We start from the raw sequence: 57,445 nt of genomic DNA, 5'->3' as shown, positions 1-57,445 counted from the left end.
CACCGCTGACATTCCTGAAGCGCACAATCTGTTTACAGTTTCGCCTCCGATTTTGTAAGGAAGTCCAGCCAATAAAAGTCCCATTCTTGCTACGTTTCTGTTATCTTCACCTGCTTGGTTTGCGCATCCGAAAATAACGTCCTCAATTTCCTCAACAGGAACTTGAGGGTTTCTGGCAACAATTTCTTTTAAAACGATTGCCGCCAAATCATCGGCACGAACTTCTGATAAACCTCCACTCAATTTTGAAATGGGAGTTCTGATGTAATCTATGATATATACGTTGTTCATAATTTTAATTTAAAAATGTGTTAATTTGAGAATGAAATAAAGCTTTAAAAATAATTTTCAAATTGCCTCATTTCCAAATTTTCAAATCTATAATTCTGTTACTTTTTTTCCGATTTTATAAACTGTTCCCACAAATTTCGCTACCAACTCATCATTCTGATTGGTAATTCTAATGTCGTAAACAGCGGTTTTTCTGGTATCAGTTACCAAAGTGCTTTCAGCTCTAAAGACATCTCCTTCTCTTCCCGCTTTGGTAAAATTGATGATACAGTTCAGCGCAACAGCTGCATCTCCAGAATTATTGGACGAAAATGCCAATGCGGAGTCTGCAAAAGCAAACGTAACGCCTCCGTGAACTGTTTTAAGCCCATTGATCATATCTTTTTTGATGGGCATTTCCAGTAAACAATAATTTTCTTTGACTTCGATCATTTTGATATTCATCCATTGGGAAAAATAATCCTGATCAAACATATATTCTGCAACTTGTCTTGGATTCATAATTTTTAATTTGAGAATTAAATCAATTTGAGAATTTGAAAATTGAATAATGCGGAATCAATTTCAAATTTGCACATTTTCAAATTATCTAATTCAATTTACGCAACAAAGGGCTTTGCCTATACCTTTCTTCCTGATATTCATCGTGAAGATTTTGCAGCGTTTCAGAGATTTTGGCGTAACCAATTTCTTTTCCCCAGGCCAATAACCCTTTCGGATAATTTACTCCCTTTTGCATTGCCAATTCTAAATCTTCGTCATTTGCAACACCCAATCTTTTTGCTTCGACCGCTTCGTTAATCAGCATTGAAATAATTCTTAAAAATATTTGTTGATAAAGAGCTTCAGCTTTATGAGGTTCAGGTTTTGAACTTCCTTCAGCATAATCGTAGAAACCTTTTCCTGTTTTTCTGCCGTGAAGTTTGGCTTCAGACATTCTTTGTTGTAGAAGGGATGGTTTGTATTTTGGGTCGTAGAAATAATCTTTGTAAACCGTTGTGGTTACAGAGAAATTCACGTCAACACCGATGAGATCCATTAATTCAAAAGGTCCCATTTTAAAATTACCCAATCTTTTCATGGCATCATCCACCTGCTCTACCGTTGCGATGTTTTCTTCAACAATTCTCAATCCTTCTCCATAGTAAGGACGGGCAATTCTGTTGACAATAAATCCAGGAATATCTTTAGCCATCACAGGAACTTTACCCCAATCTTTCACGAGGTTGTACATTTTATCGGCTAAAGACTTCTCAGTAAGTAAAGACGGAATAATTTCAACCAAAGGCATTAAAGGAGCCGGATTGAAAAAGTGAATTCCGATGAAACGCTTCGGTATTTGCAGTTCTGCACCGAGAGATGTAATGGAAATGGATGATGTATTGGATGCGATCACACAGCTTTCAGAAACATGTTTCTCTAATTCTGTGAAGATCTTGGTTTTGATTTCTTTATTTTCGATGATGGCTTCGATGACGAGTTCGCAATCTTTGAAGTCCTTCAATTCTGTAGCGATGGAAATGTTAGCTAGAATTTCGACCATTTTTTCCGACGAAATCTTCTGTTTGTCAACCAATCTGGTCAATGTTTTTTCCAAACCTATGGTTGCCGTTTCTACTTGTTTTGCGTTGGCGTCATAGACCCAAACTTTGCATCCGTTCGTTGCAGCTACTTGTGCGATGCCAATTCCCATAGTTCCGGCACCGATAATTCCTACGTTCATATTTTAAATTTGAAAATTTGAAAATGAGCTAATTTGAAAATGATTTAAGTTTCGAACTCGAAATGATTTTTGAGAGAACTAACAGAATTTCTTTTAAATCAGAAATTAATTTTTCGCTGGGCGATTTTAGAAATTTAGATTTTAAACATAATAAAAGCCAATATTGTGTTTCATCAGCTTCTTTCGCAGCGATTTTTAATTTATGAATAAAATCTGCCTTACTTTCTGCATTTTGAGCTTCTCTCACATTTGCTCCAATCGAAGTTCCTGATTTAAAAATCTGATTTGCTAAAGGAAATCTTTTAGCCTCATATAAATCTTCCGAAAATTCAATGATGTTCAATGCAAAGTCGAAAGTCTTATTTACAATAATATTTTCTTTGTCATTTCTCATTCTCAAATTCTCAAATTAATTCATTTTCAAATTGATTACTTTCCTTTATATTCAGGTTTTCTTTTTTGTAAAAAGGCTTGTACTCCTTCTTTGAAATCTTCTGTTTCCGCAGCTTCCTGCTGTAGGTCTCCTTCTAATTCCAATTGCTCTTTCAACGTATTATTGTAAGAATTGGCGAAGGCTTTTTTTGTTAATTTTAAACCAACCGTCGGCATATTCGAAACTTTTTCTAAAATTTCCATTGATTTTGAATTAAATTCTTCTTCCGTGAAAACCTCAGCCACCAAACCATAAGATTTTGATTCTTCTGCTGACAATTTTTTTCCTGTAAATGCTAAATAATTCGCCAATTGTCTTCCTAATAATTTAGGTAAGAAATACGTTCCGCCTGTATCAGGAATTAATCCGATATTGGAGAATGCCTGCGCAAAATAAGCTTTATCAGTCGCTAAAACGAAGTCACAAATTAATGCCAACATGGCACCCGCTCCTACTGCAGGACCGTTGACCAAAGCAACGACAGGTTTTTTGCAACGGGTAATTTCCATAACCAGAGGATTGTAATAATCGGTTACAATTCTTCTGATAATATCGTTATCATGATGATCATTTCCTTGTACGAAAGCATCGTCCAGATTCTGACCAGAACAGAAAGCTCTTCCTCTACCAGAAATTGCCACACATCTTACTGTGGGATCATCGCTGCATTCTTTCACAAAATCTCTCAAATCTGCCAACGAAGGCTTGGTTAAAGCATTCATCGTGTCAGGCTGATTGAGGTAAGCGATTTTTAATTTTCCGCCAAAATGCGATTCAATATCAAGTTGTGTGTACATAGTATTAATTTTTTAATTTGAACATTAGTCAATTTGAAAATTCTGATTTCACTACTAATTTACTCATTTTCAAATTAGCAAATTTTCAAATTATTTAGTGGCATTTAAAATAATCAAATGGTTCTAAACAGTCCAGACATTGATACGAAGCCTTACACAAAGTAGACCCGAATCTGCTGATCTGTTTTGAATTCATCGAGCCGCAACGTGGACATTTTTTAGGTTTCCCGATGTGGTTTTCGTCGGCTCCTTTTTCGGGAGGTGTAATTCCGTAAACACGGAGTTTTTCTCTCGCTTCGTCTGTCAACCAGTCTGTCGTCCAGATCGGAAACATTTTGGTAACGACTGTAGCATCCCAACCGTTTTCCTTCATGATTTTGATAATATCTTCCTCAATGGTAAACATAGCGGGACAGGCAGAATAAGTGGGCGTAATCGTTACTTCACAAGAATTTTCGCTGGTAACCTTCGCCTCTCTTACAATGCCCAATTCCACGATATTGATCACCGGAATTTCCGGATCGGGGACTAATTCTAATATTTCTAAAGGATTTTTCATAATTAATTTGAAAATTTGAAAATTTGGGTAATTTGAAATTTAAAGCAGTCCGCCATTTTTCAAATTAGCACATTTTCAAATTAACTCATTGACATTTTTACCAAGTACAACCCGGATACGCTCTCTGCATATACTGCAATTCGCAAAGCATAAATCCGAAATATTCTGTGTGATATCCTGTTCTTGATTTTGGCTGCATAAAAGGATTTGCAGGATATTCTAAACCGAAATTTGCAAAATCTCTTTTTGTAATTGTAAGAAAATCTTCATACAAAGCATCAACATTCGGAGCGATGTTTAAAGCAATTAAATCATCTTCGCCTTCTGTTTTTGCAAATAAACCCTTGGTGTATTCCCAGATATTTTCGATGGATCTTTCAAGACGCATTTTGCTTTCTTCAGTTCCCTGTCCGAAAATTTTCATCCATGACGCAGCGTGCGTGTAGTGGTATCTTACTTCTTTCAGAGATTTCTGAGCGATAGCCGAAAGTTCCTCGTTCGTTGAATTCGACAAAGCTTCATACATCAACTTTTGATACACAGAGAAAACATACACTTTCAAAATGGTCTGAGCATAATCTTCGTTGGGAAGTTCTGTCCAGTGTGCATTTAAATATTCATGCTCATATCTCAGGAAAGCCAAATCATCTTCACTTTTTCCGTTGTCAATGACTCTCGAAGCATACACGTAAAAGTTGTTAGCTTGTCCAAGCTCATCCAAAGCAATGTTCGTCAAAGCAATATCTTCCTCCAGATAAGGACCTTCACCGCACCACGCAGACAAACGCTGTCCCATAATGAAACTGTCGTCTGCTAGTTTTAATAAATAATTATATAATGGATTCATTATTTTTTAATTTGAGAATTTGAAAATTAGTTAATTTGAAAATTGAGTAAGTGTCGTAAAATGAGAAGTAGAGAATAATTAACAGCGTTAAATTAATTTTCAAATTTTCAAATTACCACATTTTCAAATTATTAATCTACATATTTTTTACATCGTTTGGAATGTCGTAGAACGTCGGGTGACGGTACAATTTGTCATCAGCCGGATCAAAGAAAGCTTCTTTATCAATTCCTTCTGAAGTCACAATATATTTACTTGGAACTACCCAAACAGAAGTTCCTTCTTTTCTTCTTGTATAAACGTCTCTTGCATTCTGCAAAGCCATTTCTGCTGTTGGTGCCTGTACAATTCCAACGTGTTTGTGAGATAATCCCGGTTTAGTCTGAATAAACACTTCCCACATATCTAAATTTACCATAATTAATTTGAAAATTAGGTAATTTGAGAATTAGTCAATTTGAAAATTTATACACATGATGGCATTTTCAAATTAGCACATTTTCAAATTAGCACATTATTATTTTACTTCTTTTTGTTGTTTCTCCGCAAAAGCCTTCGCTGCTTCTTTTACCCAAAGATTTTCCTGCTGTGCTTTTACTTTGGTCTGCAGTCTTTTTTTGTTTGCAGGGCCGTTTCCTTTTAAGATTTCCATAAATTCCCCCCAAGGAAGTTCTCCAAAATCATAATGTTGTCTCTCCTCGTTCCATTTTAAATCCTTATCCGGAACCGTTAAGCCTAAAAACTCAGCCTGAGAAACGGTAACGTCGATAAATCTCTGACGAAGACTGTCATTACTTTCTCTTTTTACTCTGTAATTCATTGAGATTTTAGAGTTTGGCGAACTATCGTCATTCGGGCCAAACATCATTAGAGCCGGCCACCAGAAACGGTTTAACGAAGCCTGAGCCATTTCTTTCTGCTGTTTTGTACCACGGCAAAGCGCCATTAAAATCTCGTAACCCTGTCTTTGGTGGAAAGATTCTTCTTTACAGATTTTCACCATTGCTCGTGAGTAAGGACCATAAGAATTCCCCATCAACATCACCTGATTCATAATCGCTGCACCATCAACCAACCAACCGATGGCACCGATATCTGCCCAGCTTAACGTCGGATAATTAAAAATACTTGAGTATTTCGCTTTTCCTTCCAGCATATCTTCGTAGGTAGCATCTCTGTCGGCTCTGATGGTTCCGTTTCCTAAAGTTTCAGTGGCAGAATAGAGGTATAAACCGTGACCTGCTTCATCCTGAACTTTAGCCAAAAGCGCCATTTTTCTTCTCAGTGAAGGTGCTCTGGAAACCCAATTGGCTTCCGGCAACATCCCAACAATCTCAGAATGCGCGTGCTGTGAAATCTGACGAACCAATAATTTTCTGTAATCATCGGGCATTACATCTTTTGGTTCTACTTTATTTTCGTCGTGTACGTATTGTACGAATTTTTCTAAGTCCATAATTTTTTAATTTGAAAATTAATTAATTTGAAAATTTGAGAATTAGGCAATTTGAAAATTAAAACACGATAATGGCATTTTCAAATTATTAAACATCATAATTTAGCATCACCACATTCGTTGTAGGGTGACACTGGCAAGTCAGAACAAAACCTCTGGCTACTTCGTCTTCGGTAAGCGCGAAATTTTTCTCCATGAAAACTTCTCCTTCGAGAACTTCCGCCTTACACGTACAGCAAACTCCTCCTTTACAAGCAAAAGGTACAGGAAGATTGTCTTTCAATGCTTTATCTAAGATACTCTCTTTTTTTGAATTCAAATGGAACGAATATTCATCATCATCGATAATCACCGTCACCATACTTTCAATATTAGCGATTGCCTTGAATTCATCACTCATTTCCGCAGAATCTTCTTCGTCCGGAGCTGAGAAATATTCAAAAAGAACCTGAATCGCCGGAACTTTTTTGTCTTTCTTTAAATAATCAGAAATCCCTTTAATCATATCCGAAGGCCCACAAATAAAATAAGTAGCTTCCTTCACATCGATATCGGTATATCTTTCAAATAAATGATCCAGTTTTTCAGGAGAGATTCTTCCCTCAAAAATCGGGTCAGCGTGTTTTTCACGGCTTACCAGATAAACCACTTTCAACCTTCCGTTAAACTGCTCTACCAACTTATCGATCTCAGCTTTTTTCATCACATGATTCATGCTTCTGTTGCTGTAGAAAAGATAAGCGTTTGAATTAGGTTCCTGGTAAAGACTTTCCTTCAAATTAGAAAGAATCGGGCTGATTCCGCTTCCTGCAGCCAATCCAACGTAGGTTTTAGTGTTGGTCGGATGATATGAAGTATTGAAACCACCCATCGGAGGCATCACTTCAAGAACCTCATCCATGTGAAGATGCTCATTGAAATATCCCGAAACTTTTCCGCCTTCCAAAAGCTTAACCAAAACTTCAAGCGTGTTGCTTTTTTCGCTCGGCGCATTGCAGATAGAATAAGAACGGCGCTCTTCATTGCCGTTAACCATCAGTTTAAAATTCAGATACTGCCCCTGTTTGAATCTGAATTTATCTTTCAGTTCCTCAGGAATTTCCAACGCTACATTCACCGCATCGTTGGTATCTTTCTGAACCTTTACAGTTTTTAATTTATAAAATGAATTCATTTTGTCTTTAGTATTCTATTAATTTTTCCTCCTTCGCATTTTGGCAAGCTATCCTGAGCGTGAATTTTCACTTTCGTGGTAATGCCTACTCGTTTTTTTATTTCGTTTTCGATGCTTTTCCCAAAATTTCCTGCGAAAATAAGATATTCACCTGAATTTATATTTAAATTTTCCGCAGCCACCAATTCATCATCAATTTCCACATCAATATCGAGTGCCACACACATTTGTTCTTTCTCAATTGGAGTCAGGTAATAATTCGGAACCACGCCTTTCACATGAGAAAAAGCTTCCTCTATCTGACTTGGATACACATTTACACCTCTTACAATGAGCATATCATCGGCTCTGCCTAGGATTGGTTTCATTTTAACCATGGTTCTTTTGGCATTTTCGTCGTAGTACAAACTTGTAATATCGTTCGTCCAATAACGTAAAAGTGGCATCGCCTTTTTAGTTAATGTCGTAATCACCAAAACTCCTTCTTCACCATAAGGAAGCGGTTCTTTAGTAATCGGATCTAAAATTTCAGGGTAAAAATGATCTTCCCAAATGTAAGCGCCACCTTTTTCCTCAAAATCTTCCATTGAAACTCCTGGACCAATAATTTCACTCAGTCCATAAATATTGGTTGCATGCAAACCCAATCTCTCTTCGATATGATGCCTGATCAATTCCGTCCAAGGTTCCGAGCCCAGAACGGCATATTTTAAACTGATTTCATCAGCCGAGATTCCTCTTTTCGCAAATTCATCAGCGATAGTTAAAGCATAAGAAGGTGAACAACAGATAACTTCGGGCTTAAAATCAATGATTAAATCGACCTGTCTCGTGGTCATACCTCCCGAAATCGGAAGAACGCTCATTCCTAATTTTTCTGCTCCGTAATGAAGCCCAAGCCCGCCAGTGAAAATTCCGTAGCCATAAGCGTTATGCAATTGCATTCCCGGTTTTGCTCCTGCTGCATTCAATGATCTTGCTACCACTTCACTGAATAAATCAACATCTTCTTTTGTGTAGCCTACCACCGTTGGTTTTCCCGTTGTTCCGCTAGAGCAGTGGATTCTCTGCAATTCATTTTTCGGAACGGTAAATAATCCAAACGGATAATTGTCTCTTAAATCCTGTTTGTAAGTAATAGGAAGTTTAGAAATATCTTCAATTGTCCTTATTTCTTGTGGTGATATTCCTAATTCATCAAATTTTCTTTTATAAAAATCTGATTTCTCTCCAAGATATACAACCAAATTCTTCAATCTCTCGGACTGAAGAGTTCTTAACTGGCCAAGTTCTAAATATTCAACATCAAACTTCATTACTAACTAACATTTGTTAGGTGTAAATTTAAAAAAGATTTTCTACCTGACCAAATTTTAATGACTTTTGTCATATTTTGAATGATTCTAAATTGCTTTGAGTGAGATTAAGGTTTTAACCGAAGCAAACTTTAATGTTTCGTTGTCATTCTGAATTGAACGCAGTGAGCTTAAGAAGCTCGACTATATAGATTCTTTTAGTTTTCAATCAGTGTTGAGATTTCTACAGAAATGAATAATCTTATTATTTGTGATTCCCGAGAAGACCGAAAAGAATTTTATCTCTGATTTCCTCTTTGATATCTACAGAAGATTCTATATTTCTTTTGAACCAAAAATAAGAGTTGTTTAAAGTATGAAGAATAAATCTTGTTGTAAAGGTTGGCGACTTTAGCTCCCAATTTTCGGCCTGATAGATTTCAAGTAATAATTGCTCGACTTCCAATTGGTAGTTTTTTCTCATTTCAATAAACTCCGGAAGTCTTCCGTCTAAATGTTTCCATTCGTTTGAATAAATATGAGTCACATCACGGTTTTCAAGCACCACAGATAGATGCTTGTCGATAAAGAGGTTTAATTTTTCTTTTGGAGGAAGAGTTGTATTTTTAATTTCCTGAAGCTGCGCAAAGAATTCGTGAGCAATTCCAAAGCATATCCATTCTAAAATTTCTTCTTTTGAACGGATGTGCGCATATAAAGAAGCGGCTTTTATGTTGAGTTTCGTCGCCAAATCCCTTACCGAGCTGCCCATGTACCCCTTCTCTTTGAAAAGCTCTACCGCAACGTCTAATATTTTCTTTTGTTTTTCTTTAAGTTCCATGATGTGAGTGCAAAAGTAATTATTCTGTTTGGAATCTCAGTTCAACAGATTCAAAATAGTTTAAAGGTCAAAATGTACATCTCCCATTCAAAATAAAAACCATTTTTCGGAAAATTTGGCAACAAATCAAAATTCAACAATATACTATTCGGAAAATTTGTCTTGATAATTTATAAATTCAACAATAGAATAATTTTTGTGATAAGCTAACCGAATTAAATGATTAGATAAGATTGAGAACATCAGAAATTAGAACAATCAGCTTTGAAAATTAGCACTTATCAGACTCTTCTGGTCTGAAATCTGATGTTTAAAATCTTAAATTGACAACTTAAAATAAAGAATCAAAAATATACACAATATGAACTTAAATCAATACACCGTAAAATCTCAGGAAGCCATCCAGGCCGCTCAACAAGTGGCTATGGAATTTGGCAATCAGCAAATAGAACCTCAACATTTACTTGAAGGAATTTTTCAGGTGGATGAAAATATATCTCCTTTCTTACTAAAAAAATCTGAAGCAGACGCAAGTTTGGTAAGAGAGCGAAACCGCGAAAACCTTGCAAGACTTCCAAAAGTACAAGGCGGAAATATTTATCTTTCACAATCTGCCAACAAAGTTTTATTAGATGCGCCGAACATCGCAAAAAAAATGGGAGATGAATTTGTGACCATTGAACATCTTTGGCTTTCTCTGTTAGAAACCAAATCAGAAGTTTCGAAAACTTTGAAAGATATGGGTGTGACCAAAAGTCTTTTGGAAGGAGGAATTAAAGAATTAAGAAAAGGTAGTACTGCGTCATCTGCAAGCTCAGAAGAAACCTATCAATCCTTAAAAAAATATGCTAAAAACTTCAATGAATTAGCTGCAGAAGGAAAACTTGACCCAGTTATCGGGCGTGATGAAGAAATTAGAAGAGTTTTACAGATTCTTTCGAGAAGAACTAAAAACAATCCGATCTTAATTGGTGAACCGGGAGTTGGTAAAACCGCCATCGCAGAAGGAATTGCGCACAGAATTATCAGCGGGGATATTCCTGAAAACTTGCAGGATAAAACTCTGTACTCTTTGGATATGGGTGCTTTGATTGCTGGTGCTAAATACAAAGGTGAATTTGAAGAGCGTCTGAAATCTGTTGTGAATGAAGTGATCAAATCAGAGGGACAAATTATTCTTTTCATAGACGAGATCCACACTTTGGTAGGAGCTGGAGGCGGTGAAGGCGCCATGGATGCGGCAAATATTCTGAAACCGGCTTTGGCAAGAGGGGAATTGAGAGCTATTGGAGCAACCACTTTAAATGAATATCAAAAATATTTTGAAAAAGATAAAGCGTTAGAAAGACGTTTCCAGAAGGTAATGGTGGAAGAACCTGATACTGAATCTGCCATCTCTATCCTTCGTGGAATTAAAGATAAATACGAAGCGCACCATAAAGTAAGAATCAAAGATGAAGCGATTATTGCGGCGGTGGAAATGTCTCAACGATATATTTCAGACCGATTTTTACCGGATAAAGCGATTGATTTGATTGATGAGGCTTCGGCAAAACTGAGAATGGAAATCAATTCAAAACCTGAAGAATTGGATGTTCTCGACAGAAAACTGATGCAGATGGAAATTGAACTGGCAGCCATTTCAAGAGAAGGAAGCCAGACGAAAATCGACCATTTAAAAGAAGATATTTCGAAAATTTCAGAAGAAAGAAACGAAATCAATGCAAAATGGCTGAAAGAAAAACAGAAGTCGGAGGATTTAACTTCAATTAAAAAAGATATTGAATCTCTGAAACTTGAGGCGGAAAGAGCTTCCAGAGCAGGAGACTATGCTAAAGTTGCTGAAATTCAGTATGGAAAAATCAAGGAAAAAGAAGATGCTTTGCAGAAACTTGAACTGGAAATGCAAAACCATCAGAATGAATTGATTAAAGAAGAAGTTACGGCAGACAATATTTCAGAGGTGATTGGAAAATGGACGGGAATTCCTGTGACCAAGCTTCTTCAATCTGAAAGAGAAAAATTACTGCATCTTGAAACTGAACTGCATCACAGAGTTGTTGGTCAGGAAGAAGCGATTGAAGCAGTTGCAGATGCCATCAGAAGAAACAGAGCGGGGTTGAGCGACGAGAAAAAACCAATCGGAAGTTTCTTATTTTTAGGAACTACAGGAGTTGGTAAAACCGAGTTGGCAAAAGCTTTAGCTGAATTTCTCTTCGATGATGAAAACAATATGACGAGAATCGATATGAGTGAATATCAGGAGCGTCATTCGGTGTCGAGATTGGTTGGTGCGCCTCCTGGATATGTTGGGTATGATGAAGGTGGCCAATTAACAGAAGCTGTTAGAAGAAGACCTTATTCAGTCGTGCTTTTAGATGAGATAGAAAAAGCGCATCCGGATGTTTTCAACACCTTGTTGCAGGTTTTAGATGACGGTCGTTTGACGGATAATAAAGGTCGAGTTGTGAATTTCAAAAACTCGATTATCATTATGACTTCAAATCTCGGTTCACATCTCATTCAGGAGAATTTTGAAAATATTACAGAGGAAAATCAGGATGAAATTGTGGCTAAAACAAAAATCGAAGTTTTTGATTTATTAAAACAAACACTTCGTCCGGAATTCCTGAACAGAATTGATGAAACCGTGTTGTTTCAGCCTTTAAGAAAAAAAGAAATTGGAAAAATCGTTCAGTATCAGCTGAGAGGTTTCAACGATTTATTGCTGAAAAGAAACATTTTGATGACCGCAACACAGGATGCTTTAGATTATCTGACCAACAAAGGGTACGACCCGGTTTTCGGAGCACGACCTTTAAAAAGAGTCATTCAGCAGGAAGTTTTGAATAAATTATCCAAAGAAATCCTTGCAGGAACCGTAAACGATGGAGACAGAATCACCTTAGATTATTTTGAGGAAACAGGTTTGGTGTTCAGACCTACAGAAAAATAAGTAGTTTTTTTTCATATATAATTTTTTTTAATAACTGCAAACTAAAGTTTGCGGTTATTTTTTTTAAAAAACCCGGGAAAACACAGTACCTTTCATCGGGAAAAACACTAATTATATTACATTTTTTTCGGTAATTTGTGAAACTAATTTTAACAAACAATCATGGGAACAGAGCAAAATGACGATAACGGTAGACAAAACCAGTCTATTTCTCCAAGCACAATGCCTGCTGATTTTATTCAGGAATTGATTCATAATTACCGCAACAATCAATTAAGATTTATCAATGATAATTTAGGAATTGGTGATGCTCATTCGATTTGGTTTGATCTTGAAACCGTTAAAAATTTTGTTGCAGAAATCGAGAAACAAGCACGTTTGATTAGCCCTACATGTCCTGATAAAGATTTGGGAATTCGTTTCTATTACGCAGCTTATTCGGAAAACCCTACCGACCCTATTCCCGAAGATTATGCCAAAAAACATACATTGGTGATGATTCCAACGAAAAAAGAAGACGATGGTACCGGAACAATGCTAAATTTTGATTTTAACCCTTTTGAATCCGATTCAGAAAGAGATACAGAGACTGCGTTAGCAATAACAGCCAGACTGGGAAGAAATGCTATGGCACAAAACCACGGAGACTTAATTCCACCAGGATCTTCTACTGTAGAGTTTTACTAATACATATTGAATGACCGAGTTTCAAATTTTACTGCAAAACTGCATGAGAATTAGCGAAGGTATTGCCGCTTTGGCATCGATACTTTTATATAAAAAAATTAGACAAACGCATTACCGCTACTTTTCATTATTCCTGACTATTATTTTCTCCTGCGAACTGCTTGCAAAATATGGAATAGAATATATTTCATTTTCTAAAAATATAATGTACAATTACTTTGTCATTCCATTGGAATTCATTTTTTTCTTTTGGTTGTACGCTTATAAATCGCTTAATCAGAAAATAACATTCTGGATTTTCATCGCATTGTTTACATTGTCATATATCGTGACCCAGGTATATTTCGTCACAAACAAACAAATTTTCCCTTTCAATTATACCTTTGGTAGCTTACTTTTGATGATTTTGGTGATAATGGAATATTACAAACAGATTAACTCAGATAACATTCTTAATTTTGCTAAAAACAGGATGTTTTATATTAATCTCGGCGTAACTTTATTTTACATAGGCACACTCCCGTTTTGGGCGTTCTACTTCCAGTTATTCGAACATCCGGAAATATGGAATCTCTATTTTAATTATTTTTTGATTTCGGGGATTGCCATGTACCTTCTATTTGCAAGTTCATTTATATGGGGAAAACAGAGCTACTCTTAACGATTATACTATTCAATACTTTTTTTGCAATGTTTATTGTTGCAGTGATGATCTATATACGAAAATACAAGCAGAGAAAAGTAGAATATCTAAGTGAAATTAAGCTTAAAAATGAGGTTCACCAAAGAGAACTTTTAGCCACTCAGCTAGAGATTCAGCAGTCTACAATGCAGCAGATCGGGCGTGAACTTCATGATAATATCGGTCAAAAGCTCACTTTAGTCAGCCTTTATACTCAACAGATGCTCTACGAAAATAAAGTTACGGAAGTAAGTGAGAGAATTGATCAGGTTTCACAAATCATTAATCAGTCTTTGCAGGATTTGAGAGCGCTTTCGAAAACTCTTACAGATGACAACATTAATCAGAAAGAAATTATAACATTAATTGAGGAAGAGGTTGATCACATCAATGCCTTAAAGAAATGTGAAATTCATTTTGAACATCAAATGGATCATCTTGAGCTAGATTTTGTTCATAAAAATGTACTTCTCAGAATCACTCAGGAATTTATTCAAAACAGCATCAAACATTCTCAATGCAAAAACATTTTCATTAAATTAAAAACTACTGAAGAAAATCTATGGGAACTGAATGTCAAAGATGACGGAATCGGTTTCGATACGTCAAAAACGCTTTTTAACGGAATAGGGCTCACCAACATGAAAAACCGTGCAAAAATCATCGGGGCAGATTTCAATTTAGTAAGTGATATAAATTCCGGAACTCAACTTAATATCTCTTTTAAAAATCAGGCATGAAAAAAACAATAGTAATCGTTGATGATCATCTGCTTATCGCAAAAGCTTTGGAAGGAATTATTGATAATTTTGAAGATTTTCAGGTAATCTATGTTGCAGAAAACGGACAAGATCTGATTGAGAAATTCCAAAGCAATCATGAAATTCCTGATATCATTTTAATGGATATCAGTATGCCGATTATGGATGGATTTGAATGTGTACTCTGGCTCAAAAAAAACCATCCCGATATCAAGGTAATGGCCTTAAGTATGCAGGGCGATGACAAAAGTGTCATTAAAATGATAAAAAACGGTGCAAAAGGATACCTTCTGAAAAACACCCATCCGAGAGATCTCGAAGAAGCTCTTATCAGATTAAAAGATGATGGATTTTTCTATCCGGAATGGGCTTCAAAAATCATTTTTTCAAACATCAACAATGAAAATACCAGCGAAAAGTCTGTAAAGATTTCCGACAGAGAAAAAGAATTCCTTACCTATACAGTTACAGAATTAAGTTATAAAGAAATTGCCGAAAAAATGTGCTGCAGCCCTCGAACTGTAGAAAGTTACAGAGATCAGCTCTGTGAAAAATTAGAGTTGAAAACAAGAGTCGGATTGGCTGTTTTCGCTTTAAAAAATGGATTTGCAGAATCTTAGAACGATCTCTTTCCTCTGTATTTGAAAACACTCTCTATCTATTTATCCGTGAGGATTATTCAAAAAAAAAGAAGCTTAAAAGCTTCTTTTTTTGATTTTGATAAAAAAACATCAAGTTATTTTATATTCACTAGCTCTACATCGAAAATGATTGTAGAACCTGCAGGAATTGCAGCTCCCGCTCCTTGATCTCCATAGGCCAGATCTGAAGGGATGTAAAATCTGTACTTAGATCCTTTGCTCATGAGCTGGATTCCTTCCGTCCATCCTTTGATCACGCCTCCCAAATTAATATCCATTGGTGCGCCTCCATTTTTTTCGGTAGAATCGAACACAGTTCCATCCATCAATTTCCCGGTATATTTTACCTGTACAACATCCGATGCTTTTGGTTTTGTATTACCATCACCTTCCTGTAATACCTCGTACTGTAAACCTGAAGCTGTAGTTTTCACTTTAGGGTTGCTTTTGTTTTTCGCAAGAAAATCTAGACCTTTTTTCTTATTTACATCTGCCTGTGCCATTGCTGCAGATTGTTTTTTGTCATTCTGCTTCTGCATAAATTCTTGCATGAAAGTATTCATTTCTTCAGCGGGCATCAGCTTAGTTTTCCCTTCCATTTCTTCTTTGATAGCCTGAGCCAAAAGATCTGCATCTACCTTGAAGCCTTCTTGCTTCATATTTTGAGCAATGCTTAAACCTATATAATAAGATGCTTTTTGGTCATCTGTATATTTGCTATCTTCTTTTGCTTCACTTTTCTGAGTACATGAAATGCTAAATATTGCTATGCAAAATAATGCGATAGTCTGTCTTTTCATTTGATAATTTTATTATTGATTATTAACCGCTGCAAATCTATCATTTATTAGAGAAACTTTACTGCTTTGAAGAATTTTTCTATTGCAAATTTTTCAAATTATCCTCAGGTGTGTAATCCATAAAAAGTCCACCTTCTAAAAGTACAGACTTTACTTTCTTTTTTGTTGAAAGAGAAATCTCCGCATTTTTCTGATCCTTTTCCCAGATCTGAGGTGTATAATGAGTTTTTTCAACCGACCTATCTTCATAAGTCACAACGACATCAAAAGGAACCGCAAAACCACCTACATTATCAATTTTCAACATAAGCTTACCTTTTTGCTGACTTGCATTTTTGATTTTTAAATCAATATAATAATTAGTGTAAAACCAATTGTTGAAAAACCAGTTCAGATTTTTTCCCGATCCTGTATTCATCGAATAAAAATAATCCCACGGAATCGGATGTTTCCCATTCCAGTTATTCATGTAATGATGTAAAGCTTTTTTAAACAGATCGTCGCCTAGATAATCTTTTAATGCCAGATAAGAAAGAGATGATTTCACATAAGAATTATTGCCGTACCCTGCTCCGCTTACCTGAGTACTCATCGTAATAATCGGTTGATCCTGTTCTGCTGAAGCATCATTGATCCATCTTTTAACGCGGAAGTTTTTATAAAATTTTTCGGCGGCATCTTTTCCGTTCTCATCAATTCCAATTAAATATTCCAAAGTCGTTGCCCAGCCTTCATCCATAAAGGCATAGCGGGTTTCGTTAATTCCCATATAAAAGGGAAAATACGTATGCGCAATTTCATGATCCGCCGTCAGTCTTGCATCCTGCAAATCATCTGGAATACTTGTATCGTTGATCATCATTGGATATTCCATATCCGCATACCCCTGAATTGCTGTCATCACAGGATATGGATATTCTACACCCGGCCAGTTTTTTGAAAACCAATCCAGATTATACCGCATCCATTCTACATAATGTTCAAAATCTTTTGCACCGGCTTTATAACCGGCCTGAACACTTGCTCTTTTCGTTTTTAGCTGAACACTCGAACCATCCCAGACATAATGATTGCTCAAAGCAAAACAGAAATCTGTAATGTTATTAGCCTTGAATTTCCAGACATTCCATTTGTTATTCTTGGTGACTTTGCCTGATTTCATTTCTGCTTCACTGGCAATGTGAATGATTTCATCACTTGTAAGAGAAGATTTAAATCTGTTTACATATTCAGTCTGCAAAACCTCTTCAGGATTCAGAAATTCACCAGTCGACCAAACAACATAATTCTTCGGAGCAGAAATCGCAAAAGAATAATCATTAAAATCATTGTAAAACTCCTGTCGGTCGGAGTGAGGAAGCATATCCCAACCATTGTAATCATCATATACAGAAATTCTTGGGAAAGAATAAGCGACATAAAAAGTCTCAGGATCAATTTGTCCTTCACGTCCGCTTTGTACAGACAGTGGATATTCCCATTCAATTTTTACTTCAGCTTTTGATTTCGATTGTAAAGCTTTGTTTAGTTTTACTTTTTCCACCGTTCCCCAACTTTCGCTGTTGACATTGTACACAGAACCGTCAACGATGAAAGATTTAATTTTTAGACCAGATGAAAGAAAATCTTTTGACACCGAGCCAGATCGCGGAGATTCTGGTTTGTGCAGATTGTTGACAAATCGTATTGCCAATTCATTCAAATCATTCGGACTGTTGTTACTGTAAACAATCGTTTCTTTACCCGAAACAATCTTCGTTTTAGCATCTACTTTTACCTCAACATTATAAATTCCTTTATTCTGCCAGTAGTTTTTTCCCGGTGCTCCGGAAATATCGCGCGTTCCGTTTTCGTAAGCTTTTTTAATATTTCTCGGCATATACAGTTCCTGTGCGGAAATATGTACAGATAAAGCCATAGTGACCAATCCCAAAAGAAATCTATTCATATTAAATTTTTAAATAATGAATTTCAAAAATAGGGAAAATGTAATAAAGACTTTTGAAAGATTAAAAGGCGGTTAAATAAATTACCCTAATGAAATAGCTCTCAAATGTACAAACTGAGCTGGTGAAAATCTACATTCTTCCCTGTTCATCAGCTTTTTTAATTGCCTTAGCATTTTTCACGGATTGATTTCCAAAATTAAATTTCACAGAAACAGAAACACTTTGTGTATCCCGGTAATCGATGAAATAGTTATCCTGATTGGCATATTTGGTTTTCACCTTTTCACCTGATGTTCTAAAAATATCATTAAAAACGAGACTTGCCTCAAGCTTTTTGTCGAAAAACTTCTTGCTCATGACCAAGTATGCAGACGAAGAGCTTGAAATTCTAAATGTACCCTGAATGGATGGCGAGTTGTAACGATGTCCCAATTCTAATTTCCAGTCACTGTTTTTGTCTAAAGTGAAATTTGTGGAAATGTCAGAAACCCAGTTCCAGACCTTGTTTTTATACAAAATATCGTCAACGCCGATAAAATAATTTTCGTTGTGCTCAAGGTTTTCAGACAAACTCAGACTCCACCAGGATTTGATTTGAAAATTTTTATAGACACTTAATCCAAACGCCTGACCTTTTTCAATATTGGTAAAATTATAAATCAAATTGTTGGTGCTTGGCTCCTGATACGAGATTTCCATTGACGGGAAAATTTCTTTTCTGTAATACAAATCCAGATTCCATTCTTTCCAGGTGTAGGTAAAATTGAGGTTATGGATAATAGTCGCTTTCAATTTTGGGTCACCCTGAAAATAAGAGAACAAATTGTAATATGATTTCGCAGGATTGAGCCAAGAATAAGAAGGTCTGCTGATACGTTTTCCATAAGACAACCCGAACTGATGATCACTGGAGGTCGTGTATTGTACGTAGAGTGTAGGAAAGAATTTCCAATAATTGTTTTTATTCACTTCAAATGGCTCTGAAACCAATCCTTCCAGATCTGTTTTTTCTGCTCGCAATCCTGCTTTGAAATTCCATTTCCCGGGATTGTAGGCCAATGAAGTATAAAGTGCAAAATTGTGTTCTTTATAATCAAAAACGTTGCTTTTATCAGATCTGTATTGTAATTCTCCGTTTTCGTTATCCGCAAAATCGAGTTGGCTGTTGGTTTTTACAAAGCTGTATTTTCCACCGGATTCTACTTCCCACTTTTCATTTTTCCACTGATAATCTGCTTGTGTAGAATAGAGTTTAACATCACCTTTATTATTAGTTACAAAATTACTTTCCGTTGGAGACTGGTTCACAAAATCAAGATAAGTTAGGACATCCTGATATTTCTGTGCATTGTTTCCTGCAAAGTAATTCGTCCAGGTTAACTTACTTTTCTCATTTAATTTTCTGTCTGCCTGAATGCTTAGCGAATTATTGATAATTCTGGAATGATGATCATTGATGGTTGTATAATTGGATTCCACTTTATTTTGTATGTCATAAATCAAAGTCGGCACGGTGTAAGTTCCAAAGGATTTTGGACTAATAAATCCTGAATAATTTAAACTCACATTCGTCAAACTGTCGATCTCATATTCCAGATTAAGATTGACAGTATTCTGGCTCATGTTCTCATCCTTCCTATTCATTGTACTGATCCATCGGGTCTGATCCTCAACGTAATTTACGTAATCTGTACCTTCACGATAATAGGTTCCGCTTCCGAAATAGTAGCTTCCCATCACCGAAAGTTTATTTTTTTTATAATACTGAGAAAGTCCAGCTATTCCTTTTGCATACTGACTTTGAATATATTTTGAGCTCAGAACACCACGATATCCTTCAATTTTATTTTTCTTCATCACGATGTTGAGAACCGCACTTCCCGAAGCTTCGTATTTTGCAGGCGGATTGGTGATAACTTCTACAGACTTTACTTCATCACCCTGAGTATTTTCCAGTAAATTTTTCAGTTCATCACCTGTGAGCATCACTCTTTTATCATTAATGGTTACAATGATACTCTGACTACCTTTGATGGCCAAAACGTCGTTTCCGGCGGTGACTCCCGGAGTTTTTTTGAGGATTTCCCAGGCATTCAGTGACGAAATATTGCTGTTTTCTACATTAAATTCTAAACGGTCTATTTTTCTTTTCACCAAAGGTTTCTGTTTGGTCATCACCACTTCCTGAATTTCCTGAATATCCTTTCTGAGGATAATCTGTAAGCTTTCTTTTTGCTCATCCAAGTTCAGATTTTTTTCCAACTGAGCATATTCTAAATCTTTGATGATTAATTTTACATTGTTCTCGTTGATGCCTTCCAACACAAAATTTCCGTTTTCATTGGTGGTTACCGTTTTTAATAAAACATTCTGCGAATTGTAAACTTCTACAGAAACTAATGGCAGTTTTTCGTTTTGAATGTTTGTAATCGTGCCTTCGATCTTACTTTTTTGCGAAAACAAAAGGGCCGGAAAGAATAATGCAATGAGAAATTTATACATGAGGATTTTTTTAAAGTTTTAACAGTCAGAAAATTCTATTTCTTCTTGTACAAAAGTCTGCAATGCCCAAAAGAATTTAGGTTAATGGAAGGTTAATGAAGGGTTAATGTCTGTTGGGGAAAACATGAATACTTTATCTTTGTTTTAATGATTTCAAAAAGCAAAAATCTTATCGCTCTGTTTGCTACTTTATTCCTTCTTCTTTTGGGGATTCAGGGGTACTTTATGTACAAAACCTATCAGGTAAAAGAGCGTGAAATATACCGTACAGTACATAAAAGACTGACAGATTATACAGATCGCCTAGAAGACAAAGGTGGACTAAAAAGAGTACACGATGATACAGTACAAGCCATTTTGATCAGTTTTAAAAACAAGAAAATTACCCGTGATGAATTTCTGAATCTTTTCGATAAAAACAGGATTGCCACCGAAGAAGAGTTCAGCCAATACGTGGATGATCAGTTTAGAGATGAAGGCTTCGAAGTTGCCGTAAAAATTGAATACTCTTCTATTATTTTCAATCCCACAAAAACAAATCTTATTACAAAGCCTATCGTGATTTACGAAACTGAAAAAAAAGTAAAGAAAGCAGGGATTTTAAACACAGGAACCTGGGAAACCACTTCAAAATCGACCAATTCTGACAATAAAACAGTAACCAGAAATGACAGTTTCTCGGTAAAAAGCACAACGGGATACGAAATTTTAAATATAAAAACAGTCATCTTCAGAGAGCTAACTTTACTTTTTTTATGCTGTATTGCTTTGCTTACAAGTGTTTTAGTCTTATATATTTTCACCATTAAAAATCTGATTAAGCAAAGAAAACAGATTGAGGTTCTGCATACTGTAGTCGATAACATTTCACATGAGTTCAAAACACCGATTGCTACTTTAAAGATTGCTTCAAAGACTCTTAAAAAGAATCTTAGTCAAGAAATCCTACCGGTAATTGATCGACAGATTACTCGTCTCGAAAATCTGCTTGTTCAGATTCACAAAGAAGAAAACACAGAGGAAACAATTTTCATCCGACCTAAAGATTGGGACTTTTTCATTCAGGATCTGGCATTTACATATCCTGAGTATGAATTTAAACTTCAAAATAATGTTGAAAAGGAACTTCCTTTTGATAAAAACTTAATGGAAACCATCATTAAAAACCTCTGCGAAAACAGTGTAAAATATGGTGCTTCTGAAATCGACATCCATATCACTGACCAAGAAAAACATTTAGAAATAAACATTGCTGATAACGGAGAAGGAATTGCGAAGAACGAAGTAAAAAGTATTTTCGAAAAATTCTACAGAATACAATCCAATAACATTCACAACACGAAAGGTTTAGGATTAGGACTCTATTTTGTCCAGAAAATAGTTTCAAAATATCACGGGAAGATAGATGTAAAAAGTGAAATAAAAGTCGGAACACAATTTAAAATAAAATTGCCTTATGAATACTAAAATTCTTTTGGTAGAAGATGATTCTGACTTTGGGATGATTCTGAAACAATATCTGGAATTGGAAGATTTTGAGGTTGTTTGGTTTCAGAATCCGGAAGATGTTGTCACTATTTTAACTTCAGATTTCCCGTATCACATCGGTATTCTAGACATTATGATGCCGAAAATGGATGGCTTTTCTCTGGCGAAAATCATTTTAAAACAGAAACCACAGTTTCCACTTCTTTTTTTAACCGCTAAAAATCAAAAAATCGACCGACTAACAGGTCTGAAAATTGGTGCAGATGATTATTTGGCAAAGCCTTGTGATCCTGAAGAATTGATTTTAAGAATTAAGAATATTCTGAAAAGAACCACATCGAATAACCCAAACACTCAGCTGAAAATCGGAGACTATATTTTAGATTCAGACAAGCTGTTACTCATTCACCCCACAGGAAATATCCGTTTAACCATGCGTGAAAAAGATCTGTTAATTTATCTTTCACAGCACAATAATCAGATGATCAAGCGTAATGATATTCTTGATAATTTATGGGAAATTAATGATTATTTTACAGGACGAAGTCTTGATGTTTTCATCAGCAAACTTAGAAAATACTTGAATAATGACCCCACTATAAAAATTCTTTCAGTAAGAGGCATTGGCTTCGAAATCAATTTTCCTGAAAGATAAATTTTGTATAAAAAATTAGCTTCATCCGATTTGAACAAAGCTAATCATTTATTTAATTATTTTTAAAACTGCAAATCTGTCAAAACCGGAAAATGATCCGATGGATACAGCAGATTTTCTCGTCTGTCGTTAATGTGTCGGTGAGATTTTATTTTAAAACCTTTCACAAAAATATAATCGATTCTGTTTTTCGGAACTTCATTGACATTGAAACCTGTAAACGTTCCAACAGGACCATAATGTTTCTTTTCAGCATGGTAAAAAGTATCTTCCAAATTTTGAGATAGAATTTTCACAGGCTCCGAATCTTCGGTTAAATTAAAATCTCCCGTTAGAACCAAAGGAAAATTTTTAGGATTTAATTCTTTTGCTTTTATCAGGATCAACTCAGAAGATTTCACTCTTGCGATATTTCCGATATGATCAAAATGAATATTCATTGCTAGAAATTCTTTCTTAGACTTTTTATCTTTAAAAACAGCGTAAGTACAAATTCTGTTTAAAGCTGCGTCCCAACCTTTTGAAGGTTTTTCGGGAGTTTCAGAGAGCCAAAATGTTCCAGATTTCACAATTTGGAGTTTTTTGGTATCATAAAAGATTGCAGAAAACTCTCCTTTCTCTTTGCCATCATCTCTTCCAACACCCACATAATCGTAATTTTGCAAATCCATTTTTATATCTTTCATTTGCTCTGGAAGCGCTTCCTGAACACCAAAAAAATCAGGGTGATAATACGTTAATAAATCTGCAACATCCTTTTTCCTGTTCGGCCATGCATTTTCCTTATCGGAATCGACATTCAGTCTGATATTAAAGCTCATTACCTTGAGATCCTGAGAAAAACTTAGTGCAAAACACATCAGCAATACGATTGAAAATCTGAAATTCATAATATTTAATTTAGAATTAAAAAACAAAAATAAAACTTCTCTGCTACAGAAAAGCTTTATTATATTAATTATAGTGTTAAATTATCTTGATCTTCTTCGATGCTTTCGCAAAATTTTTCAAAGTCCTTTTCGGAAATTTTGTTATCACTTTGCAATTTTATAATTCCTATACTTTTATAATGATCCAAAAATTCAATTTTTTTTTCTTTAAGACTTCGTCTAAATTCCTCCACATTAATATCTTTTTTAAGAACAGCCAAGTAGATTTTCATTTTTAAATTATTTGAATTAAGCCGCTTCCGATATCTCTGTATTTCAAACCTTCAATGGGTTTTGCATTGGTTTCTATCAATTCCCAGATTTCTTTTGCGGTCTTATCAGGAAACTGCTCCATATATAAGGCTGCAAGTCCGGAAACATGAGGAGTTGCCATACTCGTTCCGCTTAAACCGAAATAATAGTTTTTGTTTTTTGCGTTTTTAGGATAGCTGCTAAAAACATCAACTCCCGGAGCACAGACGTTTATATTTCCGCCGGTTGACGGATTCAAACCACCATTTGAGAATTTCGCTACTCTCATTTGTCCGTCAATTGCTGCAACCGCCATAATTGAAATAGAATTTGCAGGCGCAGAAACTGGTTTCGGAATAGCAGGTCTACTGCTGTCGTTTCCTGCTGCTGCAATGATAAGACAGTTATTTTCAAGCGCTCTTATGCCTACAGTTTCAAAAAGTATGGAAGGTTTTTCGTTTAGCTGTACTGGAGCGGCAAGTGAAAGTGACAGCACTTTGAATTTTTTAGAAATTGCCCAATCGATAGCATCAACAACACTGCTGGTGGTTCCTGAACCTTTATTTGACAGAACTTTGGCGATTTTCAGATTGCAATCTTTGGCTATGCCATAACGTTTTCCTGTATCGGCTCTTAAATTTCCTGCAGAAATCCCTGCACAATGCGTTCCGTGCCCATTTGGATCTTTGTTCCATTCTTCTCCTTCGATGAATGATTTACCTTCAATGTCTCTTGATGCAAAATCGGGATGCGATAGATCCAACCCAGTATCTAAAATACAAAGGTCAATTGCTTTTCCTGTATATAATGCGTTTTCAATTCCTACAGCTTTCAGTCCCCATTCCATTTCCACAAAATTTTTGGGTGGAATAGGTTTATTGTTTAGGTATTGCTCGAGTTCATTAATTTTATCTGAAAATTCTGCGGATTTTTTCTTTAGTTCGCTGATAATTTTCCTTTCATCTGCAGGAAAAAACTCTCGTTCCTTTTCAAAATAAATGATAGGATTCGACTCGTCTATCATTGCTTTTTTAAGCTGATCTTCATCCATATTTTCAACAACGACCACTCCCAGATTTTTATACAAAACTCCATTATCACTATCAATAACTTCAAAAGACCGGTTATCCTTTGAAAGAAATTCTGAGGAAGTGATGCTTACCTGAAGTTCATTTTCCACTTTTTTAAGGGACTTTTTCTCCTGATTTCTAAGCAGGACGATATATCTTTCTTTTTCCATGGTTATTTAGTTTTATGATATTTTAGCGAATATTTTTTCGAGGATCAGATAAATATCTTCCGCCAATAGAGTAAGTCTCAGTTTTTTATTGATTCCCGCAATCGTAGTATTCTGCGGAAGCAACTGATTCCAAAATGTTTCAATTTTTGAAATTGTATGGAGTTCTTTAATTTTATCGTCATCTAAAATTCCGTTTTGATACATGGAAATGATCAACCCAGAAAGTAACTCTTCTGATTCCTCTAATTTTCTCCGTTCCTTAGACAATAGATCTATCAGAAATCCGTGAATATTTTCAATTCCGTTAAAAGAAAATCCAGAGACGAGATCTCTTTTTCCTACGTTCACTTTCTCCATCTTTACAGGATTAAAACCACGTTTTACGGTAGAAACTGTGCTCATAATTTTTAAAACTTCAGATTCGTACGTCGTATTTCCTTTCGCTTTAAAGTAATCGAAAAGATCATGAAGAAAACTTTCAAAATGAGCATCAAAATCAAAAGATTTAGATAAATACAACTCCTGCACTTTATTGAGTTTATCCAAATGAAACTCTAAAGTCTGCGTGCTATGATGTACAAGTTCCTGCATTACTCGAAAGTTATCTGTTCGACCTCGTTTCCGTCTTTATCTTTGTAGGAGAGCACCTTGATACCCTCGGCTTCCATCGTTACCTGCAAATTGATAAAAAGCTTGTCTTTATCTTCCGCAGAGTTTGTGTTCGGATCGATATAAATATTGTTGAGCTTAGAATTGACGAGTGTGTATTTACTCAGCAAAACATTAGAAAAAATATCTTTGAGCTCATTCAGTTCTTCATCCGTGCTTCCGTCCTGAGGTCTGAAAATTCCTGTATTTAAAATCTGTATTTTTGATTTCAGATCAATTTTTATGACCTCAGCTGAAGGTAGCTTTCCAAATTTCTGATCATTGGACTCCAATTTTTTAAACAGTGTTTTAAAATCATCATTTTGAATCTGTTTTTTTGTAATCTCAGAAATGTTGAGTTTTTTCTCTCTGTTAACCAAACGAATTCTCTCATTCACTTCTCCGATAAGCTGATCTTCGTTAAGTTTAAAATTATATTTAGAATCAGAATCTATATCGGTAATTTTCAGAGGAATGTCCATTTTTACACTTGGCAAAGCATATCTCGGCGCAGTAAAGAACTTCAGATACGGATGTTTTGCATATTCTTTGGCAATTGCGACAGCATTTTCGTCTGCTCTTTTACGAGCCTGAATTATCTCATTGTTGAGATAATCCAGGTAATCTGATAATTTGATCATGATCGTAAAATTTAGAAATTACTGAGCCAATATTCCTAAAACTTTTTCTAAGCCTGCAGGCATTTCATCATTGGTCGCTCTTACTTTTACGCCTAAAGAATATTCTTTTTCTACATTAATTCCTGTGCTCGAAGATCTTTTATAAGAAACATCTACACTCAGTTTCACAGGTCCCCATCCACCGGAGGCGCCCACTTTTAAACCAAATTCGTCACTTACATTTTTAGTATAGGTGGAATTTAATTTAACATTAAAATCAACCTCGCAAGACTCAATTCTAAAGCTCGGAACATTCAGCAAAGCGATAAAAGGAACAGAAAGTTCTACATCTGTAGGAATCATCGGTTCTTCGTCGGGAGTTTCTGTTTCGCTGATGTAATCAGGATTTGGCGCATTTTTTTTGTATTTAAAATCTGCCATTCTCAGTTTTTTCGCACTTGCCGGATCATTAGGATCAGAAAGCTCAAAACCAACTTCGTTGATAAAACTTACTGTGGCAATTGAAGCATTCGACTGAGCTTTTACACATGCATCCAAAGGTCCACCGATGATGGTTGCAAAATCTATACTGCCCAGTTCTGCGGCAAAATCTGCATTTGCTGCGTCTGAAGTTTTAAAAATTTCGTCATCAGCCGCCATTTTCAGGGAGATTAGTTTAAGCACTTCCGATGATGCATTGGAGAGCGACTTTTCCCATTTTTCGTCATAGCTGTTTTTGAATTGCTCAACGATTGAAAGAAGGTCTTTCAGGGAGAGGTTTTTGAGTTCAGAAATTTCTACCCCAGAAATTTTATCATACACACTTGGAGTAAGCACTTTTTCTACACCTGATAAAAGGTCAATCAGTTCACTCTTTGCTTTTTTGGTGTGGTTGGCTTCCAACACCGATTTTAATGTTTCCATTTGATTTGTTTTTTGGTTAATCATATTTTGTAGTACAAATCTATATCACTAATTATGAAAACATTACAGGAATTACACTAAAAACAAAAGGTGAAATCACCCTAAATAAAAAAGTAGATTCTCCGTCATGGAAAATCTACTTTTTTTATGATTATCAGGATATATATATTAAAATCCTAAAAGAGCTAAATCTGCTTTTATTCTTTGATAAATTTAAATTCTCTACCACCTTGAGTAAATGCGATCGTCTTTTTATCTTTACTGTAAACCATTGAAATCTGAGCCTGCTCGAAAGTAAAAGTACTGTTGCCAATATATTCCAAAGGAAATTCTTGCTGACCTGCAGCCTGACCAAACAGCTGATTATCTTTTTCTTTGAAGGTAAGTTTTAAATTAATTTCTTTGTTCCCATAAGTCCCCGTAAAATCTTTCACATTGATTTTCTCCAACATTTTGGCATCTGCAGAAGACCATGAGTTATTTTTAGGATTGACATCAGGAATTTCAGATTTAGGATCTAGTTTTACCTCAGCGATTTCTTTTGTAGAATTTAATTTGAATGTCCATTCTGTATTTCTTTTCCAAATTTCTACAGGTAATTTTGCAATTTGCTCAGTACCATCTTTAAATTTAACCTGAATCGTTGTCGGCATTGGCAATTGCCCTAAATTTTCAACAGTAATTTGCGCTCCGTTTTTGAAATCACCATTGATGTATTTTACATTTTTAACTGCCTGATCGATTTTCCATTTATTGATAAACCAACCTCTCCAGAACCAGTTTAATTCTTCTCCCGACACATTTTCCATGGTATGAAAGAAATCCCAAGGTGTTGGATGCTTGAATGCCCAACGGTCGATGTAAGTTCTGAAAGCTTTGTCAAATTTTTCGGGGCCTAAAATAGACTCTCTCAAAATTCCCAATCCCATTCCAGGTTTGTAATAGGCTAAAACTCCGATATTATTTTCTTTCATATTATCGGGGCCTACCATGATTGGTTCGAATTGATCACTCATCACATAAGTTCCCATTTGAGCGATATTCTTTTTAGAATAATATTCGCCCTTATTGAAAGCTTCGGTAGACAATTCGTTGATAAAAGTGTTGAAACCTTCATCCATCCATGCAAAAAGCCTTTCGTTGGAACCTACAATCATCGGGAACCAGTTGTGTCCAAACTCATGATCGGTTACTCCCCAAAGTTCTTCACCTTTAGAATCCATATGACAGAAGACGATTCCCGGATACTCCATTCCTCCTTCATTTCCGGCAACGTTGGTTGCCGCCGGATATGTATATTCGTACCATTTCCCCGAATAATGCTCGATAGCCGCCTTAGTATATTCCGTAGATCTTCCCCAAGCTTTTTCGCCTGCACTTTCTGCCGGATAAGCAGAGATGGCTAACGATTTTTTACCACTTGGAAGATTGATTTTGGCTGCATCTACAATAAACGCAGAAGAAGAAGCCCACGCAAAATCTCGGGTCTGACTGATTTTAAATTTCCATGTTTTCGTTCCTGAAGCGTTGTTTTTTCCAATCTCAGATTCCGGTCTTATCATAACAGTTCTGTCTGAATTTCTTGCCTGTGACCATCGACTGTTTTCTTCTTTTGAATACACTTCTTTTTCATTTAAAAGTTCACCGGAAGCAACAACGTAATGATTAGCCGGAACAGTAATATTTGCGGTAATATTTCCATATTCAAGATAGAACTCGGATGCTCCTAAATAAGGCATTGTATTCCAACCCAAAACATCATCATAAACGCACATTCTCGGATACCATTGTGCTATCGTAAAAATCTTACCGTTTTTGGTGTCCTGAACTCCCATTCTGTCTGAGCCGTATTGCGGAGACAAAAAGGTATACTCTATTTTAATTTTTGCAACACCTCCTTTTGCTTTTAATTCTTGCGGAAGGTCAATTTGCATTCTTGTATCAGTAATGGTATATTTTACATCTTTACCATCATATTTTACTGATTTAATTTTATATCCTCCATCAAAGGCTTCACCTTTTGCTCCGTTTCTGCTTCCTGAAAGCGGTACTAAAGCGTTTCCTCTAGAATCTTTTTCAAATAAATTCTGATCCAACTGCAACCAAAGAAAGCTCATTTTATCCGGGCTGTTGTTGGTATAAGTAATTTCAGCTGTTCCTGTGATTTCATTTTTAACATCATTCAGGATCACGTTGAGATGGTAATCTGCAGAATTCTGCCAATACGCATGTCCCGGTTGTCCGCTTGCTGAACGAGTTTCAGTACCTGTCTGAGAATAAAAGAATGGCTTGAACGCTTCTACATAATCATACTTCGGAGCTTCCTGAGCATAGACAGAATTTGCAAAAAGCATTACGGCTACCGTAGAAATAATGGCGGGAAATTTAAAATTCATTTAAAATATTTTTTGATTGGTAAAAAAAATCCTGAAATTGTTACAACTTCAGGAATCTAATTTAGTTTATTTTAATTAATTTGATTTCTTGGCTTTAATCATAGCTTCCAGTGCATCCCACATTTCCTGCGGAATATCTTCCAGCATATTAAATTCTCCTGCTCCCTGTAACCATTCTCCACCGTCAATGGTAACCACTTCACCATTCACAAAAGATGAAAAATCTGAAACAAGATAAGCGGCAAGATTGGCAAGCTCCTGATGTTCCCCTACTCTTTTAAGCGGATTTTTTTTGGCTAAGTCAAACTGGTCTTTCATATCTCCGGGAAGCAATCTGTCCCATGCTCCTTTCGTAGGAAACGGTCCCGGTGCAATCGCATTAAAACGAATGTTATATTTCCCCCATTCTACAGCCAAAGATCTCGTCATTGCCAAAACTCCTGCTTTTGCACAGGCAGACGGAACGACGTATGCAGAACCCGTCCACGCATAAGTGGTGACAATATTTAAAACCGTTCCCGGTGTTTTGGAATCAATCCAATGTTTTCCGATGGAAAGTGTACAGTTTTTCGTCCCTTTTAAAACAATATCTAAAATAGAATCAAAAGCCGAATGAGTGAGTCGTTCTGTTGGCGAAATGAAATTCCCTGCTGCGTTATTCAATAAAATATCAATTCTTCCAAATTCTTTCAGGGTTGCTTCTTTCATTGCTTCCACTTCATCCCAGTTTCTTACATCACAGGCAACACAAAGCACCCTTCCGCCAGTTTGGTCTTCCAGTTCTTTTGCAGTTCCATACAATTTTTCCAGATTTCTTGAAGTAATCACCACTTTTGCTCCCAACTCAAGAAAATATTTAGTCATCGCTTTTCCAAGGCCGCTTCCGCCGCCGGTTACAATGGCAACTTTACCTTTCAGAGCGTCTTCGCGCAACATGGGTTGAGTATATTGATTCATATATTTATTTTTTCTAAAAATAACAAATATTAAACGGATGAGGCTTAAAATTTCCTGATAAATAATGTTACAAATACTATTTATGCGAAAAAAAGGAAAATATAAAGACAAAAAACAGCCGATAATTAATTATCAGCTGTTCTTTTATATATTTAAATTTATCTACGAAGCCGTAACCGTTCCTTTGAAAGAAAGAGTCTTTGGAGTTTTACTGTCACTTGTAGTAACGTTTACAGTTTTCACAAAAGCACCTGGGCTTGCAGCATTATAGCTTGCCTCAACGAAACCTTTTTTACCTGGCATGATTGGCTCTTTTGAGTAATCTGCAGTTGTACATCCACATGATGGAGCCACATTCTCAACAATAATTGGTTTTGAAGAAGTATTGGTGAATTCAAATCTGATCAACTTTGGTTTTCCCTGAGGAATGTTTCCTACGTCAATAGATTCTGATTTCCATTTGATTGCTTCTGCAATTGCTTTAACTAAAGAAGTTCCTTCAACTGGGAATACATTAGCATAAAATGGTGAAAATGCCATAACCGCAAGTAATGCTGTAATTTTTAAATTTTTCATGAATATAATTTTAATGTTTAATAAAATTTAAAGAAACCCACTGTTTCCTTTTTGATAATTCAAAGATAAACCCGATTGACCTAACAATTTGTTAACCGCTATCAAACATTTGTTAACGAGTTGTTAATAATCGAAGATTAATAGATATTTTTGGATAATATTGTTCCTTTAAATGGAAATAAAGAAACTCAATATTATTATTACCCTTGGTCTGGTCGCTATTATAGGAATTCTGATAGCACAATTATTATGGACAAGACAGGCATATAATCTTGAGGACACAAAATTCAACCAAAAAGTTAATATTGCTTTGATGGAGGTCGTCGACAAAATGTCTGAAGGAAAAACCTCTTTTACAGAAAATCCGGTGCAGATTGTTGCCAATGATTATTATGTCGTCAACATTAATAACGAATTTCATCCCACTGTTCTTGAGCATTATCTGAAAACAGAATTCACGAGATTTCAGATCAACACAGATTATGTTTATGCTTTGTACAACTGTCACAGTGATCAGATGATCTACGGAAAATACATGAGCAGTCATCAGGAAGAACCAAGTGAAAAGGTGATTCAGTTTCCGAAACATAAAAATCTTACGTACTATTTCTCGATACGTTTTCCTGATAAAACAACTTATCTTATCAGCTCATTACGTTTTTGGTATCTGCTTACTTTTGCACTCATTATCATTTTACTGGTGTATGTTTATTCTATTTATACGATTATTCAACAGAAAAAATTCTCAGAACTACAGCGTGATTTCATCAATAATATGACCCATGAGTTCAAAACTCCCCTGTCATCAATTCTTTTGGCTACTGAATCGCTCAACAAGCAGGAAATCGTACAGCAGAATTCTAAACTTCAGACCTACACTTCCATTATTATTGATCAAAGTCATAAGCTGAACAATCACATTGAGAAGATACTGAATATTGCCAAAAATGATTCTGCAGGACTTTCACTAAAAACTGAAAAAATCATGCTTCTACCATTTATTGAGGAGATTGCAGAAAATATGCAGCACAAAAACGAAAGACTTCATATTGATATTGATATTGAACCGAATACTTCAGTAATGGCAGATCATTTTCACTTTACCAATATCATTTACAACATTTTAGACAATTCGGTCAAGTATTGCGAAACAAAACCCAACATTATTATTTCCTCCAAAAAAGATTCAAAAGGATTATATTTAAAGTTTAAAGACAACGGAATGGGAATTCCTGCCAAAAATATTCCTTATATTTTTGATAAATTTTACAGAGTCAATACCAATAAAAGTAACGAGATTAATGGTTTCGGATTAGGGCTCTTTTATGTAAAAAAAATCGTTCAGCAGCATCACTGGAAAATATCTGTCGAGAACAATAAAGATGCTGGAATTAGTACAACTCTGTTTTTCCCGTTTTAAATTTTAATAAGTGTAAGCAATGGAGAAATCTAAAATTTTATACGCAGAAGATGACAAAACCATCGCTTTCCTTATTCAGGACAGCCTGGAAGCGTATTATGAAATCGACCATTACGGAGACGGAAAATCAGCATTTGAAGCTTTCAACTGTAAAGATTTTGACATTTGTCTTTTAGACATCATGATGCCCGAAATGAACGGATTTGATCTTGCCGAAAAAATTCGCGAAAAAAATTTAGAAATTCCAATTATTTTTATTTCTGCCAAAGCTTTGAAAGAAGACAGAATCAAGGGCTTAAAAATAGGAGCAGATGATTATTTGGTAAAGCCTTTCAGTATCGAAGAACTGATTCTAAAAATCGAAGTTTTCCTTAAACGTTCGAAAAAAACAGAACCTTCATCCCCAAAATACACTATTGGAAAATATCATTTCGATCCTCAAAATTATACTTTACAGGATTCAGAAAATAAGATCACCCTTACTCAGAGAGAATCTGAACTGCTTTTTTATTTTATCCGTCATAAGAATACAGTTTTAAAAAGACAGGATATTCTGAAAGCAATCTGGGGAGATGATGATTATTTTATGGGGAGAAGTCTTGATGTTTTTATTTCAAGACTGCGAAAAGTTTTGGCGAACGAAGAAAACATCTTCATTGAAAATATTCACGGAATTGGCTTTCGATTTTCAGAAAATAATATTTCTTAGCTAAATCTACCTCATCTTTGTTTTACATATAAAAACATAGTGACATTGTTTAACATAATTAAAAAGGATTACTCTTCAAACATCTTGGTTTATCCTTGGAATATTTAATCACTTCATTTTAATTAATTTTATCATTCAAAATCTATCCTTCATGAAGAACCCTTCGATTTCAGCCTTTTTATTCCTTTTTTTATTTAGTTTAAATGGTAAAGCTCAACAATTTGAAAAATTAGTTCAGTATGTCAATCCGTTAATCGGAACCGAAAAAATGGGGCATACCTATCCCGGAGCGACTGCGCCTTTCGGAGCGATTCAGCTCAGCCCGGAAACAGATACTATTTCTTATGAACTGAATGAAAAGTACAATGGCGAAGTCTATAAATATTGCGCAGGTTACCGATACGAAGATAAAACGATTGTTGGCTTCAGCTCAACGCACTTCAGTGGAACTGGTCATTCTGATTTGGGAGATTTCTTGTTAATGCCAACTGTTGGAAAGTTACAGTTAAATCCTGGAACTTCTACAAATTCTGAAAGTGGCTACAGGAGCAGATTTTCCCATCAAAACGAAAAAGCAGAAGCCGGATATTATCAGGTAAAACTGGACGATCACAATATTCTAGCGGAATTGACAGCAACAACAAGAGTCGGAGTGCATCGATATACTTTTCCAAAATCTGATCAGGCACATATTATTTTAGATTTGATGGCTGGAATTTACAATTATGACGGGAAAAATATTTGGACTTACGTTCGTGTAGAAAATGGAAATACCATCACAGGTTATCGACAAACCAATGGTTGGGCAAGAACGAGAACGGTTTATTTTGCAATGAAATTCTCAAAACCATTCAAATCTTATGGTCAGAAAAGTTATGACGGGAAGCAGGTTTACAATGGATTCTGGAGAAAATTTGACCAAACTAAAAACTTCCCCGAGATTGCAGGAAAAAACCTAAAAATGTATTTTGATTTTGAAACCAGTGAAAACGAAGCAATTGAAGTTAAGCTTGCTATCTCACCGGTAAGTCAAGCCAATGCTTTAGAAAATCTAGAAACCGAAACCGAAAATTTATCCTTTGACCAAGTTAAAGCACAAACTCAGGAAATTTGGAATAAAGAATTAAATAAAATTGTTGTAAAAGGTTCTGAAACAGAAAAAACGAATTTTTACACCGCAATGTATCACACTTTTATTAGTCCGACAACGTATACCGATGTCAACGGAGAATATAAAGGTTTAGATCAAAACATTCACAAAGCGGAAGGCTTCACCAATTATACAACATTCTCGATTTGGGATACTTACCGTGCGTTACATCCTTTTTTCAATATCATTCAACCGAAACGAAATAACGATATGGTGAAATCGATGATGGCACATTACAATCAGTTTTCTATGAAAATGTTGCCGATCTGGTCGCATTATGCAAATGACAACTGGTGCATGAGCGGTTATCACAGCGTAAGTGTGGTTTCTGATGCAATCATAAAAGGAAATTATGACGGTGATAGTAAAGCAGCTTTGATGGCCTGTGTAGAAACAGCTAACAAAAGAGATTACGAGGGAATCGGTTTTTACGTTGATAAAGGATTTATTCCTGCAGAAAAAAGCGGAACTTCAGTTTCGAACACGTTGGAATATGCTTATGATGATTGGGCAATCGCTCAGTTGGCAAAACATTTGGGCGAAACACAAATTTACAATCAATTTATCAAACGTTCTGAAAACTGGAAAAATAATTTTGATAGTAGCATAGGATTTATGCGTCCTCGTTTGGCAGATGGAAGTTTTAAAAAAGATTTTAATGCGTTAAGCACTCACGGACAAGGCTTCATTGAAGGAAATTCTTGGAATTACAGTTTCTTCGTCCCTCAAAATCCAGATGAGTTACTGAAACTGATGGGTGGAAAGAAAAAATTTGCTTTAAAATTGGATGAATTATTCACGATGCATTTACCTGACGAGTTTTTTGCCGACACAGAAGACATTACAAGAGAGGGAATTATCGGCGGATATGTTCACGGAAATGAGCCGGCTCATCATGTTGCTTATTTTTACAACTGGGCTGGGCAACCTTGGAAAACACAGGCGCAGATTAGACGGATTTTAGAAATGCAATACAAAGCAACTCCCGATGGATTGGGCGGAAACGATGATGCCGGACAAATGAGTGCTTGGTATATTTTGAGTACGCTTGGTTTTTATCCCGTTGCTCCAGGTTCGGAAGATTATGCAATTGGAAGTCCAGCCATTGACCATGCAGTTTTAAACTTAGAAAACGGAAAAACGTTTGAAATAAAAGCCATTAATCAAAGTTCGAAAAATGTGTATGTTGATAAAATTCTTTTGAATGGAAAAGAAATAAAAAACTTTACTCTGAAACATTCTGATATTGTAAAGGGTGGAAAACTGAATTTTTATATGAGTGCTAAGGCTAGGAAATAATCAATATGACTGTATAAAACTCACCCTGATTCAGATAATTGCAGAAGATCAGTGTTTTTTTTAATTAAAGTCTCACCAAAAAATGCAATCCGTAATTTGCATACGACAATCGTGATTTTGAATACATCAACTTCTTAATTTGTCCTCACTTTTGTATTATTAAAATCAACAATATGAAATCGAATCAAGTAAAATTAGGAAGCCAAGGTCTCATTATTCCGAATATCGGTTTGGGATGTATGGGAATGACAGGTTTTGGCGACGCAGATATGTATGGCAAAACCGACGAAAAAGAAGCGATTGCTACCATTCACCGTTCTTTGGAATTGGGCGGAAACTTCCTCGACACAGCCGATCTGTACGGACCTTTCACTAATGAACAGCTTATTGCAAAAGCCATTAAAGGCAATCGTGACCAATATATTATTGCTACCAAATTCGGTTGGGAAATTGATGATAATGAGCAGGTAACCTGGAAAATCAATGGAACAAAAGATTACGTCAAAAAATCGATTGAACGTTCTTTGAAAAATCTAAAAACAGATTATATCGACCTTTATTATATGCACCGTCTCGACAAAAATACGCCTATTGAAGAGACTGTTGAAGCGATGAGCGAATTGGTAAGAGAAGGAAAAATAGGTTACATCGGCTTGTCTGAAGTTTCTTCTGAAACCGTTAAAAGAGCACACAACGTTCATCCCATCACCGCAGTTCAAAGTGAATTTTCTCTGTTTGAAAGAACGGTGGAAGAAAAAGGAGTTATCCAAACTTTGACTGAATTGGGAATCGGTTTTGTTGCGTATTCGCCACTGGGAAGAGGATTTTTATCAGGTAATATTAAAACTTTAAACGACTTGCCGGAAAGTGATTTCCGAAGAGGAATTCCGCGTTTTCAGGAACAGTTTTTCCATAAAAACATTGAACTGGTAGAAGCGATAGAAAATCTGGCAAAAGAGAAAGAAATCACTTCTTCCCAATTGGCTTTGGCTTGGATCATCAGCAAAGGAATTGTTCCGATTCCGGGCACGAAACGCAGAACCTATGTTGAACAAAACATCGAAGCGAGTAAAATTGTCTTAACCGAATCTGATTTACAAAAATTAGAAAGTATTGTACCTTTGGGAACAGACACTGGCGCACCTTACGACGAATTCAGCATGGGACTTTTGGATTATTAGTTTTTACCTGAATAAAATTATTTGTAGTCTGTCATTCTGACGAACGAAGAATCTCAGCTTTATTTTTAGAGATTCTTCATTCCATTCATTTCGTTCAGAATGACAAGCTGCTTTAAACGCAATACAATTACGTCGGGTCTTGAACGGGAGCTCTTTTTTGGAAAGAAGTTGAGCAATCGGAAGCCCTTCGATTAAGCTCATAAATTAAAGACCGATAAAGACTCCTCAAAAAATATCATTATCTTCAATATTCAGAATTAAAACTTATGAACACGATCAAATCTATTTCGGCTTTTCACAAATTACTGTCTCTTCCGGAACCGAAACATCCGTTGGTAAGCGTCATCAATCTTTCTGAAAGTATCTTTCTTGAAAGTGATGTATGGAAGGGTTTTGTGAGCAGATATTATTGTGTGGCTCTGAAGAGAAATGCAACCGGAAAAATAAGATACGGACAGCAGCACTATGACTACGACAAAGGTGTTTTGAGCTTTACCGCGCCTAATCAGGTTCAACATTTGGATTTGGCAACGATGGATTGTGACAGCAGTGGCTATCTGCTGATTTTTCACGAAGATTTTTTGCTGAAGCATGCGCTGGCCAACGAAATTTCGAGTTTTGGATTTTTTTCTTACGCAGTAAATGAAGCCCTGCATCTGTCTGAAGACGAAGAAAATAATCTGATTGAAATCCTCAATAAAATTGATAAAGAATGCCAGCATATCGACAAGCACACTCAGGAAATTATCCTGTCACAAATCGAATTGCTTCTGCAATATTCCAATCGGTTTTATGAGAGACAATTCATCACGAGGAAGAATAACAACCATCAGCTGCTGATAAAATTTGAAACGTATTTGAATGATTATTTCAATAATGAATCTTCCGAAAAAGGCCTTTTGACCGTGCATCAAATTGCTGAAGCTATGAACCTTTCGCCGAATTATCTAAGTGACCTTTTGAGAATACAAACCGGGCAAAATACACAGCAGCATATCCACGAAAAGCTCATTAGTAAAGCAAAAGAGAAACTTTCTACCACGGAATTATCGGTAAGTGAAATTGCTTACGAATTGGGATTTGAACATTCTCAGTCGTTCAGTACGTTATTTAAAAAGAAAACTAAGATGTCGCCGTTGGAATTTCGGCAGTCCTTTAATTAAAACAGATCTTGTTTAATATTATTTTTATGCGTTCTTCCCCAATCGGAAAGCGCCATAATCACATCTCTTAAAGTTTTACTGTAATCTGTTGAAATATATTCCACAACAACTGGAGTTTGCTCTGCGTGAACGATTCTTTTGACAAAACCATTTAATTCCAAATCTTTCAATTCGTTTGATAAGACCCTTGCTGATATTCCCGCAACAATTCTCTGAAGCTCATTGAATCGAATACTTCCATGTTCCTGCAAGGCAATAATTATTTTCAGCTTCCATTTTCCACCAATAACGTAGAGTGCATCTTCCACTGATGAAAGACTTTGAGAACAACGTTGTGAGGTAAAAGAACCTTCAGAGTCAACACACTTTTCCATAATTCTAATATTAACTAACCTAAAAGTTACTACTAACCTTTTGTTTACTACTAACTTTTCATAAGCAAATGTACATAATTTTGTCAAAGAATTTAAAATTTAAAATATGAAACAAATTTTGCACATCATCTCAAGTCCCAGAATAGAAGTATCTGCGAGCAGAAAATTAGGGAATTCTGTTCTTGAAAAAATTCAGGAAAAATATCCTGACAGCAATATAAAAGAACGTGACTTGACAAAAAACCTCGTTCCTCTAATGGAAGACGTACATATCAATTCATTTTTCACTCCGGCAGAAAGCCGTTCTCCAGAACAGGAAATCATCAATCAATATTCGGAAGGGTTAATTGCAGAATTACAGGAAGCTGACATTATAATTATTGAATCTCCGATGTACAACTTTTCAGTTCCGGCAACGCTTAGAGCTTACTTCGATTATACTTCTCGTGCAGGTTATACTTTTCAGTACAGCGAAAAGGGCCCTGAAGGTCTGCTGAAAAATAAGAAATTATACATTGCTTTTTCTTCGGGGAATATTTATTCCAAAGGTCCTTATCAGATGTATGATTTCAATGTACCCTACATCAAAGGAGTTTTCAGTTTTTATGGAGTTACGGATGTGAGCGTTTTTCACGCAGAAGGTTTATCCATTCCAGGAATTCAGGAAAATGCTTTGGAAAACGCTATTAAAAGCATTGTGATTGACTAATTTTTTTAGGTTATTGTTAGATAACAAAGCCTTTCCGAATAGGAAAGGCTTTTATTAATCAATATATATTAATCCTGAACTTCAAAAAGCAATCGCTCCCCAAATTTTTCTTCATTGATTTTTCCGTTATCATAAACTAGGTTTCCGTTAACAAAAGTGTGCGTTACTTTAGAATGGAAACTTGTTCCTTCCAGCGGACTCCAACCGCATTTGTAAAGAATATTTTCTTTTTCTACCGTCCAGTTTTCATTTAAATCAACCAAAACTAAATCGGCCTTATATCCTTCTCTCACAAAACCCCTTTTTTCAACTCTGAAAAGAATTGCTGGATTGTGAGCCATTTTTTCAACGATTTTTTCCAAAGAAATTTTTCCATTGATGTAATTTTCCAACATCACAACCAAAGAATGTTGAACCAAAGGAGCTCCTGACGGACATTTTGTGTAGACATTCTGTTTCTCTTCCCAAGTGTGAGGTGCATGATCTGTTGCAATCACATCAATTCTGTCATCTAAAAGCGCTTCCCAAAGCCCATCTTTATCATTTTGCGTTTTTACAGCAGGATTCCATTTGATCAATCCGCCTTTCGTATCGTAATCTTCATTCGTAAAAGTCAAATGATGCACACAAACTTCTGCCGTTATTTTTTTATCTTTTAATGGAATATCGTTGCTGAAAAGCTCCATTTCCTTTGCTGTTGACAGGTGAAAAACGTGAAGTCTAGCTCCTGTTTTCTTCGCTAGTTCAACGGCTTTAGATGAAGATTTATAACAAGCTTCCTCACTTCTGATCAGATGATGGAATTTGACAGGGATATCTTCACCATATTCATCCATATATTTTTGAGTATTGGCTTTAATGGTTGCTTCATCTTCACAATGAACGGCGATCAACATTTTTGTATTGCTGAAAATATTTTCAAGTGTTTCCGGATTGTCAACCAACATATTTCCAGTAGACGAGCCTAGAAACAATTTAATTCCTGGAACATTTCTCGGATTTGTTTTCAACACTTCTTCTAAATTATCATTCGTTCCCCCCATCATGAAACCATAATTGGCATAAGCTTTTTGAGCACCTATTTCATATTTATCAGCTAACAGTTCCTGGGTAACCGCATTTGGAACAGTATTGGGCTGATCGATGAAGCTTGTAATTCCACCAGCAATCGCAGCTTTTGATTCGGTTTCGATATCACCTTTATGAGTAAGGCCCGGATCACGGAAATGCACCTGATCATCAATTACTCCCGGCAAAAGATATTTTCCTGAACCATCGATAACCTGGTCTGCATCTTCAAAAATATTGGAATCTATTTTAGAAATCAGATCATTTTGAATAAGAATATCGCTTTCAATAATCTGTCCTTCGTTGACGATTTTTACATTTTTTATAAGAATTTTCATTTTTACTTTTTAGAAATATAGATTTGTATTGCACAAATTTAATATTTTCAGCAATGATTTTTAAGCTTAAGTCTGAAAATTGTGAATTCTAATATTTACATTTGCATTTTAAAAAAATTAATTTGTACAAGAAATTATTTGGGCAAACAGCGGTTTACGGGCTGAGTTCGGTTCTGGTAAGGATTTTTCCTTTCCTGATTGCACCCATTGTCACCAAAGCATTTGGACCATCAGCATCATCACCTTTTGTTGACTGGTATTCAATTGCAGGTGTCATTACCGTTTTTCTGACCCACGGAATGGAAACCTCTTTTTTCCGTTTTGCACAGGAAGGCGATATCGATAAAAAAACTCTGATTTCTACTTCTGCACTGAGCATTTTGGGAATTGGTTTTATTTATCTTATTTTAGGATATGTGTTCAGACAGGATCTTGCCAATGCATTTGAGACTCCCGATCAGGTCAATTATCTTGTTATTTTTCTTTTTATCCTTTCGTTTGATGCTTTTGCAACAATTCCGTCGGCGGTTTTAAGACTGGAAGGAAAACCTGTCACCTATATGCTTTCTAAAGTTATTGGATCATTGGTCTATTATTTCTTAGTCGTATTTTTTATTAAATGGTTTCCTCACTATCCAGATGGAATTTTAGGAGTTAAATATGATCCTGAGATTGGTGTGGGTTATGTATTTATTGCTAATTTAGTACAGAGTATCATCACTTTAGCCATCGTCGGAAAAGAATTTATCAATTTTAGCCTCCGAAAGTTTGATTTTAAACTTTGGAAAAGAATTATGAGTTACTCATGGCCTGTAATGATTGCAGGACTTGCAGGAATTATCAACCAGACTTTAGACCGGCAGTTTTTAAAATATTTACTTCCAAAAGAGGAAGCAAAACATCAGATTGGTGTTTATGGGGCTGTTTATAAAATTGCAACATTTATTACGGTTTTCCGCCAGGCATACCAATTGGGAATTGAGCCTTATTTTTTCTCAAGTTTTAAAGACAAAAGCAATCATAAAACCTATGCGGTTCTGATGGATGTTTTTGTGATTTGCAACTGCTTAATCTATATTGGGTTAATGGTCAACCTTCAATGGATTTCAGAAAAATATTTAAAAAATCCACTGTACTTTGAAGGAATAGAAATCATTCCCTTTGTAATGCTTGGAGCTCTGTTTTTAGGAATTTATCTGAACCTTTCTATTTGGTATAAATTATCTGACCAGACAAGAGTCGGACTCTATATCTCATTAATTGGGGCCGCTATTACGATATTCATCAACTTTACCTTTATACCTGAGTATGGATATTGGGCAAGTGCTTTTGCTGCATTAATTACGTACACAAGTATGATGGTAATCTCCTATATTTGGGGGAAAATACAATATCCTATTCATTATAACACAAAAAAGATCGCAGTCTATTTAGTATTGTCGATTGCTATATCAATGATTTCGTTTTACTGTTTCAGACACAATTATTTAATAGGAAACGGAATGTTTATCTTGTTCATCGCATTTCTTGTTTACAATGAAAGAACGATGATTAATAAAATTCTCAGAAAATCATAATTTAATTAAACTCTATAAATACATATGAAAATTATTGTTCCAATGGCTGGAAGAGGTTCCAGACTACGTCCACATACTTTAACCGTTCCAAAACCTTTGATTCCTATTGCCGGAAAACCTATCGTACAAAGATTGGTAGAAGACATAGCAAAAGTTGCCGGAGAAGAAATAGAAGAAGTAGCATTTATTATTGGAGATTTTGGTGATGAAGTTGAAAAATCTCTACTTCGTATCGCTGAAAGATTAGGCGCAAAAGGAAGTATCTATCATCAGGTAGAACCGCTTGGAACTGCTCATGCGATAAAATGCGCAGAAGAATCAATGCAGGGAAATGTAGTGGTTGCTTTTGCTGATACACTTTTCCGGGCAGATTTCATCTTAGATAAAGAATCCGACGGTGTTATCTGGGTAAAGAGCGTTGAAGACCCTTCTGCTTTCGGTGTTGTAAAATTAGACAATGACGGATTTATCACGGATTTTATCGAAAAACCGCAAACTTTCGTCTCAGATTTAGCAATTATAGGTATCTACTATTTCAACAGTGCGGAGAAATTGATGGATGAGATTAATTATATCATATCAAATGACATCAAAAATGGCGGAGAATATCAATTGACATTAGCGCTTGAAAACTTAAAAGCCAAAGGTGCAAAATTCAGTTCAGGACAGGTAAATGACTGGATGGATTGTGGAAACAAAAATGCAACAGTAGAAACTAACTATAAGATTCTTGCCTACGAAACTGAAGAAATGTCACATTTTGCCTCAACAGCAATCGTAGAAAATTCACTCATCATTCCACCATGTTTTATTGGCGAAAATGTAAAAATCCTGAATTCTAAAATTGGCCCTGGAGTCTCCGTAGGAAACAACACAGTGATTATCAATTCAAATATTGAAAACTCATTGATCCAGGAAAACACAAAGATCAACCATGGAAATCTGTCTAATTCAATGATCGGAAATTCTGCTCAATACTTTGGTGTTGCAAGAGAAATTTCTCTTGGAGACTACTCTGTTTTGGATTTCCTCAATAAAGATTAATTCAATTAAAAATAATCTGACCTCAAACCACACAAAATCTTTTGTGTGGTTTGGCGTTAATATTGTAAAGTATTTAAATAAAAGAATTTATGAAAAAGTGGATCTCGTTATTGCTCGTTACAATGGTTGTACTTTCGTGCAAAACCAAGAAAAATGCGATGCAAAACGCTTCTGAAAATGATAGCATTAAAATAGAAAATTCTGATTCTAAAGACCCGATTGATGCCGGAAAAAATATTTCAGACAGATTGACTTTTTATGAAAATATTTACATACATCCTGAGTTTAAGCAAATTAAAATCAACAGTAAAATTACTGCAGACAATATTAGAGTTAGCCCGCTGGATGCCACGATTTACATTGAGAATGATAAAAAAATCTGGTCTAATATTAACTTTCTTTTTTTTAACGCGGCAAGAGCAATTATAACGCCTGAAGGAATAAAAGCAGTTGACAAATACAACAAAAATTTTATAGATTCGGATTTTGAATATTTAAACAATCTCCTGAATATCAATTTCATTGATTACAAAACTTTAGAAAAACTTCTGTTAGGAAGAACATTCCTTTTGGTGAGCAATAGAAATTCTAGCATTACTAAAAACGAAGAGGGCTATGAGTTGTCATCGATTACTAACCAGAAAATTGTAACCAACGGCGTAGAGCGCGAATACAAACTCAATATGAGGTATTCTAATGATTACAATTTAATTTACGTAAAATTGCAAGATGTGAAATCCGATGATGCAGTAGAAATCGTATATGATCAGTGGGGAAGCTTTGAAAATAATCTCAGACTACCACAAAGTGTTAAAATAATTATAAAAGGGTCAAAAAGCAGTCAGATTTTACTGGAAAACACGAAATTTGGCTTCACTAAAATGGAAACACCTTATTCAGTTCCAGCCAATTATAAGAAAATTGAGATTAAATGATTAAAAAATTTAGCTTTTTAATAGGAATTTTGCTGTTCTCTTTACACTTTGGGCAAAAGAAAGAGCAGTTGCAGCAACAAAATGCCGAGCTTAAAAAACAAATTGCAAAAATAAATTCTGATTTAGCAAAAACAAGAAATGAGTCTAAACTCTCAATATCATATCTTACAAGCGTAAATCAAAAATTAGCCTTAAGAGAAAAGGTTTACAACAACACGCAGAAAGAAAAAAGATTTATTGAAGACGAAATTTACCTTCGTCAATTGGAAATCAATAGACAGAATCGTGAGTTAGCAGTTTTAAGAAAAAACTACGCTCAGGTTTTAGTTAATGCTTACAAAAATAAAGGGGTACAGAATAAAGTGACATTTATTCTTTCGTCAAAAGGTTTTGGCGAGGCGTTGAGAAGAGTACAATATTTAAAACAGTACTCCGACTATCAGGATAAAAAAGCTGCAGAAATCACCAACGCTGCAGTAGAATTAAAAAAATCTGTTGATAAAAAAAGGAGATCTGCTGCAGAAAAAGAAAACTTATTGGTTAACCAGCAGAAAGATCTTACCACCATCAATGCAGAAAGAGCTCAAAAAGAGCAATTAGTTAATGAGTTTAAGAAGAACGAGTCGAAACTAGCGGGAGAACTTAGACAAAAGCAGACCCAATCTAAAGCACTAGAAGGACAGATAAGATCAATCATCGCAGAAGAAATCCGTAGAGCAAAGGCGGAAGAAGAATCAAGAAAGAAAGCAGAAGCAGAGAAAATCCGTTTAGCAAAAATAGCTGCCGACAGAGAAAAAGCACGGATTGATGCAGAAAATAAAGCAAGGGCGGAAGCATTAGAAAGAGAAAGAAAAATAGCTGAAGCCGAAGCTAAAAAAGCGGCAGATTTTGCAGCAAAGAGAGCAGAAGATGAAAGAAAGAGAAATGAAGATGCAGCTAAAAGCGAAGCCAATGCCAAGGATGAAGCACGAAAAGTAGCCGCTAAAAAAGCATCAGACGAAGCGGCTTTAAAATCGAGAGAAGCAACCGCTAAATTAGCAGCAGCAAAAGCAGCCGAAGCAGCATTAGAAAAGAAGACATCTGACGATAAAAAAGCGGCAGAAACAAAAGCAATGACCAATTACGGCGTTTCCACATCAGCCGGAAACAGTTTTGCAGCAAATAAAGGAAGATTGGCAATGCCAGCATACGGTACGATTACGCATCGTTTTGGTAGACAGCCGCATCCTGTATTTAAGAATATTGTAGAGGAAAACAATGGAATAAAAATTTCCGTAGCAAAAGGAACCAATGCTAAGGCGGTGTTCCCGGGAGTGGTTTCTCAGGTAATGCCTGCTGCAGATGGTACGAAAACAGTTTTGATAAAGCATGGAGATTATTTCTCCATTTATTCAAATTTAAGCAGCAACACAGTTTCTAAAGGTCAGCAGGTTTCTGCTGGAACCACCGTTGGTACTGTTGCTCAGGATTTTGACGGTACCTTTACCTTAGATTTCCAGATTTGGAGAGGTGACACCCCGGTTGATCCAATGGGTTGGGTTTCAAATTAAAAATATTAACTTTGTAAAAATTTTTAGAAATGTACACACTTACAATACTGTCATTATCTTGGCAACACATATTGATCGTAGCGATCATCCTATTACTTCTTTTCGGAGGCAAAAAAATCCCCGAACTAATGAGAGGTATGGGATCTGGAATCAAAGAATTTAAAGATGCTGTAAAGGAAGAAGACAAACCGGCTCCAAAAACCGATAACCAATCTTCAACAACAAATAATACCAGCAACTAATTCTAAGAATAGTATGAGTTTTACCGAAACTGCATGGAAAGTCTTCAATACATCAATTGAAGACTACCATGTTTTAGATAATGTAGACAACCCAATTAATAACAAGTTCCCTGCAGACAGTTTGGAACGAATTTTGTATGCTAAAAATTGGATTGATACCGTTCAATGGCATTTTGAAGACATCATCAGAGATGAAAATATAGATCCCGTGGAAGCTCTCAAGCTGAAAAGAAGAATTGATGCTTCAAACCAGCAGAGAACAGATTTGGTTGAATATATAGACAGTTGGTTTTTAGAAAAGTATAAAAATATTACTCCAAAAGCTGATGCTAAAATAAATACTGAGACACCTGCTTGGGCAGTCGACAGATTATCTATACTAGCGCTCAAAGTTTACCACATGTCATTGGAAGCCAATAGAGAATCGGCTTCTGAAGAACATCGTTTAAATTGTCAGAAAAAGTTAGACGTACTTCTAGATCAGAAAAAAGATTTATCTACTTCGATTAGTCAGCTGCTTTCTGATATTGAAAACGGTGACGTTAAGATGAAAGTGTACAAACAGATGAAAATGTACAATGATGAAAGTCTTAACCCAATCCTTTATCAAAAGGAGCAAAAATGAAACGACTATATTTTTTCGGATTACTAATATTGGCTATTACGTCCTGCGCTACAGAAAAACCGAATGTTTCTCCTCTGTCCACTAGTTTTTACAGTGAAGCTAAAAAGACTGAGACCGAAACCAGAGCCAATAGCATTTCTATCAATATTAATGAAAATGTAAATGCTGCGGAAATCACAAATCTGATTTCTAGTTTTCCTAAATTTAAAAATCCCGAGGTAAACGAAGAAGTCAATATCTTGAAATATACGTTACAAAATTATTTGTATGCCATCGATTCAGATAATATTTCCGGAAAAAACAAGACACTTAAAAATCTAGAAAAATCTTACAAAAAAATTCAGAAGCTCAGAAAACATCTTAAAAAAGATGATAACGAGGTTCTTAACAGATATTTAGTAAGACTGAAAACCAATGTTACATTTATTGAAGACTCAATAAACAGTAAAAAATAACCAACAACTAAATGATTAAAATTCAGGCGGAAGCAAATGTTCCCACAGAACACGGGAACTTCCGAATGATCGCTTTTTCTGAAGAATCTACTGATTGGATGCCTCATATGGCAATTATTGCTGAAAATACAGATTTCTCAAAGCCGGTAAATGTTCGTTTTCATTCCGAATGTATAACAGGAGAAGTTTTTCACTCGCAAAAATGTGAATGCGGGCAGCAATTAGATGCCGCTATGAAATACATGCACGAACACGGCGGTATCATTATTTATCTGCGACAGGAAGGGAGAAATATAGGAATCATCAATAAACTTAAGGCTTATTCACTCCAGGAAAAAGGTTTCGACACTGTTGAAGCTAATTTAAAGTTGGGACTACCTGCTGATGACAGAAATTTTTCTGTGGCGATTGACATCTTAACTATTTTGGAGATAAAAAACATTAATCTTTTGACCAACAATCCTGAGAAGGTAAAATTTGTGGAAGAAAGTACAATTAATCTGAACTCAAGAATTCCGCTGCAGATTCCTGCAAATGATTCTAGCAGAGGGTATTTGCAGACAAAAAAAGATTATTTCGGACATCTTTTGGATGAGCAAGATTAAATCAATTTTATTTAGATAAAAAAGCAAAGCTCCGGAAATAATTCCAGAGCTTTTTAATTATAAAAAACTGAAAAGATATTCTTAGTTGACCTTCGTATTAATAACGTTTGAGTCATCAATATTGTAATATTTAATTACTGCATTATAATCGTTTTTATCAACAGTATTTGCATTTTTCCCTGCTTCTGCCGGTAGCAGTACAATTCTAAAAGTTTGGTTTGTTAAATACTGACCTACCTCTGCACTAGTAATCTGTGTAGACTGATTGAAATTAGCTTCTGTTCTAATTTGTACGTCATCAGTGGTAAAATCAAAATTGTAATCTAGTTCTCTACCTACTGGTAAATTCTGAACATCATTTAGATAATAAGTCTTAGGGATTAACTGCCAAACTGCGCCTGCACTCGTGTTTGAATTGATGTTTCTATATACTAAAACGGCATCTTTTGGCTGAAGAGCTAACCCTTGTTCAATTTGAAAACTATTACCAGAAGTAAAATTCCCAGTAACATCTCTCACTGTTAACACAATTTGTTCTGTTTGCACAACTTCATCATTATTATCACAGCTATATATAAATAAACTTGCAAAGGCTAAAGTTACAATTGGAAGAAATTTTCTCATTTTATTAAATTTAATATTATTAGTAACTAAGCCGAATCAAAACATATACCAAAAAACCAAAAAACTAAAAAACTTTGTTTATGCTGTTTTTTTTAATTGTATTTTTGTTCTTATTCAAAAATTATGAACAAAGTAGCATTTCAATTACTCTTCATTATACTTTTTATAAACTCAAAATTTTCTGCACAATATCTGCCGAAAAACATTTCTCAGCAAGATCAGAAAAAAGCTCAACAGTGGGTAGACAAAACTTATAACTCGCTTTCTCAAGACGAAAAATTAGGACAGCTCTTCATCGTTGCATTATACACCAACAAAGACGAAAATCATATCAATCAGGTAAGAAATATTGTCACCAATGATAAAATTGGTGGCCTAATTTTGATGCAGGATGACGCAGCAAGAGAAATCAACTTAGTGAATGAGTTTCAGCAGAAATCTAAAATTCCACTAATGATTGGGATGGATGCTGAATGGGGGTTATACCAAAGAATCGCAACCGCACATAAATTCCCATGGGCGATGACTTTGGGAGCTATTCAGGATAAGAATTTAATTTATCAGATGGCGGCAAAAATCGCTGAAGATTGCAAAAGAATGGGCATTAACTGGGATTTCGCTCCGGTTGTTGATGTTAACACCAACCCAAGTAATCCCATCATCGGAAACCGAAGCTTCGGTTCGGAGGTTTTTAATGTGACCCAATCTGCCCTCTCGTACTCCAATGGTCTACAGGATAATAATATTTTGGCAGCAATTAAACATTTCCCTGGACATGGTGATACCAATACCGATTCTCACCTTGATCTTCCGGTAGTGTCACATACTTTAGATAGATTAAATTCCATCGAATTGGCACCCTTCAAAGCTTTGATGAATAAAGGAATTGGCGGCGTAATGGTGGCACATCTCTATGTTCCAAGTTTAGAGTCAGGAAAAGGAATTCCCGCTTCAATATCAAAAAACATCATTACAGGTTTACTAAAAGAACAATTTGGATATAAAGGTTTAATCATTACAGATGCTTTAAACATGGGGGCTGTTGCTAATAAATATAAAGCCGGAGAACTTGATGCACTGGCGTTCAAAGCTGGCAACGACATCATGCTTTTCTCTCAAGGTGTTTCCGAAGGTAAAAAACTGATTCAAAAAGCAATTGAAAATGGTGAAATTTCACAATCAAGAGTAGAAGAAAGTGTAAAGAAAATTTTACTGACTAAATATTATTTGGGGTTAAACCAATACACCCCAAAGAATCCTGAAAATGTAAATAACGATATCAATAATGATTCTCACAAAACGTTGGTTCAGCATCTTTATGCCAATGCTTTAACCTTAATAAAAGACGAAAAAAAACTACTTCCCCTGAACTGTAAAAACACTTGTTATTACATTCCGTTGGAAGAAGCACCTTACCAGACTTTTGCAGACCAGCTGAATTTAAACTCAACAGTTGTCATAAAAAAAGCATCGGAGATTAATACGATTCCTGCAAACTCTACGGTTATTGTTGGTCTTCATAAAGATAATTCTACAGCATACAAACCATATAAAATATCGGCTGAATCAAAAAAGGTTTTGTCAGATTTAGCTAAAAATCAAAACGTAATTTTAAATATTTTCGGAAGTGCATATGCTTTAAAAGACATAGATTTATCGAAAGTTTCTACCGTGCTGGTATCTTACGAAAACAATGACGACTCGATGACAGCAACAGCAAATGCTATCAACGGAAAAACAAAAATATCCGGAAGACTTCCGGTTTTGGTGAATGACCAGCTGAAACCCGGAATGGGAATTACTTTGGAATCACCACAGTTTTCAAAATCATCAGAATTCACCACATCACAATATTAATAAATCAGTGGATGCCCTTACAGAGTTGCATCTGACAAATCAAAAAAAATAAACAAATGAAAATAGGCATACTTTGCTACCCAACATACGGCGGAAGCGGAATTGTGGCAACAGAACTCGGGATGTCTCTCGCCAATAAAGGCTATGAAGTACACTTCATCAGTTCGGCGCTTCCCGCAAGATTGGATATCACCAATCCAAATATTTTCTTTCATAAAGTAAATGTTCAGACTTATCCGCTTTTCCAGTATCAACCTTATGATATTGCGTTGAGCTCTATGATCTACCGTGTCGTCAATCTTTATAAACTAGACTTACTTCATGCTCATTATGCAATTCCTTACGCTTACGCTGCATTTACGGCAAAGCAAATGCTGAAAGAAGACAATAATGACATTCCTTTGGTAACAACACTTCATGGTACCGACATTACTTTGGTAGGGCAACATCCAAGTTACAAGCATGCGGTAGAATTCTCTATCAATCAATCAGATGCCATCACTTCTGTTTCTGAAAGTCTTAAAAAAGATACGCTACAGTTTTTTCATATCAAAAAAGAAATTCAGGTCATTACCAATTTCATCGACAATACTGAATTTGAAGACCTCAACGAATGCCAAAGAACTCAATTTGCCAGTGCTGATGAGAAAATTCTAATTCATGTTTCCAATTTAAGACCGGTAAAGCGTGTAGAGGAAGTGTTGCAGATTTTTAAAAGTGTCGAGAAAAAGGTAAAATCTAAATTGATCATCATCGGTGAAGGCCCTGACATGGAAAAGGTAAATTCTTTCTTAGAAGAAAATCCTGAATTGATTTCGAAAATACGTCTGTTGGGTAAAGTGAATGATTTATACAGAATTTTACGACTCTCAGACGTATTTTTACTCCCTTCTGAGCAGGAAAGCTTCGGTTTGGCAGCATTGGAAGCGATGGCCGCCAATACGCCAGTTATCAGTTCAAATGCAGGTGGAATTCCCGAAGTAAACATTCAGGGTGAAACAGGGTTTTTAGCAGAAATCGGTAACGTAGAGGCAATGAGCAATTACACAATTAAGCTTTTAAGCAACGAAGAATTATTAACTCAAATGAAAATCAATGCTAAAGAACAGGCAATTAGATTTGACCTGAAAAATATTCTTCCCATCTACGAAGATATGTACAAAAAGACGATTGAGAATTTTAGGAAGGAGCCGGCGAAGGCATAATACTTCATTAGAATTTAACTAAAAATCAGGGTGTTTGCTCTGATTTTTTTTTAGCTTAAACTTTATTAAAATCCTCACCAAAGTTTCTGGAATCAAAATATCTTGACGCATTTCTTTGTAAGCAAAATTTCAAATTCAAATTTTTCTTAAATTAGTGGTAACACAAAACACCACCGATGAACGAAAAATTATTACAATATCTTTGGAACTTCAAGGTATTTACCCATTTCAATTTTCACGATCTTAATGGAAATCCTATTGAGATATTAGATTTCGGGAAATGGAACAAAGATTCCGGGCCGGATTTTCTGATGGCGAAAATCAAGATCAACAGCGTCATTTTAGCTGGAAATATTGAACTTCATGTAAGATCTTCTGACTGGATTTTCCACCAGCATTCTAAAGATCCCAACTACGACAATATTATTCTGCATGTCGTTTTTCAGAATGATGCAGACATCGACGAACTCAACACGAAAAACATTCCAACCTTGGAATTGAGAAATCATATTGATGAAAATATCTTTGCGAAGTATGAAAAGCTGTTGAAAGAAAGTCAGTTTATTGCATGTGAAGATATTTTTAATCCCAATAAAATTCCGGTTCATTTTCATGAAGAAAGTTTATTGAAAAAGCTTGAAGAGAAATCTTCAGAAATTGAAAAAGACCTAGAGATTCATAAAAATAATTACGAAGCCGTTTTATTTCACAGCCTCGCCTACGCTTTCGGTTTGAAAGTGAATGCATATTTATTTAAACAAATTGCCGAAAGTATTGATTTTACCATCTTCAATAAAATCCGTCAGAACAAAACCCAATTAGAAGCTTTGCTCTTCGGAATTTCAGGCTGGCTTGAAAAACCCGAAGACGAACAAATGAAAATCTGGAAAAGAGAATTTGATTTTTTGAAAGCTAAATTTGATATTTCTGACTTGTTTATTCGTCCGAAATTTTTAAGATTACGGCCTCCTAATTTCCCCACGCTTCGTTTGTCGCAATTGGCTGACCTTTATCATCAGCACCAAAATCTATTTTCAAAAATCATTAATGCTGAAAATGCCGAGGCACTGATGCAAATCTTTATAAATGTTAAAGCTTCAGATTATTGGGATAATCATTTCAATTTTGGAAAGATTTCACCTATTAATCAACCCAAAGTTTTAACGAAAGACTTCATTGAATTACTTATTCTCAACAGTATTTTACCTTTAAAATATACCTATCACAAATACCATCATGAAGAAATCACAGATGAAATTCTGGCATTTTACAAAGAACTCTCTGCTGAGAAAAACTCTATTGTTGACGGATGGAAAAATTTAGGTTTAAAGATTAAAAGTGCATTGCATACCCAAAGTCTAATTTATCATTACAAAAATTACTGCACTCCAAAAAATTGCTTAAATTGCAGTATAGGATTTAAAATTTTAAAAGAAAATAATCATGTTTGATAATCTGCGCCATAAAATGGAAAGAGAATGGTTTGGTGTACTTACAAGAATGGGTGCAAAATTGGGAATCCCTGTGTCTAAGTTGCGGGTTTTCTTCATCTACTCTACTTTTGCGACTGCAGGGTTTTTCTTTTTAATATACCTTGGGCTGGCTTTTACGCTTTGGATCAAAGATATTTTCATCACCAGAAGACCCAGTGTTTTTGATTTATAACACTTAGCAGCTGGCAATCGGCTTTTTGCTGTTAGCTTTAAGCTAAGCAATCTAAAATCAAAGGTTAACAATCAAATCAGACAACTACTCATGGAATTTTTACAGATAACGTCACCTGACGACTACCGTGTTCAGCAGATTTATGACTCTTATGCCTCCAGTTTTCCTGAGGATGAAAGACGAGACTGGTATAAGTTCGTGCGTCTATTTGAATATCCGCAAGTGAAAGTGATTTCAGTTTTGAATGAATCTGAAAACATTGGTTATCTCGTACTTTGGGAACTGAAAAATCATGTTTTTGTGGAGCATTTTGAAGTTTTCGCTAAGTTTAGAAATCAAAAATTAGGTTCGCACATTACAGATTATTTGTTTAAAAATCATCCGAGAATTATTCTGGAGATTGAACCAGAACACTTGAACGAAGACTCTAAACGACGTTTTTCGTTTTACCAAAGAAATGGCTTTCATCTGATTGATGAGTTGTACATTCAGCCTAGTTATGGTGACGGTAAAAAGCGACTTCCCCTGTGGCTTTTATCTAATTATCATCCTGAAAATCTTGATGAAGTAAAAGATGAAATTTACGATGTAGTTTATCATTAGCAACTTGTAGCGAGATTGTTTTTTTTAATCCCCGCTTAGTTTATTCAGTTTAGAATATTCATTGAAAGCGCCTCTCAGCTCATATTCTATTTCCATCGCTTTAAAAGTTTTTCTAAATCTTTTGGAAAGACGATTCACGCGCTCGGCGTAGTAAAGAAAGTGGTCAATTCCCTCTTCATTCATACCGTATTTTGTAAGAAAACTCAAATCAACTTCATTTTTAACTCTCTTTAAAAAGTCTTGAGTTTCGTTGTATGTTGGCGCTGTAATTTGGGGAGCAGATGCCTTTTTCACCAACCTTACGGCTTCTGCGATAACTTTGATGGGATTAACATATCCTGCGTTGAAGTCATGACCTTGAAATGTTTTGGGAATCTCACTTTTAGGCAGCGGTGCAGGCATCGGAGCTTTCATGTATTCTTCCATCGAAGACTTTAGTTTGGCAACTTTTTTAGAATCATTGTAATGCTTATTGTCTCTCTCAAGATTTCCGGTCGGCCTGTATTCAATCTCAACCTCCGGAATTAATGTTTCAGCTCTCAGAAGAACGACATACATTGGTTTCTCATCAATCTCTTTCCTGATGATTTTATCTGTACGGTAATAACTTTCTTTCACAAAACGTAACTCGTCGTTTTCATCCGCTTCAATACTGAAGTTTCCGTACAGATCACTGGTTGATCTGATATTTTTAGTATAATTAAAAACTAAAACTGAAGGTAAACCAAGCTGTTGATCATCAGAAATTTTGCCGAAGACCTTTTGCTGTGCAAAATTTGGACTAGCAATAAGAGATAAAGCGACAATAAAAATTTTGATAAAAAGGTTTTTCAATTGTTGGAAGATTTTATGTGATCTGTTGTACTGTTCTTTAATCTGTCAACATAAATGGGGATCACTGTTTCGATACCCAACATTGCTTTAGACAGATTTCTCTCCTTAACCGCCGATGAGATGTCTGGTCTTAAAATAAAACTAAATTCTAAAAACTCTGAAATTCTTTCTGCCGGAATTTCAGATTCTACAAAATACTCGTCGTCAATTCTCTTGCGAATCCAGCTGATCTTATCTTGCACATCTTCATATCTGTACCGTCGTTTCTGCCTTCTCGCTTTTCCACTGATTAAATCATACACTGCCTGTACATTTACAGATCCGAAAGCTGCTGCTATGAGAACCTTTTTCAGTTCTGCCGGAGCTTCTCTGGGCTTTTCCGGAGGTTTGGGAAGACCTAAATTCTCCTGAAGTTTTGCAACCTTATCTTCTTTGGAAAGCCTTTTTGAATCTTTATTTATATCCCCTGTAAGATCCAGGATTACCACTTCTTTAATTTCTTCAGGAACTCTGATCAGCATAACATTTAAAGATGAATGATAATCAGAAACTCTTCTTTCAGCTCTTTCATATCCTATTTTTGAAAATCGGATTTCATCATGCACAGAAGCTTCAATTTCAAAATTTCCAGCAGCATCGCTGAATGTTTTTTTATCATTTGAAATATTGACCACCAAAACCTGAGTGATAACCATACTGTTTTCACTGATGGTCTTGCCTGAAATTTTCTGTTGGGAAAACAAACTGCTGAAGGAAAAAAAAGTAAGAATCAAAAAAAATATTTTAGAAAAATATGATTTCATGACCTTCTATTTTTTTGTTGGAGGAGCTTTATATGTGGAAATTCTCGTTAAAACCGCTCTCTGAAATCTCATCAAATCAGCATCGCTTACAAAACCGTATTTTAAAATACTTTTTCGCTCAAAACCACCTGCTAAAACATAGTAGATAAAGTGCTGAACCTGTGAATTCTCTATTTTTAAATCATTAAAATACTGATAACCCAAAGCTGTCACCAAATAATTCATCATATCAACATCATCCCATTTATTTTTCACTTTTCCGATCGCAAAACCTTGTCCTTTAGGCTGCACAAACTCGCCAGGCTTTGCAGCAAGAATTCTCGGGTCAGACTTTTGCTTAATGTAAACCGCTAAATCTTTCTTTAGTTTTTCGACTTTCCTTGGCGGATTTAAAGTTTTCGTATCAATTTTAAGATCTCCCGTCAGTGCTTTTTTTATTTCAACTTCATCAATAAGCTGCGCAAACCTTATCAACCTAACATTAATAGGTGAAGCTATATTTTCTTTGGTAACACTTGCATTGACTCTATCATAGCCAATTTTAATGAAACGCAGATTATCACCTTGTCTTCCGGCAATCATAAAATGCCCGTCACGATTGGTTGTCACCCGTTCATCTGTTCTGATATTGATGACAGTAACGTCAGACATTTCTATATTTTCTTCGGAAGTCACTTTCCCAAAAATAAATTCCTGGGCATTGATGCTGACAAAGAAAAATAAGGATAAAATAAAGAGTAATTTTAATTTCACAGATTATTGTTTTATAGAGCAAAACTAAAGTAATTTTTGTTGAATTTCAGAAGTTTAACCACCGTTAACGCTTTTAGTATTATTTTTTGAATTTTTCTTTTTGAAACTGTTAAAAACCAATCTTTAATTGTTAAAATTTCATTTATATTTTAATTAAATTGCAGTCTCAATCTCTTCAAGACATGAACAATTCTTACACGGTCATCAACGCTTCTGCGGGTTCCGGGAAAACCTATGCACTCGTGCAACGACTTCTGATGATTTGCCTGCGATATCCCAATCAGCAGCATTCTATCAGAAACATTCTGGCATTAACGTTCACCAACAAAGCCGCCAATGAGATGAAAGAAAGAATTTTGTCTTGGCTGGGAAATTTTACCGCTGACAGCTATGCAAACAACGCAGATTTAAAAAATATTCAGGTCGCTTTTGAAAGTGAAGGTCTAAAAATCACTATTGATGAACTTCATTTCAGATCAAAAAAACTATTGGATTATGTTCTTCATAACTATTCCACTTTAAATATCGGGACGATTGACCGTTTTAACTCACGCTTGGTTCGAAGCTTTTCTTATGAACTGGGGTTGGCTAAAAATTTTAATCTTGAGATTGATGCAGAACCTTTCCTAATCGAAGCTGTCGACAAGATGCTTGACCAGATTGGAGAAAACGACAGTATTTCAAATTCTTTCATGGATTATGTAGATTACAGTCTTGAAAACAATGAACGAATTAATTTAAATAAAAACCTTTACGATTCTGCAAAAGAATTCGTAAAAGACATTCATTACGAACACCTTAAAAACAACAAGAGCTTCGATGACAGCAAATACGAAGACATTAAAAATACGCTTCGAAAAGAAATTGTCACTAATAAAAAACGCTCACTAGAAATTGCAACCCAGTCGATTGAACTTTTTAAATCAAGAAATATTGATATTGAAGATTTCTCTCAAGGCAAAAATGGAATTGGGGGATTCTTCACGAAGATTTTAGATTTCTACAACAAAAGAAGACCTGGATTTCCTTTTCCTGCGAATGAAGAAAGTGCTTTAAATAATATTCAGAAAGGCGCTGCGACAAAATCAAAACATAAAGAATCAGAGATTTTTGAAATTCTCGAGCAGCTTTTGGAAAGCAGAATGCAGCTGATCCGCCTATTTATTGAAACCCAGAAAAAGGAAAAAATTCTATCCGCACTACTTCCATTAAAAGTTAATAAAGACATTCAGGATGAACTGAAAAAAATCGAAGATGAAAATGATTTGGTTCTTCTTTCAAAATTTAATATTCTGATCAATGAAAATCTGAAAAATGAACCGTCAGCATTTATATATGAAAAAGTAGGTTCTCAGTTTCAACACTATTTCTTTGATGAGTTTCAGGATACCTCGGAATTGCAGTGGCAGAATTTTATGCCGTTGAGGGATCACAGTGTTTCTACAGACAATACGTCATTTACGCTGGTGGGTGACCCAAAACAGAGTATTTATCGTTTCCGTGGTGGCGAGAGCAAACTAATGCTTGACATAATCAATAAAAAAGAAATTTCACCTAAACAAGCCGAATTATTGGTTC

Annotated in this window: 58 protein-coding genes (2 of these 58 only partly in view); 27 read left to right on the top strand and 31 right to left on the bottom strand. The window is 35.5% G+C overall.

What is annotated here, in order from left to right; genetic code table 11:
* From pcaF to AR685_RS15525, 12 genes are all read right to left on the bottom strand, one after another.
* A protein-coding gene (gene pcaF, locus AR685_RS15580; RefSeq protein ID WP_059125111.1) for a 3-oxoadipyl-CoA thiolase crosses the window boundary here: on the bottom strand, nucleotides 1-291 show its 5' portion. The gene continues 918 nt to the left of window position 1, outside the view; only the first 291 of its 1,209 coding nucleotides appear in the window; its start codon is at nucleotides 289-291; its stop codon lies off the left edge, out of view.
* Nucleotides 292-378: 87 nt separating this feature from the next.
* Entirely contained in the window at nucleotides 379-792 is a 414-nt protein-coding gene (locus AR685_RS15575; protein ID WP_047446906.1) for a PaaI family thioesterase, read from the bottom strand.
* An 88-nt stretch (nucleotides 793-880) separates the two neighbouring features.
* Nucleotides 881-2,014 (bottom strand): 3-hydroxyacyl-CoA dehydrogenase NAD-binding domain-containing protein, encoded by a 1,134-nt coding sequence (locus tag AR685_RS15570; protein ID WP_059125110.1) that lies wholly within the window; start codon nucleotides 2,012-2,014, stop codon nucleotides 881-883.
* 28 nt (nucleotides 2,015-2,042) lie between these two features.
* Nucleotides 2,043-2,408, bottom strand: a complete 366-nt coding sequence (locus tag AR685_RS15565; protein ID WP_059125109.1) for a four helix bundle protein — start codon at nucleotides 2,406-2,408, stop codon at nucleotides 2,043-2,045.
* A gap of 35 nt (nucleotides 2,409-2,443) precedes the next feature.
* Nucleotides 2,444-3,244, bottom strand: a complete 801-nt coding sequence (locus tag AR685_RS15560) for an enoyl-CoA hydratase/isomerase family protein (RefSeq protein ID WP_059125108.1) — start codon at nucleotides 3,242-3,244, stop codon at nucleotides 2,444-2,446.
* Between the two features lie 94 nt (nucleotides 3,245-3,338).
* A complete protein-coding gene (paaD, locus tag AR685_RS15555) occupies nucleotides 3,339-3,803 on the bottom strand; it encodes a 1,2-phenylacetyl-CoA epoxidase subunit PaaD (RefSeq protein ID WP_059125107.1) in 465 nt (154 codons plus the stop codon).
* Nucleotides 3,804-3,900: 97 nt separating this feature from the next.
* On the bottom strand, nucleotides 3,901-4,650 hold the full coding sequence (gene paaC / locus AR685_RS15550; protein WP_059125106.1) for a 1,2-phenylacetyl-CoA epoxidase subunit PaaC: 750 nt from the start codon (nucleotides 4,648-4,650) through the stop codon (nucleotides 3,901-3,903).
* A 136-nt stretch (nucleotides 4,651-4,786) separates the two neighbouring features.
* Nucleotides 4,787-5,068 (bottom strand): 1,2-phenylacetyl-CoA epoxidase subunit PaaB, encoded by a 282-nt coding sequence (paaB, locus tag AR685_RS15545; protein WP_047446920.1) that lies wholly within the window; start codon nucleotides 5,066-5,068, stop codon nucleotides 4,787-4,789.
* 99 nt (nucleotides 5,069-5,167) lie between these two features.
* Nucleotides 5,168-6,106: a 1,2-phenylacetyl-CoA epoxidase subunit PaaA gene (gene paaA / locus AR685_RS15540; RefSeq protein WP_059125105.1), complete on the bottom strand. Its 939-nt coding sequence runs from the start codon at nucleotides 6,104-6,106 to the stop codon at nucleotides 5,168-5,170.
* Between the two features lie 88 nt (nucleotides 6,107-6,194).
* Nucleotides 6,195-7,280, bottom strand: coding sequence for a 2Fe-2S iron-sulfur cluster-binding protein (locus tag AR685_RS15535; protein ID WP_047446924.1), 1,086 nt, complete (start codon nucleotides 7,278-7,280; stop codon nucleotides 6,195-6,197).
* Nucleotides 7,277-8,596 carry a phenylacetate--CoA ligase family protein gene (locus AR685_RS15530; protein WP_047446926.1) on the bottom strand — a complete coding sequence of 440 codons (1,320 nt, stop codon included), beginning with the start codon at nucleotides 8,594-8,596 and terminating at the stop codon, nucleotides 7,277-7,279. The genes AR685_RS15535 and AR685_RS15530 overlap by 4 nt, the downstream gene beginning before the upstream one ends.
* Before the next feature lie 244 nt (nucleotides 8,597-8,840).
* Nucleotides 8,841-9,416, bottom strand: a complete 576-nt coding sequence (locus AR685_RS15525) for a TetR/AcrR family transcriptional regulator (RefSeq protein WP_047446928.1) — start codon at nucleotides 9,414-9,416, stop codon at nucleotides 8,841-8,843.
* A gap of 361 nt (nucleotides 9,417-9,777) precedes the next feature.
* On the opposite strand from AR685_RS15525, the gene clpB reads away from it, so the two are divergent.
* The 5 genes from clpB to AR685_RS15500 all read left to right on the top strand — a co-directional run bounded on the left by clpB (nucleotide 9,778) and on the right by AR685_RS15500 (nucleotide 15,122).
* A complete protein-coding gene (gene clpB / locus AR685_RS15520; RefSeq protein ID WP_059125104.1) occupies nucleotides 9,778-12,372 on the top strand; it encodes an ATP-dependent chaperone ClpB in 2,595 nt (864 codons plus the stop codon).
* A gap of 162 nt (nucleotides 12,373-12,534) precedes the next feature.
* On the top strand, nucleotides 12,535-13,059 hold the full coding sequence (locus AR685_RS15515) for a hypothetical protein (protein WP_059125103.1): 525 nt from the start codon (nucleotides 12,535-12,537) through the stop codon (nucleotides 13,057-13,059).
* 10 nt (nucleotides 13,060-13,069) lie between these two features.
* On the top strand, nucleotides 13,070-13,720 hold the full coding sequence (locus AR685_RS15510) for a hypothetical protein (protein ID WP_047446934.1): 651 nt from the start codon (nucleotides 13,070-13,072) through the stop codon (nucleotides 13,718-13,720).
* Nucleotides 13,696-14,481 carry a sensor histidine kinase gene (locus AR685_RS15505; RefSeq protein ID WP_047446936.1) on the top strand — a complete coding sequence of 262 codons (786 nt, stop codon included), beginning with the start codon at nucleotides 13,696-13,698 and terminating at the stop codon, nucleotides 14,479-14,481. Before AR685_RS15510 ends, AR685_RS15505 begins: the two co-directional genes overlap by 25 nt.
* Nucleotides 14,478-15,122, top strand: coding sequence for a response regulator transcription factor (locus tag AR685_RS15500; protein WP_047446938.1), 645 nt, complete (start codon nucleotides 14,478-14,480; stop codon nucleotides 15,120-15,122). The genes AR685_RS15505 and AR685_RS15500 overlap by 4 nt, the downstream gene beginning before the upstream one ends.
* A gap of 116 nt (nucleotides 15,123-15,238) precedes the next feature.
* Here the strand turns inward: AR685_RS15500 and AR685_RS15495 are convergent, their stop codons facing one another.
* The 3 genes from AR685_RS15495 to AR685_RS15485 form a co-directional block, all read right to left on the bottom strand.
* Nucleotides 15,239-15,943: an FKBP-type peptidyl-prolyl cis-trans isomerase gene (locus AR685_RS15495; protein WP_047446940.1), complete on the bottom strand. Its 705-nt coding sequence runs from the start codon at nucleotides 15,941-15,943 to the stop codon at nucleotides 15,239-15,241.
* A gap of 79 nt (nucleotides 15,944-16,022) precedes the next feature.
* Nucleotides 16,023-17,891: a M1 family metallopeptidase gene (locus tag AR685_RS15490; RefSeq protein ID WP_059125102.1), complete on the bottom strand. Its 1,869-nt coding sequence runs from the start codon at nucleotides 17,889-17,891 to the stop codon at nucleotides 16,023-16,025.
* A gap of 130 nt (nucleotides 17,892-18,021) precedes the next feature.
* Nucleotides 18,022-20,394 carry an outer membrane beta-barrel family protein gene (locus tag AR685_RS15485; RefSeq protein WP_047446944.1) on the bottom strand — a complete coding sequence of 791 codons (2,373 nt, stop codon included), beginning with the start codon at nucleotides 20,392-20,394 and terminating at the stop codon, nucleotides 18,022-18,024.
* Nucleotides 20,395-20,541: 147 nt separating this feature from the next.
* Between AR685_RS15485 and AR685_RS15480 the strand changes: the two genes are divergently transcribed.
* Both AR685_RS15480 and AR685_RS15475 read left to right on the top strand, forming a co-directional pair.
* Nucleotides 20,542-21,861: a sensor histidine kinase gene (locus AR685_RS15480; RefSeq protein WP_047446946.1), complete on the top strand. Its 1,320-nt coding sequence runs from the start codon at nucleotides 20,542-20,544 to the stop codon at nucleotides 21,859-21,861.
* Nucleotides 21,851-22,537, top strand: coding sequence for a response regulator transcription factor (locus AR685_RS15475; protein ID WP_047446947.1), 687 nt, complete (start codon nucleotides 21,851-21,853; stop codon nucleotides 22,535-22,537). The genes AR685_RS15480 and AR685_RS15475 overlap by 11 nt, the downstream gene beginning before the upstream one ends.
* A 62-nt stretch (nucleotides 22,538-22,599) precedes the next feature.
* Here the strand turns inward: AR685_RS15475 and AR685_RS15470 are convergent, their stop codons facing one another.
* The 9 genes from AR685_RS15470 to AR685_RS15430 all read right to left on the bottom strand — a co-directional run bounded on the left by AR685_RS15470 (nucleotide 22,600) and on the right by AR685_RS15430 (nucleotide 31,079).
* A complete protein-coding gene (locus tag AR685_RS15470; protein WP_047446949.1) occupies nucleotides 22,600-23,427 on the bottom strand; it encodes an endonuclease/exonuclease/phosphatase family protein in 828 nt (275 codons plus the stop codon).
* 68 nt (nucleotides 23,428-23,495) lie between these two features.
* Entirely contained in the window at nucleotides 23,496-23,699 is a 204-nt protein-coding gene (locus AR685_RS15465) for a hypothetical protein (RefSeq protein ID WP_059125101.1), read from the bottom strand.
* Between the two features lie 2 nt (nucleotides 23,700-23,701).
* Complete coding sequence (locus tag AR685_RS15460; RefSeq protein ID WP_052188052.1) at nucleotides 23,702-24,958, bottom strand: S8 family peptidase; 1,257 nt, start codon at nucleotides 24,956-24,958, stop codon at nucleotides 23,702-23,704.
* 12 nt (nucleotides 24,959-24,970) lie between these two features.
* Nucleotides 24,971-25,549: a hypothetical protein gene (locus tag AR685_RS15455; protein WP_059125100.1), complete on the bottom strand. Its 579-nt coding sequence runs from the start codon at nucleotides 25,547-25,549 to the stop codon at nucleotides 24,971-24,973.
* Nucleotides 25,549-26,247: a hypothetical protein gene (locus AR685_RS15450; protein WP_059125099.1), complete on the bottom strand. Its 699-nt coding sequence runs from the start codon at nucleotides 26,245-26,247 to the stop codon at nucleotides 25,549-25,551. Before AR685_RS15450 ends, AR685_RS15455 begins: the two co-directional genes overlap by 1 nt.
* An 18-nt stretch (nucleotides 26,248-26,265) precedes the next feature.
* Nucleotides 26,266-27,150, bottom strand: coding sequence for a DUF2589 domain-containing protein (locus AR685_RS15445; RefSeq protein WP_165592824.1), 885 nt, complete (start codon nucleotides 27,148-27,150; stop codon nucleotides 26,266-26,268).
* Nucleotides 27,151-27,347: 197 nt separating this feature from the next.
* Entirely contained in the window at nucleotides 27,348-29,546 is a 2,199-nt protein-coding gene (locus AR685_RS15440; RefSeq protein ID WP_059125097.1) for a M1 family metallopeptidase, read from the bottom strand.
* 75 nt (nucleotides 29,547-29,621) lie between these two features.
* A complete protein-coding gene (locus tag AR685_RS15435; protein WP_047446956.1) occupies nucleotides 29,622-30,503 on the bottom strand; it encodes an SDR family oxidoreductase in 882 nt (293 codons plus the stop codon).
* A gap of 162 nt (nucleotides 30,504-30,665) precedes the next feature.
* Entirely contained in the window at nucleotides 30,666-31,079 is a 414-nt protein-coding gene (locus AR685_RS15430; RefSeq protein ID WP_047446958.1) for a DUF1573 domain-containing protein, read from the bottom strand.
* A gap of 172 nt (nucleotides 31,080-31,251) precedes the next feature.
* Here AR685_RS15430 and AR685_RS15425 point away from each other — a divergent pair, with 172 nt between their 5' ends.
* The 4 genes from AR685_RS15425 (at nucleotide 31,252) to AR685_RS15410 (ending at nucleotide 36,838) form a co-directional block, all read left to right on the top strand.
* Entirely contained in the window at nucleotides 31,252-32,499 is a 1,248-nt protein-coding gene (locus AR685_RS15425) for a sensor histidine kinase (protein WP_059125096.1), read from the top strand.
* 19 nt (nucleotides 32,500-32,518) lie between these two features.
* Complete coding sequence (locus AR685_RS15420; RefSeq protein ID WP_059125095.1) at nucleotides 32,519-33,208, top strand: response regulator transcription factor; 690 nt, start codon at nucleotides 32,519-32,521, stop codon at nucleotides 33,206-33,208.
* 151 nt (nucleotides 33,209-33,359) lie between these two features.
* On the top strand, nucleotides 33,360-35,657 hold the full coding sequence (locus AR685_RS15415) for a GH92 family glycosyl hydrolase (protein WP_082671953.1): 2,298 nt from the start codon (nucleotides 33,360-33,362) through the stop codon (nucleotides 35,655-35,657).
* Between the two features lie 173 nt (nucleotides 35,658-35,830).
* Entirely contained in the window at nucleotides 35,831-36,838 is a 1,008-nt protein-coding gene (locus AR685_RS15410; RefSeq protein ID WP_059125094.1) for an aldo/keto reductase, read from the top strand.
* Nucleotides 36,839-36,841: 3 nt separating this feature from the next.
* On the opposite strand, the gene AR685_RS15405 is transcribed toward AR685_RS15410, so the two are convergent.
* Nucleotides 36,842-37,039: a hypothetical protein gene (locus tag AR685_RS15405; RefSeq protein ID WP_047446965.1), complete on the bottom strand. Its 198-nt coding sequence runs from the start codon at nucleotides 37,037-37,039 to the stop codon at nucleotides 36,842-36,844.
* Nucleotides 37,040-37,104: 65 nt separating this feature from the next.
* Between AR685_RS15405 and AR685_RS15400 the strand changes: the two genes are divergently transcribed.
* Nucleotides 37,105-38,001 (top strand): helix-turn-helix domain-containing protein, encoded by an 897-nt coding sequence (locus AR685_RS15400; RefSeq protein ID WP_059125093.1) that lies wholly within the window; start codon nucleotides 37,105-37,107, stop codon nucleotides 37,999-38,001.
* Here the strand turns inward: AR685_RS15400 and AR685_RS15395 are convergent.
* Nucleotides 37,998-38,375: a winged helix-turn-helix transcriptional regulator gene (locus tag AR685_RS15395; RefSeq protein ID WP_059125092.1), complete on the bottom strand. Its 378-nt coding sequence runs from the start codon at nucleotides 38,373-38,375 to the stop codon at nucleotides 37,998-38,000. The two genes, AR685_RS15400 and AR685_RS15395, sit on opposite strands and share 4 nt — an antisense overlap.
* A gap of 106 nt (nucleotides 38,376-38,481) precedes the next feature.
* Here AR685_RS15395 and AR685_RS15390 point away from each other — a divergent pair, with 106 nt between their 5' ends.
* Nucleotides 38,482-39,084, top strand: coding sequence for an FMN-dependent NADH-azoreductase (locus AR685_RS15390; protein WP_047446971.1), 603 nt, complete (start codon nucleotides 38,482-38,484; stop codon nucleotides 39,082-39,084).
* A 68-nt stretch (nucleotides 39,085-39,152) separates the two neighbouring features.
* On the opposite strand, the gene AR685_RS15385 is transcribed toward AR685_RS15390, so the two are convergent.
* Nucleotides 39,153-40,490: a dihydroorotase gene (locus tag AR685_RS15385; protein ID WP_059125091.1), complete on the bottom strand. Its 1,338-nt coding sequence runs from the start codon at nucleotides 40,488-40,490 to the stop codon at nucleotides 39,153-39,155.
* Between the two features lie 122 nt (nucleotides 40,491-40,612).
* Here AR685_RS15385 and AR685_RS15380 point away from each other — a divergent pair, with 122 nt between their 5' ends.
* The 8 genes from AR685_RS15380 (at nucleotide 40,613) to ribA (ending at nucleotide 47,523) form a co-directional block, all read left to right on the top strand.
* Nucleotides 40,613-42,067 (top strand): lipopolysaccharide biosynthesis protein, encoded by a 1,455-nt coding sequence (locus AR685_RS15380; protein WP_059125090.1) that lies wholly within the window; start codon nucleotides 40,613-40,615, stop codon nucleotides 42,065-42,067.
* Nucleotides 42,068-42,091: 24 nt separating this feature from the next.
* Nucleotides 42,092-43,111: a sugar phosphate nucleotidyltransferase gene (locus tag AR685_RS15375; RefSeq protein WP_047446977.1), complete on the top strand. Its 1,020-nt coding sequence runs from the start codon at nucleotides 42,092-42,094 to the stop codon at nucleotides 43,109-43,111.
* An 89-nt stretch (nucleotides 43,112-43,200) separates the two neighbouring features.
* On the top strand, nucleotides 43,201-44,046 hold the full coding sequence (locus AR685_RS15370) for a DUF4292 domain-containing protein (protein ID WP_059125089.1): 846 nt from the start codon (nucleotides 43,201-43,203) through the stop codon (nucleotides 44,044-44,046).
* Nucleotides 44,043-45,596, top strand: coding sequence for a M23 family metallopeptidase (locus AR685_RS15365; protein ID WP_059125088.1), 1,554 nt, complete (start codon nucleotides 44,043-44,045; stop codon nucleotides 45,594-45,596). The genes AR685_RS15370 and AR685_RS15365 overlap by 4 nt, the downstream gene beginning before the upstream one ends.
* Nucleotides 45,597-45,625: 29 nt before the next feature.
* The gene (locus tag AR685_RS15360) at nucleotides 45,626-45,838 is read left to right on the top strand and encodes a twin-arginine translocase TatA/TatE family subunit (protein WP_047446983.1); all 213 of its coding nucleotides are present in this window, start codon (nucleotides 45,626-45,628) and stop codon (nucleotides 45,836-45,838) included.
* A 13-nt stretch (nucleotides 45,839-45,851) separates the two neighbouring features.
* Entirely contained in the window at nucleotides 45,852-46,463 is a 612-nt protein-coding gene (locus AR685_RS15355; protein WP_059125087.1) for a DUF4254 domain-containing protein, read from the top strand.
* Entirely contained in the window at nucleotides 46,460-46,918 is a 459-nt protein-coding gene (locus AR685_RS15350) for a hypothetical protein (RefSeq protein ID WP_047446987.1), read from the top strand. The genes AR685_RS15355 and AR685_RS15350 overlap by 4 nt, the downstream gene beginning before the upstream one ends.
* An 11-nt stretch (nucleotides 46,919-46,929) precedes the next feature.
* Nucleotides 46,930-47,523, top strand: a complete 594-nt coding sequence (gene ribA / locus AR685_RS15345; RefSeq protein WP_047446989.1) for a GTP cyclohydrolase II — start codon at nucleotides 46,930-46,932, stop codon at nucleotides 47,521-47,523.
* An 81-nt stretch (nucleotides 47,524-47,604) separates the two neighbouring features.
* On the opposite strand, the gene AR685_RS15340 is transcribed toward ribA, so the two are convergent.
* Complete coding sequence (locus tag AR685_RS15340) at nucleotides 47,605-48,147, bottom strand: hypothetical protein (RefSeq protein ID WP_052188055.1); 543 nt, start codon at nucleotides 48,145-48,147, stop codon at nucleotides 47,605-47,607.
* 123 nt (nucleotides 48,148-48,270) lie between these two features.
* Between AR685_RS15340 and AR685_RS15335 the strand changes: the two genes are divergently transcribed.
* The 5 genes from AR685_RS15335 (at nucleotide 48,271) to AR685_RS15315 (ending at nucleotide 53,477) form a co-directional block, all read left to right on the top strand.
* Entirely contained in the window at nucleotides 48,271-50,004 is a 1,734-nt protein-coding gene (locus AR685_RS15335) for a glycoside hydrolase family 3 protein (RefSeq protein WP_047446991.1), read from the top strand.
* A 56-nt stretch (nucleotides 50,005-50,060) separates the two neighbouring features.
* Nucleotides 50,061-51,209, top strand: coding sequence for an N-acetyl-alpha-D-glucosaminyl L-malate synthase BshA (gene bshA, locus AR685_RS15330; protein WP_047446993.1), 1,149 nt, complete (start codon nucleotides 50,061-50,063; stop codon nucleotides 51,207-51,209).
* Nucleotides 51,210-51,385: 176 nt separating this feature from the next.
* On the top strand, nucleotides 51,386-52,660 hold the full coding sequence (locus AR685_RS15325) for a DUF2851 family protein (protein ID WP_059125086.1): 1,275 nt from the start codon (nucleotides 51,386-51,388) through the stop codon (nucleotides 52,658-52,660).
* Entirely contained in the window at nucleotides 52,653-52,874 is a 222-nt protein-coding gene (locus AR685_RS15320; protein WP_034678114.1) for a PspC family transcriptional regulator, read from the top strand. The genes AR685_RS15325 and AR685_RS15320 overlap by 8 nt, the downstream gene beginning before the upstream one ends.
* A 90-nt stretch (nucleotides 52,875-52,964) precedes the next feature.
* Nucleotides 52,965-53,477 (top strand): GNAT family N-acetyltransferase, encoded by a 513-nt coding sequence (locus AR685_RS15315; protein ID WP_059125085.1) that lies wholly within the window; start codon nucleotides 52,965-52,967, stop codon nucleotides 53,475-53,477.
* Nucleotides 53,478-53,501: 24 nt separating this feature from the next.
* Here the strand turns inward: AR685_RS15315 and AR685_RS15310 are convergent, their stop codons facing one another.
* Genes AR685_RS15310 through AR685_RS15300 form a run of 3 tightly spaced genes read right to left on the bottom strand, consistent with a single transcriptional unit; the run spans nucleotide 53,502 to nucleotide 55,867 of the window.
* Nucleotides 53,502-54,311, bottom strand: a complete 810-nt coding sequence (locus tag AR685_RS15310; RefSeq protein ID WP_059125084.1) for a hypothetical protein — start codon at nucleotides 54,309-54,311, stop codon at nucleotides 53,502-53,504.
* Nucleotides 54,308-55,114, bottom strand: coding sequence for a hypothetical protein (locus tag AR685_RS15305; RefSeq protein WP_047447003.1), 807 nt, complete (start codon nucleotides 55,112-55,114; stop codon nucleotides 54,308-54,310). Before AR685_RS15305 ends, AR685_RS15310 begins: the two co-directional genes overlap by 4 nt.
* Before the next feature lie 6 nt (nucleotides 55,115-55,120).
* Nucleotides 55,121-55,867, bottom strand: coding sequence for a hypothetical protein (locus AR685_RS15300; RefSeq protein WP_059125082.1), 747 nt, complete (start codon nucleotides 55,865-55,867; stop codon nucleotides 55,121-55,123).
* Between the two features lie 182 nt (nucleotides 55,868-56,049).
* Between AR685_RS15300 and AR685_RS15295 the strand changes: the two genes are divergently transcribed.
* Nucleotides 56,050-57,445: the 5' portion of a UvrD-helicase domain-containing protein gene (locus AR685_RS15295; RefSeq protein ID WP_059125081.1), read on the top strand. The gene runs 1,742 nt beyond the window's last position; 1,396 of the gene's 3,138 nt are visible here — the first part of the coding sequence; it begins with the start codon at nucleotides 56,050-56,052; its stop codon lies beyond the right edge, outside the window.

Origin of the sequence: Chryseobacterium sp. JAH, from assembly GCF_001507335.1 — a bacterium.
In the GTDB taxonomy this organism is placed as follows: domain Bacteria; phylum Bacteroidota; class Bacteroidia; order Flavobacteriales; family Weeksellaceae; genus Chryseobacterium.
The sequence above is the reverse complement of the archived record's forward strand: the minus strand, read 5'-3'. Positions and strand labels throughout refer to the sequence as shown.

What these genes read in the sequence shown, in the direction of transcription:
- AR685_RS15575 (WP_047446906.1), bottom strand. Translation starts at nt 792, where the DNA reads ATGAATCCAAGACAAGTTGCAGAATATATGTTTGATCAGGATTATTTT.
- AR685_RS15570 (WP_059125110.1), bottom strand. Translation starts at nt 2,014, where the DNA reads ATGAACGTAGGAATTATCGGTGCCGGAACTATGGGAATTGGCATCGCA.
- AR685_RS15565 (WP_059125109.1), bottom strand. Translation starts at nt 2,408, where the DNA reads ATGAGAAATGACAAAGAAAATATTATTGTAAATAAGACTTTCGACTTT.
- AR685_RS15560 (WP_059125108.1), bottom strand. Translation starts at nt 3,244, where the DNA reads ATGTACACACAACTTGATATTGAATCGCATTTTGGCGGAAAATTAAAA.
- paaD (WP_059125107.1), bottom strand. Translation starts at nt 3,803, where the DNA reads ATGAAAAATCCTTTAGAAATATTAGAATTAGTCCCCGATCCGGAAATT.
- paaC (WP_059125106.1), bottom strand. Translation starts at nt 4,650, where the DNA reads ATGAATCCATTATATAATTATTTATTAAAACTAGCAGACGACAGTTTC.
- paaB (WP_047446920.1), bottom strand. Translation starts at nt 5,068, where the DNA reads ATGGTAAATTTAGATATGTGGGAAGTGTTTATTCAGACTAAACCGGGA.
- paaA (WP_059125105.1), bottom strand. Translation starts at nt 6,106, where the DNA reads ATGGACTTAGAAAAATTCGTACAATACGTACACGACGAAAATAAAGTA.
- AR685_RS15535 (WP_047446924.1), bottom strand. Translation starts at nt 7,280, where the DNA reads ATGAATTCATTTTATAAATTAAAAACTGTAAAGGTTCAGAAAGATACC.
- AR685_RS15530 (WP_047446926.1), bottom strand. Translation starts at nt 8,596, where the DNA reads ATGAAGTTTGATGTTGAATATTTAGAACTTGGCCAGTTAAGAACTCTT.
- AR685_RS15525 (WP_047446928.1), bottom strand. Translation starts at nt 9,416, where the DNA reads ATGGAACTTAAAGAAAAACAAAAGAAAATATTAGACGTTGCGGTAGAG.
- clpB (WP_059125104.1), top strand. Translation starts at nt 9,778, where the DNA reads ATGAACTTAAATCAATACACCGTAAAATCTCAGGAAGCCATCCAGGCC.
- AR685_RS15515 (WP_059125103.1), top strand. Translation starts at nt 12,535, where the DNA reads ATGGGAACAGAGCAAAATGACGATAACGGTAGACAAAACCAGTCTATT.
- AR685_RS15510 (WP_047446934.1), top strand. Translation starts at nt 13,070, where the DNA reads ATGACCGAGTTTCAAATTTTACTGCAAAACTGCATGAGAATTAGCGAA.
- AR685_RS15505 (WP_047446936.1), top strand. Translation starts at nt 13,696, where the DNA reads ATGGGGAAAACAGAGCTACTCTTAACGATTATACTATTCAATACTTTT.
- AR685_RS15500 (WP_047446938.1), top strand. Translation starts at nt 14,478, where the DNA reads ATGAAAAAAACAATAGTAATCGTTGATGATCATCTGCTTATCGCAAAA.
- AR685_RS15495 (WP_047446940.1), bottom strand. Translation starts at nt 15,943, where the DNA reads ATGAAAAGACAGACTATCGCATTATTTTGCATAGCAATATTTAGCATT.
- AR685_RS15490 (WP_059125102.1), bottom strand. Translation starts at nt 17,891, where the DNA reads ATGAATAGATTTCTTTTGGGATTGGTCACTATGGCTTTATCTGTACAT.
- AR685_RS15485 (WP_047446944.1), bottom strand. Translation starts at nt 20,394, where the DNA reads ATGTATAAATTTCTCATTGCATTATTCTTTCCGGCCCTTTTGTTTTCG.
- AR685_RS15480 (WP_047446946.1), top strand. Translation starts at nt 20,542, where the DNA reads ATGATTTCAAAAAGCAAAAATCTTATCGCTCTGTTTGCTACTTTATTC.
- AR685_RS15475 (WP_047446947.1), top strand. Translation starts at nt 21,851, where the DNA reads ATGAATACTAAAATTCTTTTGGTAGAAGATGATTCTGACTTTGGGATG.
- AR685_RS15470 (WP_047446949.1), bottom strand. Translation starts at nt 23,427, where the DNA reads ATGAATTTCAGATTTTCAATCGTATTGCTGATGTGTTTTGCACTAAGT.
- AR685_RS15465 (WP_059125101.1), bottom strand. Translation starts at nt 23,699, where the DNA reads ATGAAAATCTACTTGGCTGTTCTTAAAAAAGATATTAATGTGGAGGAA.
- AR685_RS15460 (WP_052188052.1), bottom strand. Translation starts at nt 24,958, where the DNA reads ATGGAAAAAGAAAGATATATCGTCCTGCTTAGAAATCAGGAGAAAAAG.
- AR685_RS15455 (WP_059125100.1), bottom strand. Translation starts at nt 25,549, where the DNA reads ATGCAGGAACTTGTACATCATAGCACGCAGACTTTAGAGTTTCATTTG.
- AR685_RS15450 (WP_059125099.1), bottom strand. Translation starts at nt 26,247, where the DNA reads ATGATCAAATTATCAGATTACCTGGATTATCTCAACAATGAGATAATT.
- AR685_RS15445 (WP_165592824.1), bottom strand. Translation starts at nt 27,150, where the DNA reads ATGGAAACATTAAAATCGGTGTTGGAAGCCAACCACACCAAAAAAGCA.
- AR685_RS15440 (WP_059125097.1), bottom strand. Translation starts at nt 29,546, where the DNA reads ATGAATTTTAAATTTCCCGCCATTATTTCTACGGTAGCCGTAATGCTT.
- AR685_RS15435 (WP_047446956.1), bottom strand. Translation starts at nt 30,503, where the DNA reads ATGAATCAATATACTCAACCCATGTTGCGCGAAGACGCTCTGAAAGGT.
- AR685_RS15430 (WP_047446958.1), bottom strand. Translation starts at nt 31,079, where the DNA reads ATGAAAAATTTAAAAATTACAGCATTACTTGCGGTTATGGCATTTTCA.
- AR685_RS15425 (WP_059125096.1), top strand. Translation starts at nt 31,252, where the DNA reads ATGGAAATAAAGAAACTCAATATTATTATTACCCTTGGTCTGGTCGCT.
- AR685_RS15420 (WP_059125095.1), top strand. Translation starts at nt 32,519, where the DNA reads ATGGAGAAATCTAAAATTTTATACGCAGAAGATGACAAAACCATCGCT.
- AR685_RS15415 (WP_082671953.1), top strand. Translation starts at nt 33,360, where the DNA reads ATGAAGAACCCTTCGATTTCAGCCTTTTTATTCCTTTTTTTATTTAGT.
- AR685_RS15410 (WP_059125094.1), top strand. Translation starts at nt 35,831, where the DNA reads ATGAAATCGAATCAAGTAAAATTAGGAAGCCAAGGTCTCATTATTCCG.
- AR685_RS15405 (WP_047446965.1), bottom strand. Translation starts at nt 37,039, where the DNA reads ATGAGCTTAATCGAAGGGCTTCCGATTGCTCAACTTCTTTCCAAAAAA.
- AR685_RS15400 (WP_059125093.1), top strand. Translation starts at nt 37,105, where the DNA reads ATGAACACGATCAAATCTATTTCGGCTTTTCACAAATTACTGTCTCTT.
- AR685_RS15395 (WP_059125092.1), bottom strand. Translation starts at nt 38,375, where the DNA reads ATGGAAAAGTGTGTTGACTCTGAAGGTTCTTTTACCTCACAACGTTGT.
- AR685_RS15390 (WP_047446971.1), top strand. Translation starts at nt 38,482, where the DNA reads ATGAAACAAATTTTGCACATCATCTCAAGTCCCAGAATAGAAGTATCT.
- AR685_RS15385 (WP_059125091.1), bottom strand. Translation starts at nt 40,490, where the DNA reads ATGAAAATTCTTATAAAAAATGTAAAAATCGTCAACGAAGGACAGATT.
- AR685_RS15375 (WP_047446977.1), top strand. Translation starts at nt 42,092, where the DNA reads ATGAAAATTATTGTTCCAATGGCTGGAAGAGGTTCCAGACTACGTCCA.
- AR685_RS15370 (WP_059125089.1), top strand. Translation starts at nt 43,201, where the DNA reads ATGAAAAAGTGGATCTCGTTATTGCTCGTTACAATGGTTGTACTTTCG.
- AR685_RS15365 (WP_059125088.1), top strand. Translation starts at nt 44,043, where the DNA reads ATGATTAAAAAATTTAGCTTTTTAATAGGAATTTTGCTGTTCTCTTTA.
- AR685_RS15360 (WP_047446983.1), top strand. Translation starts at nt 45,626, where the DNA reads ATGTACACACTTACAATACTGTCATTATCTTGGCAACACATATTGATC.
- AR685_RS15355 (WP_059125087.1), top strand. Translation starts at nt 45,852, where the DNA reads ATGAGTTTTACCGAAACTGCATGGAAAGTCTTCAATACATCAATTGAA.
- AR685_RS15350 (WP_047446987.1), top strand. Translation starts at nt 46,460, where the DNA reads ATGAAACGACTATATTTTTTCGGATTACTAATATTGGCTATTACGTCC.
- ribA (WP_047446989.1), top strand. Translation starts at nt 46,930, where the DNA reads ATGATTAAAATTCAGGCGGAAGCAAATGTTCCCACAGAACACGGGAAC.
- AR685_RS15340 (WP_052188055.1), bottom strand. Translation starts at nt 48,147, where the DNA reads ATGAGAAAATTTCTTCCAATTGTAACTTTAGCCTTTGCAAGTTTATTT.
- AR685_RS15335 (WP_047446991.1), top strand. Translation starts at nt 48,271, where the DNA reads ATGAACAAAGTAGCATTTCAATTACTCTTCATTATACTTTTTATAAAC.
- bshA (WP_047446993.1), top strand. Translation starts at nt 50,061, where the DNA reads ATGAAAATAGGCATACTTTGCTACCCAACATACGGCGGAAGCGGAATT.
- AR685_RS15325 (WP_059125086.1), top strand. Translation starts at nt 51,386, where the DNA reads ATGAACGAAAAATTATTACAATATCTTTGGAACTTCAAGGTATTTACC.
- AR685_RS15320 (WP_034678114.1), top strand. Translation starts at nt 52,653, where the DNA reads ATGTTTGATAATCTGCGCCATAAAATGGAAAGAGAATGGTTTGGTGTA.
- AR685_RS15315 (WP_059125085.1), top strand. Translation starts at nt 52,965, where the DNA reads ATGGAATTTTTACAGATAACGTCACCTGACGACTACCGTGTTCAGCAG.
- AR685_RS15305 (WP_047447003.1), bottom strand. Translation starts at nt 55,114, where the DNA reads ATGAAATCATATTTTTCTAAAATATTTTTTTTGATTCTTACTTTTTTT.